Raw genomic sequence first — 57,671 nt, 5'->3', positions numbered from 1 at the left:
ACGTTCGTCTGTATGGCGAAACGGAATTCTGGTTCGCGCTGATTAAAGTGCTGGCGATTATCGGCATGATAGGTTTTGGTCTGTGGCTGCTGTTCTCCGGCCACGGCGGCGAACATGCCAGCATTGATAACCTCTGGCGTTATAACGGTTTCTTCGCTACCGGTTGGCATGGTTTGCTTCTGTCGCTGGCGGTGATTATGTTTTCTTTTGGCGGACTGGAGCTGATCGGCATTACTGCGGCGGAAGCGCGCGATCCGCAAAAAAGCATCCCGAAAGCGGTGAATCAGGTGGTATACCGTATTTTGCTGTTCTACATCGGTTCGCTGGTGGTGTTGCTGGCGCTCTATCCGTGGGTAGAGGTGAAATCCAATAGCAGCCCTTTTGTGATGATCTTCCATAATCTGGACAGTAATGTGGTGGCTTCGGCGCTGAATTTCGTTATTCTGGTCGCGTCGCTTTCGGTGTATAACAGCGGCGTTTATTCGAATAGCCGAATGCTGTTCGGCCTGTCCGTACAAGGCAATGCGCCGAAATTTTTAACCCGCGTCAGCCATCGCGGCGTACCGGTGAACTCGCTGATACTTTCCGGAGCGATTACCTCGCTGGTGGTGCTGATCAACTATCTGTTGCCGCAAAAAGCGTTTAGCCTGTTGATGGCGCTGGTTGTCGCGACGCTATTGCTAAACTGGATAATGATCTGTCTCGCGCATTTACGTTTTCGCGCGGCGATGCGTCGTAAAGGGCGCGAGACGCAATTTAAGGCGCTGTTCTATCCCGCCGGAAACTATTTGTGCATTGCGTTTCTGGCGCTGATTCTGGTGTTAATGTGTACGATGGACGATATGCGATTGTCGGCGATTTTGCTGCCGGTATGGATTGTATTCCTGTTTATCGCGTTTACAGTTTTGCGCCGTAAGGCTCATTAACTTTTTTGCCCGATCCCATGCTCATGCGATCGGGCAATCCATTAATGGCGCAATGTCCCTGACAGCGCGCGAATATCGCTGCCGGTCGGCGTCTGATGAATACGCAAGCCAAACTCTTCCACCACGGCAAAAATATGGTCGAAAATATCGGCCTGAATGCTCTCATATTCCAGCCACACGACGGTATTGGTAAAGGCGTAGATCTCTATCGGCAAACCATGATCGTCAGGCGCCAGTTGGCGTACCATCAGCGTCATGTCTTTACGGATGCGCGGATGGTGGCGTAAATATTCGTTCAGATAGGCGCGAAATGTCCCGATATTGGTCATGCGGCGGTGATTTAAGGCTGATTCCGGCGCATCCAGTTGTTTATTCCATTCATCGATTTCCTGATGACGGCTGGTAAGGTACGGCTTTAACAGTTGCGCGGTTAACAGCCGCTGTTTTTCATCATCATCCAGAAAATGGATACTGGTCGCGTCAATATTAATGCTGCGTTTAATCCGGCGTCCGCCGGACGCAGACATGCCGCTCCAGTTTTTGAATGAGTCGGAAACCAGCGACCAGGTGGGAATGGTGGTGATGGTATTATCCCAGTTGCGTACTTTTACCGTGGTTAAGCCAATATCAATGACCGCGCCATCTGCGCCATATTTCGGCATTTCCAGCCAGTCGCCTAGTTTGAGCATATCGTTGGCGGAAAGCTGGATACCGGCAACCAGGCCAAGAATCGGGTCTTTAAAGACCAGCATTAATACCGCGGCCATCGCGCCCAGCCCGCTGATTAAAATTGCTGGTGACTGGCCAATCAGCAGTGAGATCATCAGAATGCCGACGATAATTGCGCCGATGAGCTTAATACCCTGAAATATTCCTTTTAGCGGTAACTGAGAGGCGGCGGGCCATTTTTGCGATAGATTGAAAATCACGTCCAGCAAGGAAAATAACGACAGCAGGGCGTAGGTCATAATCCATAACTGCGCGCAGGTCGTCAGGATATCCGCTGCCTCACTGCCTTTTTGTAGCCAGAGCGCGGCCTGAATATTGACAATGATGCCTTGCAGCGTAAAAGCCAGACGATGGAATAATTTATTCTGGGTAATAATTTGCAGCCACAGGCGGGAACTGGCGATGGCGCGTTTTTCGAAAGCGCGCAGTACTATCCAGTGCAAAATAATATGCACGACAACTGCTGTCAGAAAAATAATACCAAATATCACCACCAGCGACGTGGTGTGATTCATTTCAATTCCCGCTAAATCTTCTACCCGGGATATCAATTCCTGCATAATCTCTCCTTTATAAACAGCAGCCTATGATGACTGCTGAATGGCATTTATGCAAATCAGGACGCCTGCGCTTCAGGCATAATCAGCAACAGACGGGTAAAAGCGCCTCTGGGGTTATCCATACGCTATATTTTATCCAGCGCCCTGTAAACGTCGTTATTTTACGCGGTTCCCTCTTTTTGAACAGGCGCCAGTCCGTCAACAATGAATGAAAACTTTTTAACCAGAATGTTTAAAACGATTGCAATATCTCTGTCGGATAATGATTAGCACCGTCGTACCTATCAACAATAACATTAAGGAACATCGGATGACCCAAAAGCGTACCCTGCTAAAATACGGCATACTCTCGCTGGCGCTGGCCGCGCCATTATCTGCCTGTGCGTTTGACTCTCTTACGGTAATTGGCGATAGCCTTAGCGATACCGGAAATAACGGTCGCTGGACCTGGGATAGTGGTCAAAATAAGCTCTACGACGAACAGTTGGCCGAACGATATGAGCTGGCATTAAGCCCTTCCAGCAATGGCGGTTCTAATTATGCCGCCGGCGGCGCGACGGCGACCCCGGAATTAAACCCGCAGGATAATACCGCGGATCAGGTACGGCAGTGGCTTGCCAAAACGGGGGGAAAAGCCGACCACAACGGTTTGTATATTCACTGGGTCGGCGGAAACGATCTGGCGGCGGCCATCGCGCAACCAACCATGGCACAGCAAATAGCCGGTAATAGCGCCACTAGCGCGGCGGCGCAGGTAGGGCTGTTACTGGATGCCGGCGCCGGGCTGGTCGTGGTGCCAAACGTACCGGATATTAGTGCGACGCCAATGCTTCTGGAGGCGGTAATCGCCGCTGGGCTGGGCGCAGCGGCGCCCCCGGCGCTAAAAGCGGCGTTAGATGCGCTGGCGGAGGGAGCTACGCCCGATTTCGCCAGTCGGCAACAGGCGATCCGCAAGGCACTGCTGGCGGCGGCTGCAACGGTAAGCAGCAATCCATTTATTCAGCAACTGCTCGTTGAACAACTGCTGGCGGGCTATGAAGCGGCGGCAGGGCAGGCGTCAGCTCTGACCGATTATTATAATCAGATGGAAGAGAAGGGGCTGGAGCAACACGGCGGCAATATAGCCCGTGCCGATATCAACGGCCTCTTTAAGGAAATTCTTGCCAACCCGCAGGCGTTTGGTCTGACAAATACCGTAGGTATGGCCTGCCCGCCGGGCGTATCCGCTTCAGCGTGCTCCTCGGCAATGCCTGGATTTAATGCGTCGCAGGACTATCTGTTTGCCGATCATTTACATCCCGGTCCGCAGGTCCATACCATTATTGCGCAATATATCCAGTCGATCATTGCCGCGCCGGTACAGGCGACATACCTGAACCAAAGCGTTCAGTCGATGGCGCAAGGCAGTCGTACCACGCTTGACAGCCGTTATCAGCAGCTTCGCCAGGGGGAAAATCCTGTCGGTTCGCTGGGCATGTTCGGTGGATACAGCGGGGGATATCAACGTTATGATAATAATGAGGCCGACGGGAACGGTAATCATAATAATCTGACGGTTGGCGTCGATTATCAGCTTAACGAGCAGGTACTGCTGGGAGGGCTGATAGCCGGTTCTCTGGATAAGCAACATCCTGACGATAATTATCGTTATGACGCCCGTGGTTTTCAGGCCACCGTATTCAGCCATTTACGCGCCGGTCAGGCGTGGCTGGATAGCGATTTACACTACCTGTCCGCTAAATTCAGTAACATTCAACGCAGTATAACGCTCGGTGCGCTAAGACGGGTGGAAGAGGGCGAAACCAACGGTCGGCTGTGGGGCGCGAGGTTAACCAGTGGTTATGATTTTGTCATGATGCCGTGGTTAACGACCGGACCGATGCTGCAATATGCATGGGATTACAGCCACGTTAATGGTTATAGCGAGAAGCTCAATACCAGTACATCAATGCGTTTTGGCGACCAAAACGCCCATTCGCAGGTGGGTAGCGCGGGTTGGCGTCTGGATCTCCGCCACAGCATCATTCACTCCTGGGCGCAGATTAATTATCGCCGTCAGTTTGGCGATGATACGTATGTGGCGAACGGCGGCCTTAAATCGACCGCGCTGACGTTTAGCCGCGACGGAAAAGCGCAGGATAAAAACTGGGTTGATATCGCGATTGGCGCAGATTTTCCGCTGTCGGCAACGGTGTCCGCTTTCGCCGGGCTGGCGCAAACGGCAGGGTTAAGCGATGGCAATCAAACCCGTTATAACGTTGGGTTTAGCGCCCGATTTTGATGATACGCCAGGGAGGGCCAACTCCGTGGTGACAATATCGCCATCGTAGGCGCAAACCGGTGTCACGCCGTTTTCTCCTTCATCCAGATAGGGGTATCCAGATATGGCAAACGGCGTGCCAGTTTTAAATATTATTTATTTTCAATAGGTTGAGAGAGGGAGTTAACACTAGCGATGTAAAACCTGGCACTTCGCGCTATTAATCATTGGGGAACCTGGCAGAAAGGTGAAAAAAGCCGGACGGGCGTCCGGCTTAGGCAGGGGATTAAACTTCCGTCAGTGTGGTTTCAAGCGGCAGACGTGATTTCGGCAGCCCGGCGTTGAAATCCTCGACGCTATGATGGCCGACCGGCACCACGACCAGACTGGTATAGCCTTTTTCTTTCAGACCAAATTCAGCGTCGAGCACCTCGGCGTCGAAACCTTCAATGGGGACGGCGTCGAGACCCATCGCGGCGACGCCCAGCAGAAAGTTGCCGACGTTCAGATAAACCTGCTTCGCCATCCACTGGTGGTCATCTTTCAGCGAGACGCGGTGCATATCGGCGAAAAAGCGGCGACCTTTATCATTTGCCGCTTTAGCTTCCGGCGTAGCGAAACGGCCATCAGCATCTTCCTGATTGACGACGCGCTCAAGCCATGCGTCATCCATTGCGGTTTTGGCGCAGAAGACCACCACATGGGAGGCGTCCAGCATTTTGCGTTCGTTGAACGTGTAGTTTCCGGCAGCGGATTTTGCTACGCGCGCTTTGCCCTCTTCCGTACTGGCGACAATAAAGTGCCACGGCTGGGAATTGGTGCTGGAGGGGCTGTACTGTAGTAGTGTTTTTATTTTATCCGCTTCTTCGGCGGTCAGTTTTTTGCTGGGATCGAACGCCTTAGTGGAGTAGCGCTGTAAGGCGACAGAAACGATATCCATAAATGCTCCTGGTTGGTTTAGTACCCTTTTGTATCAGCAGGGTACCGGGTTATCGGTAAAAAGATAAGGGAGGAAAATGCGGAAACGGTTATTGCATCAGCGCGGTCGCAGGCGCAGTTGCTCTCTTTTAGGCAGCCCGTCTACGACCAGATTCCATGAGTCATTTATCAAATCGTTGAGTAGCGAGATGGTGATATCCTCGCCCGCATAGACTGAAATCCAGTGTTTCTTATTCATGTGATAGCCAGGCGCAATGCTGGGGTAAATTTGTTGATTTACCAGGGATTTTTGGGGATCCGACTTCAGGTTCACCACTGGGCGACAGTGATGTTCAGTGAACAGCATGAATATTTTGCCGCCGACTTTAAACACATCGTACTGTGGGCCGAAAGGCCAGCAGTGTTCGGTAAAAGGCAGTTCCAGCGCACAGCGTTTTGCCCAGGCGTGCAGTGTTTGACCGTCCATTATTGCTCCTCGCGAGTCAGCGCGCGCCACATGGCTTCGAATCCCAGCGCAATATATTCGCCAGCGCGAGCGGGATCGCGCGCGGCGAAATCCATTGTTGTTTCAGCCAGCGCCAGAAAAAGGCCGTCGCCGAAGGCGCGGTACTCATCCGACATAAACACCATCAAAACGGAACGATGACATAAATCGCGCAATTCGGGGAACATATCGTCGGCCCGTTGTTCCGTCTCTTTGGTGAGCTTTTCGCTGACGGCCAGTTGACGGATCGCCCGATGGCGCGCGGGATGGTTCAGACCCCAACTGATGTAACTGTTCCAGATAAAACGGGTCATCATTTTGGCATCGGTAATGGATCGATCCAGCTCCATTATCATTGACTGGCAGAGATCCTGCTTTAAATGCAAATACAACGTGTTAATCAGCTCATCTTTGGTCGCGAAATAGCGAAACAATGTTCCTTCTGCAACACCTGCGTTACGCGCAATCACCGCCGTTGAGGCGGCGATGCCGGATTGCGCTATCGCCTGGGTTGCCGCTTCCAGTAATGCTTGTTTTTTGTCTTCACTCTTCGGACGAGCCACTACACGTTACCCTTATGTCTGTAAAAACATGATTGAATCATGCCCGTTGTCGCGTCGCAACGGTGAATGTCAACCTTTGAAAAGTACCTTGACGGCGTATCTTTGCTTTCTATAATGAGTGCTTACTCACTCATAATCAAGGGCTGCCGCATGAAGTGGTAGAAAAGCCTATTGCAGGCCATGCGATAAGCCGTCTCACAATTTGTGTGGTTATTACTATGCTTATTGCTGTTGCCGTAAATGTGCGGTGCGGGAGCCGCTGACGAGTTTGATAGAGGGGAGAGCACGATGACCATTTCCGCTCAGGTTATCGACACGATTGTCGAGTGGATTGATGATAATTTGAATCAGCCGTTACGTATTGATGATATTGCCCGTCATGCGGGGTATTCCAAGTGGCACCTGCAGCGCCTTTTTATGCAGTACAAAGGGGAGAGTCTGGGGCGCTACGTGCGTGAACGGAAGCTAAAACTGGCGGCGCGCGACCTGCTCGACACCGACCAGAAGGTGTATGATATTTGTCTCAAGTATGGTTTTGATTCGCAGCAAACCTTTACGCGCATTTTTACCCGCACGTTCAACCTGCCGCCAGGCGCTTATCGTAAAGAAAAGCATGGCCGTACGCATTGAAATGTTTAATCGGCCAGCGAAAACCAGCGCCGCCAGATAAAGCGAATGACATAATATTCCAGCGCGCCGAGCAACAGAAACCATAAACAAAACAACAAAGTATAAAGCTGGTTGAGATCCATAAGATGAAAGATCCCGACCAGTTTTTGCGCCAGCGCAAGGCCGAGCGAAGGGGCGGGCAGCAGCAGGCTGGAGAGCAACGCCATCAGCAAAATACCGGCAGCGGTCATCAATGATTCAAGCGGGTGTTTCATGGTTTTGTTAAACGTAAGTTAAAACGCCATTGTCCGGGATATCGCCTGGTAAGGCAAATATGCTGTCTATTGTCCCGCCCAGATTTCACAATGTTTTTGTACCAGACCTATCAGCGATCCGCCGTCGGCAATAAACTCCCGCATATATTGCGCTTCGTTACCGCCTTTTTTCACCTGCAGACGTAGCGCGTCAATGGCGCTGTCGGCGCCCAGCTTGCGCGCAGAGGGGGTAACGTTGTCCAGCAGACGCAGCGTATCATCTGCCAGGCGACGGCGGTCGCCGGTATAGGCATCGGTTAGCACGCCCTCCAGACCATAGCGGCAAGCCTGAAAACGGTTGAATTTATATAACAGATAGTCTTGTTCCTGCGGTTTAAAGGGACGCTCGGTCAGCAGCCAGTGCGCGGTCGCCTGAATCAACCCTGCCATATTGATGGCATGATCAAGGGTGAGCGGCGTATCCATCACCCGAACTTCTACCGTGCCAAAGGCCGGGCTGGGGCGGATATCCCAGTGCAAATCTTTGATGCTGTCGATCATCGTGGTGTAAGACAGACGGCGAAATAGTCCGGCAAACTCTTGCCAGTTACTGACCCACGGCATGGGACCGTTATCGGGAAAAGCGGAAAAAATATTCAGGCGCGCGCAGGCAAAACGGGTGTCAGATCCTTGCATATAGGGAGACGCGGCGGAGAGCGCAATAAAGTGCGGCACAAAATGCGACAGCCCGTGTAAAAGATAAATCGCATCGTCGCCGTTCGCGCAGCCGACGTGGACATGCTGACCGAAAACCGTCGCCTGTTGAATTAAGTAGCCGAAATTTTCCAGCGTGCGTTGATAGCGCTCATTATCACAGACCTCCTGACGCTGCCATTTTTGAAAAGGGTGCGTACCGCCGCCGCAAATGCCGAGATGGTGTTCCGACGCCGCCTGTAAAATAACGTGCTGCATAGCAGAAAGTTGGGCCGCCGCCTGGTCAATATCGCGGCAGACGCCCGTGGCCATCTCCAGCATACTTTCGGTGATATCGTGCTTAATTTCTCCTGCGGTGAGCCGGGACTTAACGGCGTCAATCAGCGTAGAAGAGTCCTGACTTAAATCGTAGCCAGGTGGATTGATCACCTGCATCTCCAGCTCAATACCAAGCGTATAAGGTTCAGAAACGTGAAAATCATTCAGCGCCATAGCGATCTCATTTATCGGGGTATTGCGCTAAGTATAGAAGCGGGAGCGCTCCTGTCGTGGGGAACGCGCGTTATTGCAGAAACAAGAGTAATAACGCTATTGTCACGTTGAAACCATTCTGTACGGACGGTACGTTCAGCCATCGTGGCGGCAAAGGCTGGCAGCAGATGTAACGAGATGTGCGTGGCGGTAAGCGAGGTAACTTTTGCGCTATTGAATCCCGGGAGCGTGACGCGGTCTGAAAAGGCTTTATAAACGCTCTCTTTGGCGGAGAAAGCCAGCGTCAGGGCAAGCGGAAAAGGGAGCAAGCTCGCCTGGAGAATTTGGCGCTCATCGCTATCAATAATGGACGGCGCCAGCTCTGTCGCCGTGTGCTGACTCATGATTTTTTCTATATCAATGCCGATACGCTGTCGGGATATGACGGCCAGCGCCGTTGTCGCACAGTGGCTGATGCTGCCAAATAGGCCGTCCGGCCATAGCGGCTGTCGCTTGTCGCCAATACCGGGCACTGTCCTGACGCCCATCTCGCGTAGCGCATGAACGGCGGCGATGCGGCCTGCCAGATGTTCAGCTTTACGCTTGCGTCCGGCAGACCGGAGCCGATCGTGATGAGGAAGCCATAGCAGGTCGTGTTCGTGAAAGCTGCTCGCATCAAAGTCGACGATATGCAGCCTGTGTCCGGCAAAGGGAAGGGGAAAATGAGATGTCAGCATCGTTTTTGCCAATTCCCTCCCCGAATGAGGGAGGGAAGATTGCCATCAGAAATGGGTATTAATGCTCATATACCACGTACGTCCCGGTTCGTTATAGGTGTACGCGCCAGCACCCGCCATATAGGCGCCAGTTTGCGTATCCCTGACGGTTTGCGCGTTACCTTCACGCCACAGACGTTTGTCAAAGAGGTTATCCACGCCACCGGTCAGGCTGACATTTTTGGTCACGTCCCAGGTCGCGCTCAGGCCAACAATACTGTATGGGCTGACCGCTTGCTTATCTGTTCCGGTAACGGGGTTACCCTGATAATCATATTTCTTCGGCTCTTGTTTGCCGTACCAGGTGAAGGTCGATTGCAGAGAAACGTCCTGACGTACCTGCCAGCTCAGGGTAGAGTTAAGCGTGTACTGTGGAATAATCGACAGGCGTTCGCCGGTCTCTTTGTTTTTACTCTGCAGCATATACGTAACGTTATTCGTCCAGTTGACGGTGTCGCTAACCGGTACGTTTAACGTGCCTTCCAGACCTTCAACGACCGCTTTCGGCACGTTCTCCCACTGATAGACATCCGTTTTGCCGTTATTGATACGCTGCAACGGCACTGTACCCGCTTCAATCTTATTGCGGTAATCATTGCGGAACCAGGTGACGCCGGCCAGCCAGCCATCGCGTTTAAATTCCAGACCGATCTCTTTATTGATGCTGGTTTCGGCTTTCAGATCATCGTTACCCATCATATAGCAGCCGATGCCGGTACCCGCGCCAGTCGCGTAGCAACCCTGACCTTTACTGTACAAAATATAGTTTGGGTTAGTCTGGTACAGACTCGGGGCTTTATAAGCGCGGGCGATCCCCATTTTCAGGGTAAAGTCATCCCCCAGACCTTGCGACAGGTTCAGCGACGGGCTCCAGTTATCCCCCACAATACTGTGATGATCGAAACGTAGCCCCGGCGTCAGCATGGTGCTGTCGGTCAGTTCCATGTTGTTTTCAGCAAACAGAGAGAAAATTTCCGCTTTTGAATAGGGGCTACGATTGGTACTGCTGTAACCCGGGATATTTCCCCCCATAAAGGTTTGCGAGTTGGAGAGCTCGTCTTTCATACGCTGTTGGGCCCATTCGGTACCCAGCGTCAGGTTTTGATTGACCAGCAGATCGAAAGGAAGGCTCACTTCGCTGTGTAGGGTGACGTCATTCAAATCGGCATCGGCATATTTTTGCGATGCTTTGGGATCGAAAATTCCTTCGGTGCCGCCTGCCAAGCCTTCCGGCATCCGGGAGTTACGGGTATGTTCGTATTGCACCCAGTTACTGGTGGTTACGCCATTATCCCAGCCGCCGTTCCAGGTCAGAGAGTAGTTCTGCCGATAGAGGCGGTTCGTCTCTTTTCCGTAATTATCTTTCACTAGTTGGTTCGTATTGGTGTTCTGAGTATCACCGGCATAGAGGTTGCCTTGGCGACTGTAACCGGCCTCCAGCTCCAGAGACTGAAGCGGAGCAAAATCCCAACGAACCACGCCGTTGATATCTTTGTTAATGACCCCCTCGCGTCCTGCTGGTAGCGTGTCGGCGTAACTCCCGGTACGTTCAGACTGATGCCCCTGGTTAATATTACGCGCATCCGCCTGCGTTTTGTCGAGGTTGCCATACAGGCGGAAGCTGAAATCCCCGCCCAGCGGGCCGTTCAGGCTAAAGTTAGTGCGTTTGGTCGCGCCTTCGTCTTTATGTTCCGGCGCGTTGAAATAGGTATTCCAGGAACCGTGCCACTCGCTACCGCCTTTTTTGGTAATGATATTGACCACGCCACCCGCCGCGCCGTTACCGTAGCGTGCGGCGGCAGGGCCACGCAGCACTTCAATGCGTTCGATCATCTCCGGCGGCACCCACGCGGTATCGCCACGGGTATCGCGTTCGCCGCGCCAGCCCAGGCGCACCGAGTTACGGCTGGTGACGGGTTTACCGTCTATCAGGATAAGGGTGTTTTCCGGCCCCATGCCGCGAATATCGATTTGGCGGTTATTCCCGCGCTGACCGCTGGTGGAGTTGCCGGTCAGGTTCACGCCCGGCATGGTGCGGATGATTTCTGACACGTCGCGCGCGGGCGGATTTTTGCGGATCTCATCGGCGGTGATAGTGGATACGCCAGGCGCCTGTAGGTTTTGCTGGGCAGCGGTCACCACGATGGTGTCTTCATTGGTGAGCGCAGCGCTATCGGTTTTTTCTTCCGCCATCACGGGCAGAGCGGCCCCGTAAATCCCTAAATTGACCAGTAAGGTCAGGGAATGAATCTTCTTGTTCATTGTATATCCTGCTTTTCTTTAGCCACATAAGCCAAAGCGCCCGTCAAAGGCATTGGCCGGGTGGTGAAATTGTGTTCGCGCGTCCCATAGCGCGACAATACTCTATTGCAAATGCAAATAGTTATCAATAATATTATCAATATATTTCACCTTTTATATAAAAAATTCATAATAAACAAATGGTTATAATGAAAGAAGCGCTGGCAACGGGAAGTGAGGCCTGGTGGAGGACGAAAAACGGGCCGGAATGGATACGGGAAAAAGACGGAAATTATCGGGTCACTTTTTGGTGGCGCGACCCGCAGGGAAACGAAACACACTCCCCGATACGGCGTGTCTGGGTCTACATCACTGGCGTAACCGATCATCATCAAAACGCGCAGCCTCAGACGATGGCGCGTATTGCCGGAACGGATGTCTGGCGCTGGAGTACGGCGCTTAGCGCTAACTGGCGCGGCAGCTACTGTTTTATTCCTACCGAACGCGATGACGTTTTTGCCGCTTTTGCGCCGGGCGAAACGCCCGATCGGAACGCGCTGCGTGAAGGCTGGCGACAGCTATTACCGCAGGCGATTGCCGACCCGCTTAATTCGCGAAGCTGGCGGGGAGGACGTGGTCATGCGGTTTCAGCGCTGGAAATGCCGGATGCGCCCCTTCAGCCGGGATGGGATCGTCCTGAAACGCCGTACTCGCCGCCTTTGATGATGCAGTGGCATAGCGAACGTCTGGGTAACTCCCGCCGCGTATGGATATTGACGACCGGAGACGAGGCGCCGGAGGAAAGACCGTTGGCTATTCTGCTGGACGGTCAATTCTGGGCAGAAAATATGCCCGTCTGGCCCGCGCTCGCCTCGCTGACTCATCAACGCCTGCTTCCTGGTGCCGTCTACCTGCTGATTGACGCGATTGATACTCAACACCGCAGCCAGGAGTTGCCCTGCAATGCCGACTTCTGGCTGGCGGTGCAGCAGGAACTGTTGCCGCAAGTCAGAGCCGTGACGCCTTTTAGCGATGATGCCGGGCGAACGGTGGTCGCCGGACAGAGTTTTGGCGGCCTGTCGGCGCTGTATGCCGGCCTGAACTGGCCGACGCGTTTTGGCTGTGTACTAAGCCAGTCAGGATCGTTCTGGTGGCCCCATCGCATCACCCCGCCGGAGGGGGAAGTCATTACCTGGCTGAAAACCGGCACATTATGCGCGCGCGGACTGCGTATCGTACTGGAAGCCGGCGTGCGTGAGCCGATCGTGTTTCAGGCGAATCAGGCGCTTTATGCCCAACTGAATACCTCGCAGCAGTCCATTTTCTGGCGTCAGGTTGACGGCGGACACGATGCGCTTTGCTGGCGCGGCGGGCTAACGCAAGGGCTGATGCTGCTTTGGCAGCCGCTTATCGACACGCTTTAACCGGGCACATGTCCATGACAGGAGTTGAGTATGGAATTCAGTAATCCCTTCGATAATCCGCAGGGACAGTTTTACATCCTGCAAAATGCGCAGCGTCAATTCAGCCTTTGGCCAGCGGCGTGCGCACTTCCCGCAGGCTGGGACGTGGTATGCGAACCGCAATCGCAGGACGCGTGCCAGCAGTGGCTTAATACGCGCTGGACAACACTGAATCCGGCGTATTATGCCGATAAGCAGGAGGCGAAATGACGCAGCGTTTACCGTTAGTCGCCGCTCAGCCGGGGATCTGGATGGCGGAAAAACTCTCTGATTTACCCTCCGCCTGGAGCGTGGCGCACTATGTGGAACTGAACGGCGAGCTGGATGCCGCCTTGCTGGCAAAAGCGGTAGCGGTAGGGATGCAACAGGCGGATACGCTACGGATGCGTTTTACCGAAGAGAACGGCGAGGTCTGGCAATGGATAGATCCTGAGCACACCTTCGGCGAGCCCCCGATTGCCGATTTACGCGACCAGCCCGATCCGCATCACGCGGCGCTGGCGTTAATGCAGGCGGATTTACGGCAAAACCTGCGCGCAGATAGCGGTAAGCCGCTGGCGTTTCACCAGTTAATCTGCATTGATGATACCCGCTGGTATTGGTATCAGCGCTATCACCATTTGCTGGTGGATGGCTTTAGCTTCCCGGCGATAACTCGCCAGATTGCGGCGATTTATCGCGCCTGGCAGAGCGACGCTCCTACGCCGGAGTCGCCTTTTACCCCCTTTGCGGATGTGGTCGAGGAATATCAGCGCTATCGCCAGAGCGAGGCCTGGCAGCGTGACGGCGCCTTCTGGGCGCAGCAGCGCCGCGAGCTGCCGCCGCCGGCGTCAATTTCTGCCGCGCCGCTGCCGGGGCGGTCGGCGAGTGCGGGTATTCTGCGTATGAAATTGAGCGCGCCGGCGGGGGCGTTTCGCCAACTGGCGGTGCACATGCCTGAGATACCGCGAGCGGATCTTGCCCTGGCGCTGGTGACGTTGTGGCTGGGACGATTATGCGGGCGAATGGATTATGCCGCTGGATTTATCTTTATGCGGCGGATGGGATCGGCGGCGTTAACGGCGACCGGGCCTGTCCTTAACGTGTTGCCGCTGGCGATTAACCTTCATGCGACGGAAGATCTGCCAACACTGGCGAAGCGTCTTGCGGCGCAGTTAAAGAAGATGCGCCGCCACCAGCGTTACGACGCCGAACAGATTGTACGCGATAGCGGGCGAGCCGCAGGGGAGACGCCGCTATTTGGCCCGGTGCTCAATATAAAAGTATTTGATTATCATCTGGATCTTCCTGGCATACAGGCGCAAACCCATACCCTGGCGACGGGGCCGGTTAACGATCTTGAACTGGCGCTTTTTCCGGATGAAAACGGCGGTCTGGATATTGAATTGCTGGCGAATGCACAGCGTTACGATGATGCCACGCTCTCCCGCCATGCCTTACGGTTGATGGCGCTTATCACACAGTTTGCGGATAACCCGGCGCTGCGCTGCGGCGATGCGCAAATGCTGCTGGCGGAAGAACAAACGCAATTAGCACACCTTAATAATACGGCGGTAACGATTCCCGCCGCCACGCTTAGCGATTTGGTGGCGCAGCAGGCGCAAAAAACGCCAGAGGCTTCCGCGTTGGCAGATGCGCATTATCACTTTACCTACCGTGAAATGCGCGAACAGGTTGTGGCGCTGGCGTACGCGCTGCGGGAGCGCGGCGTTCAGCCTGGTGATAGCGTGGCGGTGGCGTTGCCACGGTCGGTTTTTCTGACCTTAGCGCTGCATGGCATTGTCGAGGCGGGCGCCGCCTGGCTGCCGCTGGATACCGGTTATCCTGACGATCGGCTGCGAATGATGCTGGAAGATGCGCAGCCGAAACTGTTAATTACGACTCAGGCGCAGCTGGCGCGCTTTCACGATATTCCGGGGATGGAATATTTGTGTTATAGCCAACCGCTACCGGTCAGTGACGCCACTCCGCTGGGGTTGTCGTTACCGCATCATACCGCTTACATCATTTTCACCTCTGGCTCGACGGGCAGGCCGAAAGGGGTGATGGTGGGACAAACGGCGATAGTCAACCGGCTGCTGTGGATGCAGGATCACTATCCGTTGACGGCGGATGATGTAGTAGCGCAAAAAACGCCGTGCAGTTTTGACGTCTCAGTATGGGAGTTTTTCTGGCCGTTTATCGCCGGGGCGAAACTGGTGATGGCCGAGCCGGAAGCGCACCGCGACCCGCTCGCGATGCAGCGGTTCTTTGCGCAATACGGCGTCACGACCACTCATTTTGTGCCGTCGATGCTGGCGGCCTTTATTGCCTCGCTCACGCCAGCGTCGGCTGGGAAAAGCTGCGCTTCCTTAAAGCGCGTTTTCTGTAGCGGCGAGGCCCTGCCGACGGCGCTGTGCCGCGAATGGGAGACGTTAACCAACGCGCCGCTACACAATCTGTACGGGCCAACGGAGGCCGCGGTGGATGTGAGCTGGTATCCGGCCTGTGGCGATGAGCTGGCGGCTGTTGACGGCAACAGCATCCCGATTGGTTATCCCGTCTGGAATACCGGTTTACGTATTCTCGATGCGCATATGCAGCCGGTGCCGCCGGGCGTGGCTGGCGATCTCTATCTTACCGGTATCCAACTGGCGCAGGGCTATCTGGGGCGTCCGGATCTTACCGCCAGCCGTTTTATCGCCGATCCTTTTGCGCCAGGCGAACGGATGTACCGTACCGGAGATGTGGCGCGCTGGCTGGATTCCGGCGCGGTAGAATACCTGGGGCGCAGCGACGATCAGCTCAAAATTCGGGGTCAACGTATTGAACTGGGCGAGATTGACCGCGTCATGCAAACGCTGCCGGATGTTGAACAGGCGGTAGCACATGCCTGCGTCTTTAATCAGGCGGCGGCGACGGGCGGGGATGCCCGGCAACTGGTCGGCTATCTGGTGTCGCACTCCGGTTTGCCGCTGGATTTACCGGCGCTGCAGGAAAAATTACGCCAAAAACTTCCCGCGCATATGGTGCCGGTTGTGCTGTTGCAACTTGCCAGCTTGCCGCTTAGCGCTAATGGCAAGCTGGATCGCAAAGCCCTGCCGCTGCCGGACCTGACGCCGCGCGTGAAAGGGCGTGCGCCGCAGTCCGCAACGGAGATTGCTGTCGTCGCGGCGTTTTCCCGCCTGCTGGGCTGTGAGATTAACGACGTTGAAAGTGATTTCTTTGCGCTGGGCGGACATTCGCTGCTGGCGATGAAACTGGCCGCGCAGCTAAGTCAGACGTTTAACCGCCAGGTGACGCCGGGGCAGGTGATGGTGGCGTCTGACGTGGCGCAGTTAAGTAAGCTGCTCGATACTGACGATGACGAACGCTCGCGCAATCTGGGGTTCGGGCCGCTGTTGCCGCTGCGTGAAAGCGATGGTCCAACGTTATTTTGTTTCCATCCGGCGTCGGGGTTCGCCTGGCAATTTAGCGTATTATCACGCTATCTCAGCCCGTCGTGGTCGATTATGGGGATTCAGTCGCCGCGCCCCGCTGGCCCTATGCAAACCGCAACCACCCTTGATGAGGTATGTGAACATCATCTGGCAACATTGCTCGCCCGGCAGCCGCATGGCCCTTATTATTTATTAGGCTATTCGCTGGGCGGGACGCTGGCGCAAGGGATCGCCGCCCGGTTGCGCGCGCGCGGCGAAACGGTGGCGTTTTTGGGGTTACTGGACACTTGGCCGCCGGAAACGCAAAACTGGCGGGAAAAAGAGGCGAATGGCCTCAATCCGGACGTATTGGCGGAAATTGAACGTGAACGCGCTGCGTTTGTCGCCGCTCAGCAGGGAAATGCCTCCGACGCCTTATTTACCGCCATTGAAGGCAATTATGCGGATGCTGTCCGTTTGCTGACGACGGCGCATAGCGTACCGTTTGATGGACATGCTACGCTCTTTGTGGCGGATAAAACGGTGCCGGAAGGCGTATCGCCTGAACAGAGCTGGTCGCCGTGGATAGCTTCTTTGGCTATTTATCGCCAGCCGTGCGCGCATGTAGATATTATTTCTCCCTCCGCTTTTGAAACTATCGGGCCCATCATCAGCGAACTTATTAATAAATAACGGGCGTTGTTTCTGCCTTTAACAAATTAAATCCTGAAACCCATAATAATGACTAATTATTATGGGTTTTTTATTGCAACTATTAATTCTTTTAACATAAGTGATACATGCTACAGGCAAGTTTAATTCCGAATATTTAGCTTTTCGGGCACTGGCGCGTAAAGATTGTTTCGGATAATTCTGACTTGCTGTTAGAATCTCTGACAGGAATGTGTTCTTTCATTGGATAAAGTTTTCAGGTCATACGGCATGCCATCTCTTAATGTAAAACAAGAAAAAAATCAGTCATTTGCAGGTTACTCACTGCCGCCCGCCAACATTCATGAAATCGATTTGTTTAGCCTTATAGAGGTGTTATGGCAGGCGAAACGTCGTATTCTTGCTACCGTTTTCGCCTTTGCGTGCGTGGGGTTGCTTCTGTCCTTTCTGCTGCCGCAAAAATGGACCAGCCAGGCGATTGTCACACCGGCGGAGTCGGTACAGTGGCAGGGGCTGGAGAGAACGTTGACCGCGCTGCGCGTGTTGGATATGGAGGTAAGCGTTGATCGGGGCAGCGTATTTAATCTGTTTATTAAAAAGTTTAGCTCGCCCTCGCTGCTGGAAGAATATCTTCGTTCTTCTCCGTATGTCATGGATCAATTAAAAGGCGCGCAAATAGACGAGCAGGATCTTCACCGGGCGATTGTCCTGCTGAGCGAAAAAATGAAAGCGGTGGACAGCAATGCCGGCAAGAAAAATGAAACGTCGTTATTCACGTCGTGGACATTGAGTTTTACCGCGCCGACGCGGGAAGAAGCGCAAAAAGTGCTGGCTGGCTATATTCAGTACATCTCTGATATCGTCGTGAAAGAGACGCTGGAAAATATTCGTAACCAGCTGGAAATCAAAACCCGCTATGAGCAGGAAAAGCTGGCGATGGATCGGGTGCGTCTCAAAAACCAGCTTGATGCCAATATTCAACGTCTCCATTATTCGCTGGAAATCGCCAACGCCGCTGGCATTAAGAGACCGGTTTACAGCAATGGTCAGGCGGTAAAAGATGATCCGGATTTTTCTATTTCCCTCGGCGCGGATGGTATTTCCCGCAAACTGGAAATTGAAAAAGGGGTAACGGACGTGGCCGAGATTGACGGTGATTTGCGTAACCGTCAATACCATGTTGAACAACTGGAGGCAATGAATGTGAGCGACGTGAAGTTTACCCCGTTTAAATATCAACTGTCGCCGTCTCTGCCAGTGAAAAAAGATGGCCCGGGTAAAGCGGTCATTATTATCCTGGCGGCGTTGATTGGCGGTATGATGGCCTGCGGCGGCGTATTACTGCGTCACGCGATGGTCTCGCGTAAAATGGAAAACTCGCTGGCGATAGATGAACGGTTAGTCTGATTTACCCGAAAAGCCGGATAGCGATTATCCGGCTTTGTCATCTGTGTGAACGACTATCGCCGTCCCAGCGGTACTACCAGCGGCGTACCGGCAACCGGATCGTCGATAATCATACAGCGCAGCCCATAGATTTTTTCGATAAGCTCAGCGGTAACAATCTCTTTCGGCGCGCCCTGTGCGACAATGTTACCTTCGCGTAATGCAATCAAATGCGTGGCGTATCGGCAGGCCTGATTCAGGTCATGCAGGACGGCGGCGAGCGTATAGCCTTTTTCGCGGTTGAGATCGCTTAACAACTCCAGCAAATCAATTTGATGGCTAATATCCAGCCACGTTGTCGGCTCATCCAGCAGCATGATGGACGTTTCCTGCGCCAGCACCATGGCTATCCACGCCCGCTGACGTTGGCCGCCGGACAGAGTGTCTACACTTTGCGCCGCCAGTGAGGTGATACCTGTTGCACGCATGGCACTGGCGACGGCATCGGCATCTTCCTTACGCCAGCGGGTAAATAACGGCTGATGCGGATATCGCCCTCTGGCGACCAGCTCTTGTACGGTGATATCGCCCGGCGTGGTAGCGTTTTGCGCCAGCAATCCGATGCGCCGCGCCACCTCTTTACTGGCGTAACGCTGTATCTGTTCGCCATCCAGCCAGACATGGCCGTCAACAGGCGTCATCAGACGGCTTAGCGTGCGTAGCAACGTCGACTTGCCGCAGCCGTTAGGGCCGATGATAGCGGTAAAATGGCCGTCCGGAATCGAAACATTAAGGTTTTTTGCGACGGTATAGCTGCCATAACCCAGCGTTAACTGGTCGCCGCGCAAACGGGCTACGGATTCGGTCATTTTTTGCGGGACTCCTGAATTAACAAGACGATAAGGTAAATACCGCCGAGGCTGACGGTGACCACGCCCACTGGAAGCTGATAAGGCATAAACAGTTGCTGCGCGCACGCATCGGCGGCCAGTAGTAATAATGCGCCGCACAGCGCCGACTGGGTTAATCCCCAGCGCGCTGTGCCGCTAAGACGGCGGGCGATGTGCGGCGCGACAAGGGCAATAAACGAGATGGGGCCTGCCAGTGCCGTTGCCGCAGCGGTGAGCGACACCGCCACCAGCATCAGCATCAGGCGTGACCGCTCCACGCTAACACCCAGCGCGCAGGCGCTGTCATCGCCCATCTCCAGCAGCCGCATACGACGCACCAGTAGCGCGGCGCCTGTCAGCATCACCATAATCAGCGGCGCCGAAGGCCAGGTTTTTGCCCATGTCAGACCGTTGAGCGACCCGGCGTTCCATAAGCCGGCGGTGAGCGCCGTTTCCAGCGACGCCTGTAACAGAAGCCAGGTATTAAAGGCGACTAACATCGCGCGGATGCCGATACCGATGATAATCAGCCGGAAAGTTTCAATCCCGTTACGCCAGGCGAGCAGCCAGACAATCAATGACGTGACGATACCGCCCGCCATTGCCGCCAGCGCGATCGCGGTAAGATGCTGGCCAAACAGGACCATTGCGACCAGTACGCCGCTCCAGGCGCCGGTATTAAAGCCCATCACATCAGGGCTGCCTAGCGGGTTACGCATCAACGACTGAAAAATCGCGCCACTGACGCCAAGCGCAGCGCCAATCAGTAGCGCCATTAATACGCGCGGTAGTCGCCATTCGGTTACGACAAGGGTGATGTTACGCGGCGCGTCGCCCAGCAGCGCGGCAATAATCTGCCCGGTCTCAAGGGGCACGGCACCGCTTTGCAGGCTCCATAAGCCAATGGCGAAGCAGCCAGCCGCCAGAAGCAGGCAACTTACGATAAGCCGACGAGAAAGAAACATCACAGGCCGCCTCCGTTCGATTTACGGCGTACCAGAAAGATAAGTACCGGCGCGCCGATAAACGCACTGACAACCGATACGCGGAGTTCGCCCGGCACCAACAGACGACCAATAATATCGGCAAAAAGCAGCAGAGCAGGGGTTGCCAGTAGCGTCACTGGTAGCGACCAGCGGTGGTCTGCGCCCACCAGCCAACGCGCCATATGCGGCATCATCAGACCAATAAAGGCGATAGGGCCGACCAGCGCCGTTGCGCTGCCGCACAAGACGGTAATCGCCAGTAAACCGATAAGTTGGGTGCGCGCCACTTTACTCCCCAGCGCCGTCGCGGTATCGCTGCCGAGGCTCAGGCTGTTCAGCGCTCGGCTCAGAAATAGCGCCACGATCCCAGCGATAACCACGGGCGCGAGCGCGACTTTCAACGTTTGCAGGCTGCGAATGTCCAGCGATCCCGCCTGCCAGAAGCGAAGCTGGTCATAGACCTCTGGATTTAACAGCGCGATGCCGCTGGTCAATCCCTCCAGTACCGCGCCAAGCGCCACGCCCGCCAGTGTCAGGCGGACTGGGCTTAACTGGCCGCCGCCCTGACTACCGGTGAAGGCGACAATCAGCGATGCGATAAGCGCGCCGCTAAATGCCATGAAAAGCTGTTCCAGCGGCGTGGAGAAACCAAACAGCGCCGCGCCCAGTACAATGGCGAAGCTGGCGCCGTTGTTAACGCCCAGAATCCCCGGATCGGCGAGCGGGTTGCGAGTAAGTGTTTGCATGAGCGCCCCGGCGAGACCCAACGCACCGCCTGCCAGTAATCCGGCCAGCGTACGCGGCAAACGCGCATCCAGGACGATAGTGCAATCGGCGCTTTGGCACACGCCGGTGAACGCCTCCAGCACGACGGCGGCGGGCAGCGGTTTCGCGCCAATGACCAGGCTTAAAACCGCGGCGAGACTCAGTAATAACAACAATCCGGGCACGGCAAACGCGCGCGTCACGGAAAACGAGCATGACATAGCAACTTCCCTGATAATGATAGTGATTATCGTTATCTATCTTATTTGGTTATGTTAGCATGTGCAGCCATTGAATGGATATTTAAAAAAACTCGCATTAAGGCGTTGTAATGAATCGACAATCCTGGCTGCTCAATCTCAGCCTGTTGAAGACGCACCCTGCATTTCGCGCAGTATTTCTGGCCCGTTTTATCTCTATTGTCTCGCTGGGGCTGCTTGGCGTGGCGGTTCCGGTACAGATCCAAATGATGACGCACTCCACCTGGCAGGTAGGACTGTCGGTAACGTTAACCGGCGGCGCCATGTTTATTGGCTTAATGGTGGGTGGCGTACTGGCCGATCGCTACGAACGCAAAAAGGTGATTCTGCTGGCGCGCGGTACTTGCGGTATTGGCTTTATTGGCCTGTGCGTGAACTCGCTGCTGCCGGAACCGTCATTGCTGGCGATATATCTCCTTGGCCTGTGGGACGGCTTTTTCGCGTCTCTGGGCGTGACCGCGTTACTGGCGGCGACGCCAGCGCTGGTCGGAAGAGAAAATCTGATGCAGGCTGGCGCGATTACCATGCTGACGGTACGTCTGGGATCGGTTATTTCCCCGATGTTGGGGGGCATATTGCTTGCCAGCGGCGGTGTAGCCTGGAACTATGGGCTGGCGGCCGCCGGGACGTTTATTACGCTATTGCCGCTACTGACGCTGCCGCGACTGCCTGTTCCTCCGCAGCCGCGGGAAAATCCTTTTATCGCGTTACTGGCGGCATTTCGTTTTTTGCTCGCCAGTCCGCTTATCGGCGGTATTGCGCTGCTTGGCGGTCTGGTGACGATGGCAAGCGCGGTACGCGTCCTCTATCCGGCGCTGGCGATGAGCTGGCAGATGTCGGCGGCGCAAATCGGTTTGCTGTATGCGGCAATTCCGCTGGGGGCGGCCATTGGCGCGCTGACCAGCGGACAACTGGCGCATAGCGTTCGTCCGGGGCTCATTATGCTGGTTTCGACAGTTGGTTCTTTTCTGGCGGTGGGGCTGTTCGCCATCATGCCGGTCTGGACCGCAGGTGTTATCTGTCTGGCGCTGTTTGGCTGGCTTAGCGCCATCAGTTCGTTATTACAATACACTCTGCTGCAAACCCAGACGCCGGAAAATATGCTGGGGCGAATGAATGGCCTGTGGACCGCGCAAAACGTCACGGGAGACGCTATCGGCGCGGCGCTGTTAGGCGGTCTTGGCGCAATGATGACGCCGGTCGCTTCCGCGAGCGTGAGTGGATTCGGGCTGGTGATTATCGGTTTGCTGCTGCTGTTAGTGCTGGGCGAGCTACGCCGTTTTCGCCAGACGCCACCGGTTAGCGATGCTGGCTGATGAAGGGGCGTTTATCCGACTGACAAAATCGGTCTGGTCAGTCGGATAAGACTCCGATAAGGCTAAAACAGGGCGGCTAGCCGGTTAAGCAACAATGTTGCGCTGTAATAATCCAGACGGAACGTCTCCGTACCCAGGGCATGGACGCGCTTATTTTGCACCGCTGGCAGGTGCGCCAGCAGCGGATTGGCGTAAAGGGCCGCGACATCTTTGTTGTCGCCGGCAAACAGGAAAAGAGATTCACCGTTTAACCCGGCGGCCAGATTTTCACCGCCAAGCTGAATGATATCGTGGCGCTTACCCTGGCTTTTGCTGGTTTGCAGCCCTCGGGGCAATGTCGCCAGCGTAAAGCCTAACTGCGTCAATAGCTTGCCTTGTGCTGATTCTGGCGTCCACAGATTGGCGCTATGCGCGGCAGGGGTATACACCAGCGCGCTAACCGGCTGCGGCGGCAGGGCGATTCGCTGTTTAACCGTCGTCAGTTGCGCCTCAAATTCCGCTATTCGCGCGGCGGCCTGTTTCTCCTGACCGGTGATCTCGCCAAGCTGCGTGAGCAAACTCTGCCAGCTTTTATCGTCATAATTGATGACGAGCGTCGGCGCGATAGCGGAGAGCTGATCGTAAAGCGCCAGCGCGGAGTCGCCGCCGGTGGCGCTAATCAAAATGAGATCCGGCATTTGCGCGGCGACCGTTTCGGCATTCGGTTCGCCGATATACAGCCGGGCGACATGGCGAGCCTTTGCTACGTCGCTCCACTGGCGCATGAACCCTTGATCGTCGGCAAAGCGGTTATTCGGCGTAGTGGCTCCGCTGGCGACGACGGGCGCATCAATCGCCAGCAGCGAGCCTGTCAACGTCACGCTGGTAGAGACGATACGCGCGGGTTTGTGGTCCAGAGTATGAACGCCGCGGCTGTCCTGAATTTGCCGGGGCCAACCGGCGTCCTGGGCTAAGGATATTCCTGAAATTGATAAACCAACCACTAAAAGCAGCCAACGATAAAAGGCGGGGAGTCTCACAATAGCGTCCTGTTATTAATAAAGTTAATGCTTCTCATTTTCATATCAGCGGCAGCGAGATGCAAGCCTTAGTGCCATTTAACTCATGACCAGAGTTGACAGAGCGACGTTTTACTCTTAGGTTAGCGCACTAAAAATAGAAATAATAATCATTATTATACACAAAATCATTCAAGAAGCATCGCAACGGCAAGGGAAGAAATCCCCGCGAGCATAGATAACTGTGTGACCGGGGTTTCTGATCGCAGCCAACAAAGAGGCAGCTTGAAAGATGAAGTGTATATAAGCCTTTATCATTGGAGGATGATATGGATATGTCAGTGGCCGAGGACGCTCAGGAGACAATGGCAACGCTTGCTCCCGATCGCTTTTTCTTCATGTCGCCGTATCGCAGTTTTACCACTTCCGGGTGCTTCGCCCGTTATACCGAGCCTGCGGTTGCCGGCGATTCGCCGGATAGCCCTTTCCAGCAGAAATTGCGCCAGCAGTTTGCCGAGGCCAAATCGCAGGGCATCGCCAACCCTATCCTGGTGGGGGCGATCCCCTTTGATACTCGTCAGCCGTCGTCGCTATTTATCCCGATGGCGTGGCAGTCCTTTTCCCGCCAGCAAAAGCAGCGCACGGCGCGTTATTTTACTGACCATCAGTCGCTGACGGTGACGGCGCGAAAGGCGATTCCGGAGCAGGATGCTTTTGAAGCGATGGTCGCACGCGCGGCTATGCTGACCGCCACGCCAGACGTCGATAAAGTGGTGCTTTCCCGGCTAATAGATATCACCACTGATGTGGCGGTGGATAGCGGAGCATTGCTGGAGCGGCTGGTTGCGCAGAATCCAGTTAGTTACAACTTCCATGTGCCACTGGCGGATGGCGGCGTTCTGCTGGGCGCCAGCCCCGAATTGCTGCTACGCAAAGAGGGCGAGCGGTTTAGTTCGCTGCCGTTAGCAGGCTCGGCACGTCGACAGCCGGATGACGTTCTGGATCGCGAGGCGGGAAACCGACTGCTGGCTTCACAAAAAGATCGGCATGAACATGAGCTGGTGACGCAGGCGATGAAGCAGATCCTGCGCGATCGCAGCACGGAACTGCAATTACCTTCCTCTCCGCAGTTGATCACCACGCCGACGCTATGGCATCTCGGTACGCCGTTTGAGGGCAAGGCCAACGCCGGAGAAAACGCGCTGACGCTGGCCTGTCTGCTGCATCCAACGCCTGCGTTAAGCGGTTTCCCTCATCAGGTCGCGAAAAAGCTGATTGCTGAACTGGAACCGTTCGATCGTGAACTGTTTGGCGGCATTGTCGGCTGGTGCGATGCCGAAGGAAACGGCGAGTGGGTAGTGACGATTCGTTGTGCGAAATTGCACGGTAATCAGGTGCGCCTGTTCGCTGGCGCCGGGATTGTCCCTGCCTCTTCGCCAGTCGGCGAGTGGCGGGAAACCGGCGTCAAGCTCTCTACGATGTTGAACGTTTTTGGACTGCATTAAGGAACGATGATGCGTATACCTTTCACCCGTTGGCCGGATGAATTTGCCCGCCGTTATCGTGAAAAAGGCTACTGGCAAGACGTGCCGTTGACCGATATTCTGACCCGCCACGCTGACAGCGACAAGACGGCGGTCATTGAAGGCGAGCGCGCATTCAGCTATCGCCAGCTCAACCAGGCCGCAGATAATTTGGCCTGCTATTTACGCCATCAGGGCATCAAACCTGGCGAAACCGCTCTGGTGCAACTGGGGAATGTACCGGAACTGTATATCACCTTTTTCGCCCTGTTGAAGCTTGGCGTAGCGCCCGTTCTGGCGCTGTTTAGCCATCAACGTACCGAACTTAACGCCTATGCGATGCAGATCGCGCCGACGCTGGTGATTGCCGATCGCCAACATACGCTGTTCGCCGGGGAGGACTTTCTCAACACGTTTGTGGCTGAACACCGCTCTGTGCGGGTGGTGTTATTGCGCAACGACGACGGCGATCACAGCCTGGACGCGGCGATGCGGCAGGCGGCGGAAGATTTCACCGCCACGCCATCACCTGCTGACGAAGTGGCCTACTTTCAGCTTTCCGGCGGTACTACCGGCACGCCAAAGCTTATTCCCCGTACCCATAACGACTATTACTACAGCGTGCGCCGCAGCAATGAGATTTGCGGTTTCAACGAGGAGACGCGTTTTCTGTGCGCGATTCCCGCCGCGCATAACTACGCCATGAGTTCGCCGGGCGCGCTGGGCGTTTTTCTCGCCAAAGGAACGGTAGTGCTGACGACCGATCCTGGCGCCACGCTCTGTTTCCCGCTGATCGAAAAACACCAGATTAATGCCACGGCGCTGGTGCCGCCCGCAGTCAGTCTATGGCTACAGGCTATCCAGGAGTGGGGCGGCAATGCGCCGCTGGCGTCATTAAGGTTATTGCAGGTTGGCGGCGCGCAGCTTTCTGCGACGCTGGCCGCCCGTATTCCGCCTGAAATTGGCTGTCAGTTGCAGCAGGTCTTCGGCATGGCGGAAGGGTTAGTGAACTATACCCGGCTGGACGATAGTCCGGAACGGATTATCAATACCCAGGGAAGACCCATGTGTCCGGACGACGAAGTGTGGGTGGCGGATGCCGACGGGAATCCACTGCCGCCGGGCGAGATTGGTCGTCTGATGACGCGCGGCCCCTATACTTTTCGCGGCTATTTCAACAGTCCGCTACACAATGCCAGCGCCTTTGACGCCAACGGTTTTTACTGTTCCGGCGATCTGATCTCCATTGATCAAGACGGTTACATCACCGTTCACGGGCGTGAAAAAGATCAGATCAATCGGGGCGGCGAGAAGATAGCCGCCGAAGAGATAGAAAACCTGTTACTACGCCACCCGGCGGTGATCCATGCGGCGCTGGTCAGCATGGAAGATGAACTGCTGGGGGAAAAAAGTTGCGCATATCTGGTGGTAAAAGAGCCGCTGCGAGCGGTACAGGTTCGCCGTTTCCTGCGAGAACAGGGCGTGGCGGAATTTAAATTACCGGATCGCGTGGAGTGCGTTGCGTCACTGCCGCTGACGCCGGTTGGTAAAGTCGATAAAAAACAATTACGCCAGCGGTTGGCGTCACGTTCACCGCTCTGAAGGAGAAAGAGAGATGGCAATCCCGAAACTACAGTCTTACGCGCTGCCCACCGCACTGGATATCCCGACCAACAAAGTGAACTGGGCATTTGAGCCGGAGCGCGCGGCGCTGCTCATCCACGATATGCAGGATTACTTTGTCAGCTTTTGGGGCCGCAACTGCCCAATGATGGACCAGGTAATTGCCAATATCGCCGCTCTGCGCCAGTACTGTAAGGAGCATCATATCCCGGTCTATTACACCGCTCAGCCGAAAGAGCAAAGCGATGAAGATCGCGCGTTACTCAATGATATGTGGGGGCCGGGACTGACGCGCTCTCCGGAACAGCAGAAGGTGGTAGAAGCCTTAACGCCGGATGAGGCGGATACGGTGCTGGTGAAGTGGCGCTATAGCGCGTTTCACCGCTCGCCGCTGGAACAGATGTTAAAAGATACCGGACGCAATCAGCTCATCATTACCGGCGTGTATGCGCATATTGGCTGTATGACCACCGCTACCGATGCGTTTATGCGCGACATTAAGCCGTTTATGGTGGCGGATGCGCTGGCGGATTTCAGCCGGGAAGAGCATCTGATGGCGCTGAACTATGTGGCGGGGCGTTCCGGTCGCGTCGTCATGACCGAGTCGCTGCTGCCGACGCCGGTTCCTGCCAGTAAAGCGGAGCTGCGGGCGTTGATTCTGCCGTTGCTGGATGAGACCGACGAGCCGCTGGATGATGAAAACCTGATTGATTATGGCCTGGATTCAGTACGCATGATGGGGCTGGCAGCGCGCTGGCGTAAAGTACACGGCGATATCGACTTCGTGATGCTGGCGAAAAACCCGACCATTGACGCCTGGTGGGCGCTGCTTTCTCGCGGGGTAGAGTAATGCCCTGTATTGATTTTTCAGACAAAACGGTATGGGTGACCGGGGCGGGGAAAGGGATCGGTTACGCGACGGCACTGGCGTTTGTTGACGCCGGGGCGCGGGTGATCGGCTTCGATCGCGAATTTACGCAAGAGAGTTATCCCTTTGCTACCGAAGTTATGGATGTGGCGGATGCCGGGCAGGTTGCGCAGGTGTGCCAGCGTGTGTTGCAAAAAACGCCGCGGCTGGATGTGCTGGTCAACGCTGCCGGTATTTTGCGTATGGGAGCGACCGATGCGCTTAGCGTCGACGACTGGCAGCAGACATTTGCGGTCAATGTGGGCGGGGCATTTAACCTGTTTTCGCAGACGATGGCGCAGTTTCGCCGTCAGCAGGGAGGGGCGATTGTCACCGTAGCCTCAGATGCGGCGCATACGCCGCGTATCGGTATGAGCGCTTACGGCGCCTCTAAAGCGGCGCTGAAAAGCCTGGCGCTAACCGTAGGGCTGGAGCTGGCGGGCTGTGGGGTGCGCTGTAATGTGGTGTCGCCCGGTTCGACCGACACCGATATGCAGCGCACTTTATGGGTGAGTGAAGATGCCGAACAGCAGCGCATTCGCGGTTTCGGCGAACAGTTTAAGCTCGGCATACCGCTCGGTAAAATCGCCCGTCCGCAGGAGATAGCCAATACCATTTTGTTTCTTGCCTCCGATCTGGCCAGCCACATTACCTTGCAGGATATCGTGGTGGACGGCGGTTCAACATTGGGAGCCTGACGATGATCTGGAAACGGCATTTAACGCTGGATGAATTGAACGCTACCAGTCAGAACACGCTGGTGGCGCATCTGGGCATTGTTTACACCCGTCTGGGCGATGACGTGCTGGAGGCGGAAATGCCCGTCGATGCCCGCACTCATCAACCGTTTGGTCTGCTACACGGCGGCGCATCGGCAGCGCTGGCGGAGACGTTAGGATCAATGGCGGGTTATCTGATGACCCGCGACGGGCAGTGCGTGGTCGGGACCGAGTTAAACGCCACCCACCACCGCGCCGTCTCGCAGGGGAAAGTACGCGGCGTTTGCCTGCCGCTGCATCTGGGGCGGCAGAATCAAAGCTGGGAAATTACGCTCTTTGACGAGCAGGGGAGGCGCTGCTGCACCTGTCGCCTGGGAACGGCGGTAATGGGATAGTTCTGGCAAAGTAAAATGCAATTGCAGCGTCAACGAAGAAAGGAAGTGATCTGGTTAACACTGTAATGTAAAAAATGGGTAACGATACGGTTTTATCATGTTGTTGTGTTGTTAATTACGGTAAAGGTGTTATAGAAACAAAATGTAACATCTCTCTGGAACACCCAAACGGACAACAACTATGAATAAATCAGGGAAATACCTCGTCTGGACAGCGCTCTCAGTATTGGGTGCGTTTGCCCTAGGCTATATTGCGTTAAATCGTGGGGAACAGATCAACGCGCTATGGATCGTGGTGGCGTCGGTCTGTGTCTATCTTATTGCGTATCGTTTTTATGGGCTCTATATCGCCAAAAAAGTGCTGGCGGTTGACCCAACGCGTATGACGCCCGCGGTACGTCATAATGATGGTCTGGATTATGTCCCGACCGATAAGAAAGTGCTTTTTGGTCACCATTTTGCGGCCATTGCTGGCGCAGGTCCGCTGGTCGGGCCGGTACTGGCGGCGCAGATGGGCTATCTGCCGGGGATGATCTGGCTGCTGGCGGGCGTCGTTCTGGCGGGAGCGGTGCAGGACTTTATGGTGCTGTTCGTCTCGACCCGGCGCGATGGGCGTTCGCTTGGCGAGCTGGTTAAAGAGGAGATGGGCGCGACGGCAGGGGTGATCGCGCTGGTGGCCTGCTTTATGATCATGGTGATCATTCTGGCCGTCCTGGCGATGATCGTGGTGAAAGCGCTGACCCATAGCCCGTGGGGAACGTACACTGTCGCGTTCACTATTCCACTGGCGATTTTTATGGGCATCTACCTGCGTTATCTGCGTCCGGGGCGCATCGGCGAGGTGTCGGTCATTGGGCTGGTATTTCTTATTTTCGCTATTATTTCCGGCGGATGGGTGGCGGCAAGCCCAACCTGGGCGCCGTACTTTGATTTTACTGGCGTGCAGCTTACCTGGATGCTGGTGGGGTATGGTTTTGTCGCGGCGGTACTGCCGGTCTGGCTGCTGCTCGCGCCGCGTGATTACCTCTCTACCTTCCTGAAAATTGGTACGATTGTCGGTCTGGCGGTCGGGATTCTGATTATGCGTCCGACGCTGACTATGCCGGCGCTGACCAAATTTGTTGATGGTACCGGACCGGTCTGGACGGGCGACCTGTTCCCGTTCCTGTTTATTACCATCGCCTGCGGCGCGGTATCCGGTTTCCATGCGCTCATCTCCTCCGGCACGACGCCGAAGATGTTGGCCAACGAAGGCCAGGCCTGCTTTATCGGCTATGGCGGGATGTTAATGGAATCTTTCGTCGCCATTATGGCGCTGGTCTCCGCCTGTATTATCGATCCGGGCGTTTACTTTGCGATGAATAGCCCGATGGCGGTACTGGCGCCAGCGGGGACAGCGGATGTCGTGGCTTCTGCCGCGCAGGTGGTCAGTAGTTGGGGTTTCGCTATCACGCCGGATACGTTACACCAGATTGCCAATGAAGTCGGCGAACAATCCATTATCTCCCGCGCAGGCGGTGCGCCAACGCTGGCGGTAGGGATGGCCTACATTTTACATGGCGCGTTGGGCGGCATGATGGATGTGGCGTTCTGGTATCACTTCGCCATTCTGTTTGAAGCGCTGTTTATTCTGACGGCGGTGGATGCGGGTACCCGTGCGGCGCGCTTTATGTTGCAGGATCTGTTGGGCGTAGTGTCGCCAGGGCTGAAACGTACCGATTCGCTGCCAGCGAACCTGCTTGCTACGGCATTGTGCGTGCTGGCGTGGGGGTATTTCCTCCATCAGGGCGTGGTCGATCCGTTGGGCGGTATTAACACCCTGTGGCCGCTGTTTGGCATCGCTAACCAGATGCTGGCGGGGATGGCGCTGATGCTTTGCGCCGTGGTACTGTTCAAAATGAAGCGTCAGCGTTATGCGTGGGTCGCGCTGGTGCCAACGGCCTGGCTGCTGATTTGTACGCTGACGGCGGGCTGGCAGAAAGCGTTTAGTCCGGATGCGAAAATCGGCTTCCTGGCCATTGCCAATAAGTTCCAGGCGATGATCGACAGCGGCAATATTCCGCCGCAGTACACCGAATCGCAGCTCGCGCAGTTGGTATTCAATAACCGTCTGGATGCCGGGCTAACCATCTTCTTTATGGTGGTGGTCGTGGTGCTGGCGGTCTTCTCTATTAAGACGGCGCTGGCCGCTCTGAAGATTGACAAACCGACGGCGAATGAAACGCCGTATGAGCCGATGCCGGAAAATGTGGATGAGATCGTGACGCAGGCGAAAGGCGCGCACTAATCTTTTTACATCAATAGCCCTCTCCAGAATAAGGAGAGGGCATTTGGATGACAGGTGACAACGATGTTCGATACGCTTTCGAAAGCCGGAAAATATCTGGGACAGGCCGCAAAAATGATGATTGGCGTGCCAGACTACGACAACTATGTTGAGCATATGCGCATAACGCATCCGGATCAGACGCCGATGACCTATGAAGAATTTTTCCGCGAGCGGCAGGATGCGCGCTATGGTGGAAAAGGCGGCGCGCGTTGCTGCTGAGGGTTGCCAGGCCTGATAAACGCAACGTCACCAGGCTATATTCTGAAAAATTCAACTTTTTCAAACGCCGCACGCAGGGTGTCTGGCGTTAACGTCACCGGTAAATAGTGGATGGATTCGACCGGGCGCAGGGTATGCGCGATTACCCTATCGATCTCGGCGGTGTTATGAATATCCACGTCCAGTTCGCTAAGCCGGGCCGGCAGATGAAATCGCCGGTACGCTGTAATCAATTGCGCCAGCACGTCATCTTGTCCCAGTAGCGCGCTTTGCACCAGAATGCCATAAGCTACTTTCGTTCCGTGCAGGAATTTTTCCGTTTGCGGCAGAACGGTCAGACCGTTGTGTACCGCATGGGCGGCGGCGACACGGGTATAGCGTTCCCCGAGGCCGCCGACCATACCGCCGCCAGCGATAATCGCATCCACCACGTCGCAAAATGCCTGGGTCAGCCGACGCTGCTGTTTATCCGCTAATGCTTGTTCGCTGCTGGTCAGCAGGAGATCGCGAATAGCGCACGCGCTGTTAATGCCCAGTCTTACGGTCAATGGCAACGTTTCAGGCTGCGGCGCAAGCACAACGGCTTCATACCATTTCGCCAGCGTATCGCCAATGCCAGCTAACAGATAGTCATCGGGCGCCTGCAGAATAATGCGCGGTTCGACCAGCACCAGAAAATTGGCATCATCAAAAATTTCGAACTGTAACGCCTGTCCCGCGTCGTTATACCAGACGGAAAGCGGTGTCCAGGCGGCGCAGGTTGCCGCGATTGTCGGGATAGCGACAAACGGCAGCGCCAGACGGCGGGCGAGCGCTTTGGCGGTATCGAGCAGCGCGCCGCCGCCGACGCCTATCACCACCTGACGATCGTCGTTGCAGGCGTGCGCCAGTTGGGCAACATGGCGTTCGCTACAATGGCCGGTAAACGGCAGATGCTTTGCGCCAGCACGTTCAAACGCTTCCGGCAGGTAAGGCCGGGCGGCGGCAATCGCGCGTTCGCCGTACACCCAAACGGCGTGGGAAAGCTGTTCCGGCGTGAAAAAGTCGGTCAGTCTTTCGAGGCTTCCTGCATGGGAAAAATAATTCGCCGGGCCGGTAACGACGCGGATCTCAGTGTGGTTCATGTTGTGTTGTCCTTAGGGTCTTCTCACCGTTGTTATTATATTTAGACATCTAAACGTCTTGATTGCCAAATACTAACACCCTGTGATAGTGTGTCAACAACCACATCACTGGCGGGTATGAAGATAATGAGAAATAACCCACTGATTCCAAAAAGCAAATTGCCAAATCTTGGTACCACGATTTTTACGCAAATGAGCGCGCTGGCGCAGAAACATCAGGCAATAAATTTATCGCAAGGCTTCCCTGATTTTGATGGTCCTCGTTATTTGCACGAGCGGTTGGCTTATCATGTCGCGCAGGGCGCGAATCAATATGCGCCGATGACGGGGGCGCAGGCGCTGCGGGAGGCCATTGCCGATAAAACGGCGGAAATATATGGTTATCGACCCGATGACGTCAGTGATATCACCGTCACAGCGGGCGCGACAGAAGCGCTGTATGCGGCGATTACCGCGCTGGTGCGGGCAGGGGATGAGGTTATCTGTTTCGATCCCAGTTACGACAGCTATGCCCCGGCCGTGGCGCTCTCCGGCGGAGTGTTAAAACGCATAGCGCTTACGCCGCCGCATTTTCGCGTCGACTGGCAGGCGTTTTCGGCGTTGCTTAGCGAGCGCACGCGACTGGTGATCCTCAATACGCCGCATAATCCCACCGCTACCGTCTGGCGCCAGGCGGATATCGAGGCGCTGTGGCAGGCTATCGGCGAGCGGGAAATTTATGTATTAAGCGATGAAGTGTACGAACATATTTGTTTTGCCGCCGAAGGTCATGCCAGCGTACTGGCGCACCCTCAGTTACGAGAGCGGGCGGTTGCCGTTTCATCGTTTGGTAAAACCTTTCATATGACAGGATGGAAGATTGGTTACTGCGTTGCGCCTGCGGCCATTAGCGCCGAAATACGCAAAGTTCATCAGTACCTGACGTTTTGCGTCAATACGCCGGCGCAACTGGCGCTGGCGGATATGCTGCGCGCCGCGCCGGAACACTATCGCGCGTTACCCGATTTTTACCGGAAAAAACGCGATGTGCTGGTTAACGCGCTGGCGCAAAGCCGATTAAAAGTGCTGCCCTGTGAAGGTACCTATTTTCTGTTAATCGATTACAGCGCAGTGTCGACGCTAAATGACGTTGAGTTTTGTCAGTGGCTAACCGAAGAAGTCGGTGTCGCCGCTATTCCGCTCTCTGTCTTTTGCGCCGCCCCTTTCCCGCATCAGCTTATACGTTTATGTTTCGCTAAACAGGAATCAACGCTGCTGGCCGCCGCAGAGCGCCTGTGTAAACTGTAGTTATTTAACCGTCCACGCTCTGGAGAATCGACGGTCTGCAAAAAGCTCCTGCAGGCCGTTGATCTGTTTCAGGCGCAGGACTTCATCGGCGTCCATACCTAACTCCTGGCCGATTTTGCTCTCGTCCCAGCCTAGCAGAGAAAGTTCGCGCACGATTTCTGACATGGCGTGGATCTGGTGGCGCGCGCGCGCGCGGTTATGCCGAATGGTTGCCGCCATGCGTTCGTGACGTTCTCTGTCCAGACACGTTATCGGCAGGTAGCCTTTCAGACGCCTTTTCAGGGCCGCTTTTCCTTTGCCCAGCTCATGACGGTGAAAACCGTCTACAATCTCGTACTCCTCCGTATTGGCCTTTACCACCACGATCGGCTGAGTAAACCCATCTTGTTCAATCGATTTAAGCAGCAGTTTTTTCTCCGGCGGCGCAACGTTATTCGGGTTGTAGTCATTAGGTGAAATATGATCGTTTTTCACCCACAGGACACAATCGACAGGCTCATCGCGAAAAGGACTAACGCTATGTATCGCCATTCTAAATTCATTAATGGCGGCGATCCTCTCCTCTTCAGGCAGTTCAGAGAGAAAGTGAGTTATTTCGGTTGTGAGTCGGTGTTGCATAAGATCCCCCATTCCTGGCGTTTAGCTTTCATACGTTCGTTATAACGCTGGTAATTCTTAGGTTTTGTCGGACTGAATGACAGCGCCCGGCACCAGTAATCATTGTTCAGTAATACTTTGCAGATCCGTCGCCACGACGGAATATCGCGCGATCCGATATCGCCATGCTGCGTTTGTGGAATGGTGTGCATGCCTTTTTTCTTATACCACTGCAAATAAACGGCGATTTTATTACGGTAATGTTCGGTAGTGACTTCAGGCATACTGTGTAGCAGGAGCAGCGCGTACTCTTCCCAGTTAAGGTGATCGGGTTTTAAAATTTTCCGGTGGCCGTAAAAATGGCTGTCTTGTCCGGCGTATATTCCTCCGCTGAGTGCGCCGCTGACTCTGGCGCACATGGCCGCCCAGCGCTCAGGTTCGATAACATGATACAGCCATAACCCCTGTCGTTGTTCCGGGCCGAACGGTTCGCAAATACGCATGTAACGGGGCGGTACTCCAGCCTGATACATCAAATTATACAAAGGGTTACATGGTTTACCTGTTTTGGCGAACCAGGTCCAGATATCTGCGGTTTTCCAGTCATAGATGGGATAGATATACCAGGTGTGCCCCTTAGGGGCTAACGTGGTCCAGGGCTTATCGTCGGCAAAGCGCAGCTTATGCGAGTTAGCGATAGCGGCAAATCGGTTATAGGATTCGTCGGAACGAATACCGACCAGCATAGCGGCAGGACGTTTTTCTGAAAACCAGTCGGCAAAATCGCGAACGAACTGTTCAAAGGTCATGCCGTGTTGATAAAAGGAAAAAAAGGCCGGATCGGTAATCGCATCTTCTGGCGGTTGTCGTACCCAGTCGGTACCCGGCTGCCAACACTGCCACTCCGGCTGGTATTGTGAAAGGGAGTTTTGTGTGGTTAAGGGTAATGCGACCCAATAAAAACGCTCAATAACGTCCGCGTAGTATTCACGTAACGATTCAATATAGGTGATGGTACAGGAGAATTGCGCTTCCCAGTCAATGAAGAGAACATGGATCTTTTTATTCATTTTGCGCGCCAACGTTGCCGTCAGGTGCAACATAAGTCCTGAATCTTTACCACCAGAAAATGAGACGCAGACCCGGGGTAAGGTTTCCAGGGTCCACATTATACGCTCTTGAGCCGCTTCCAGAACATTTTGCTCGAGCGGAACTTTATAAACCGACATCTCTGGATAGTCTCCGATGTGTTAACTACAGTATATTCGAAATAATTAACATAAAGGATAAGCAGATTAGATGAACTTGCAATGCTTTATTATATTTGTAAAATAAATATATCCCATAAACATATACATTAAATTTATATTAATATCCGTTATCTGACCTTCTTATTAATGTTTTTTTGTGATGTGCTCAATGAGCTCAGCAAATCCGCTATTATTCAGCGAAGCCCTATTATACATAAGATAGAATTGTATGGGAGCAATGGTAAAAGGTATGGTGACTTTTTTAAGTTTGATAGAGGAAGAGTAATAGTCAAAAAATGTTTGTGGTAAAAAACCAATAAGCTCCGTGGAGCTGATAGAGTTGGCGATGGTCATCAGCGATTTGCTTCTGAAACCAATTATTCTTTCCCCCAGCACATCATCCATAAGTGAATGATATTCTTTCATACCGGTTGCCCGGGAGACGAGTTGCGTAAATGACTCTTGTAGAATTTCGTCGATAGTGGCGGTGTCGCCTAGTCGGGGATGGTTTTCACTGCAAACCAGGATGCATTCTGGCCTATTAAAGTGAGTACAAACAATAGAACGATTATTCAGTGGGGCCATTGAAACCACAATATCTGCTTTGCGGTAGGCAAGCAGATCTTCAGGCAGTTCGTCAGTGGTCAAAATGTCGTGATGTTCAATTTCAACCTGTGGATCTTTGCGGATATATTTAACTAATTTCATCACATATTGGGTGATCAACAGCTGTGGGCTGTAGATAATAAATTTTTTCTTCAGGCTGGACTGATTCATTATATTAATAGTTTGTTCCAGGCTGTTAAGATTATTTTCTAAATGATAATGTAAATTAATGCCTGTTACGGTAGGCGTAATTCCTTTGCCTGAACGAATAAATAGAGGGTCGTTGAATTGCGTGCGCAGGCGTTGCAATGACTGGCTTACGGCAGAAGGTGTAATATAGAGTGTTTCTGCTGCTTTGCTAATGCTTAAATGTTGATAGATACATTCAAATATAACCAACAGGTTAAGATCAAATTTTTTAAGGTCGTAAAGGTTAGCCATAGTATGTTCCCGGCATAATCATGGTATCTTCCATGATTATGACTTAATCTCAATAATTTACCAGAGTTATGTTTATTAAACTTAATGTAGAGTTTATTTAAACTAAAATACCACAGTTATGAATATTTTAGCGAGTAAATAATTACAGTAAAGGCGGACATAACGTACACTTTTATAACCACGCCGTTAGTCTAAAAAGGCTGTGTCGGATGACATGCTGGTCTGGCGTCGCGTTAATGCCAGTCAGAGGTTGGCCCGACAAACGTAGCGCTATCGGGCGTGGTACGGTTAAGCTCCAGCTTTGCTAATTTCTGCGTTAAGGCTGCCCCATCATGGCGTCCAGTTGCGCTTTTTCCGGTAAACCCACAACCTGTTGCAAAATCTTATCTTTATTCATGTAATAAATTGCTGGCGTCGCGTTAGCGCCAAGATCGTCCATTAGCTGCTGATTCTGATTAATGACTTTCATCTGCGCCGGGGGGATGGACGCCGGAACTTCCAGCTTCATCTTTCCTGCGGAGGCTTCATAGTCATGCCAGGTTTTCGCCGGGTCTTTCGCGGCTAAAATCGCTGCGGCTGTGGCCGGGCTTTCCGGTTTAATCACGCCGACCAGTAATGTGCGTAATTGTACCTTGCCGGATTCGACCCACGGACGAGCTTGTTGCCAAAACTGCTTACAATAGGGGCAGAAAGGGTCGGCGAAGACATACAGCACCACCGGCGCGTCTTTTTTACCGTCGAGTATCCATGACGCTTTTTCCATTTTCTGCCACATTTCACGTCCGGCCGGTGCATAGATCTCTTTTTCTATCAGGGCGTTGCTAAGATTTTCGCCTTTTTCATTATACATATAGCCGGAAATCGCGTGTTTACCGTCCGGCGTCAGGTAAATCGTGACGCCCATATCCTGATACTTTCCGAGATAGCCCTTCATGCCCCCCGGCACCTCGAAGGATTTCAGGATTGTTATGCCCTGTTTTTCAATGGCTTTAACCGGCGCAGGAAGTTCTTCCGCGTGGGCGAGAATGGGCAGCATAGCAAGCAGCAATGTACGTTTAATCATATTTTTTCCTTTTAAGATCAAAGCGAAAAGAGTATTAATGATGATGCCTATCACAGACATAGGTAAGAGCTGGCGTGGCAGGATTGCCCTTTCTGTGCTGGGGTGATGTAATCCTTTTCGCTGTTACAGCCTTTGTTAAGGTAATGTAGAGCGCAACACTTAGCCAGCATATACGCTATGGATTTCGAGTTGCAGACAATACGTCTGTAATTTGCAAGACGAGTCGTACTGGCTCTGAAGTTACCTACGGGTAGTTCAGGTAATGGGGCCGCCTGTCAGGCGGCCTTTTTACTTTAGATGGCTGACAGGGCGCAGTGTTCACAATGTCGCCCGAATCGGGTTGTTAGTTAACGCTTATTGATTTGATAATGGAAACGCATTAGCCGAATCAGCAAAATTTCGTTAACTTACTCCTCAACGAAAACACGGAGGAAGTATAGATGTCCTTAATTAACACCAAAATCAAACCTTTCAAAAACCAGGCGTTCAAAAACGGTGAATTCATTGAAGTCACCGAGAAAGATACCAAAGGCCGCTGGAGCGTCTTCTTCTTCTACCCGGCCGATTTTACCTTTGTTTGCCCGACTGAACTGGGTGACGTTGCCGACCATTACGAAGAACTGCAGAAGCTGGGCGTAGACGTTTATTCCGTCTCAACCGATACTCACTTCACGCACAAAGCATGGCACAGCAGCTCTGAAACTATCGCAAAAATCAAATATGCGATGATCGGCGACCCGACTGGCGCCCTGACCCGTAACTTCGACAACATGCGTGAAGATGAAGGTCTGGCAGACCGTGCGACCTTTGTTGTTGACCCGCAGGGTATCATCCAGGCGATCGAAGTTACCGCTGAAGGTATCGGCCGTGACGCGTCTGACCTGCTGCGTAAAATTAAAGCAGCACAGTACGTTGCCGCTCACCCAGGCGAAGTATGCCCGGCGAAATGGAAAGAAGGCGAAGCGACTCTGGCTCCATCTTTAGACCTGGTCGGTAAAATCTAAATTTCCGTCGTCTTTCACGCCATAGCTGCGTTGGCGTCGCCTGCTCACCCCGGTCACTTACTTCAGTAAGCTCCCGGGGATTCTCAGGCTAGCCGCCTTACTCTGACGTGAAATACTTTGGAAATTGTTTCAGTCATGGGCGCACCCGCGCCCATTTCATTTCAGCACCATGACGCAAGTTGCATTAATGCAGTCCCGCGAAGTCGGCTTGCATGATGATGTTTTCAGAGAGGGAAGAAGAATGCTCGACACAAATATGAAAACCCAGCTCAGGGCTTACCTTGAGAAACTGACCAAACCTGTTGAGCTGATTGCCACGCTGGATGACAGCGCTAAATCGGCGGAAATCAAGGAACTGCTGGCTGAAATCGCCGAGCTGTCCGACAAAGTCACGTTTAAAGAAGACAATACTCTGCCGGTGCGCAAGCCGTCTTTCCTGATTACGAATCCAGGTTCTCAGCAAGGGCCGCGCTTTGCCGGTTCTCCGCTGGGCCACGAATTTACCTCGCTGGTTTTGGCGCTGCTGTGGACCGGCGGTCATCCGTCAAAAGAAGCGCAGTCGCTGCTGGAGCAGATTCGCGATATTGACGGCGATTTTGAATTCGAAACTTATTATTCACTCTCCTGCCATAACTGCCCGGACGTAGTGCAGGCGCTGAACCTGATGGCGGTGCTGAACCCGCGTATTAAACATACGGCAATTGATGGCGGCACCTTCCAGAACGAAATCACCGAACGTAACGTGATGGGTGTTCCGGCGGTATTTGTTAACGGTAAAGAGTTCGGCCAGGGACGTATGACTCTGACCGAGATTGTCGCCAAAGTGGATACTGGCGCAGAAAAACGCGCGGCGGAAGCGCTGAACAAACGCGATGCGTATGACGTACTGATTGTCGGCTCCGGCCCGGCGGGCGCGGCGGCAGCGGTCTACTCGGCGCGCAAAGGCATCCGTACCGGTCTGATGGGCGAGCGCTTCGGCGGTCAGGTGCTGGATACCGTGGATATCGAAAACTATATCTCGGTGCCGAAAACCGAAGGCCAAAAACTGGCGGGCGCGCTGAAAGCGCATGTCAGCGATTACGACGTTGACGTTATCGACAGCCAGAGCGCAAGTAAACTGGTTCCGGCCGCGACAGAAGGCGGCCTGCATCAGATTGAAACGGCGTCCGGCGCAGTATTGAAAGCGCGCAGTATCATCATCGCCACCGGCGCGAAATGGCGCAATATGAATGTGCCGGGCGAGGATCAGTATCGCACCAAAGGCGTCACCTATTGTCCGCACTGCGACGGTCCGTTATTTAAAGGGAAGCGTGTGGCGGTCATCGGCGGCGGCAACTCCGGCGTTGAAGCGGCTATCGATCTGGCAGGTATTGTAGAACACGTTACGTTGCTGGAGTTCGCGCCGGAGATGAAGGCGGATCAGGTGCTACAGGACAAAGTGCGTAGCCTGAAAAATGTCGATATCATTTTGAATGCGCAAACGACAGAAGTGAAGGGCGACGGTTCGAAAGTGGTGGGGCTGGAGTATCGTGACCGTGTCAGCGGCGATATTCATAGCGTCGCGCTGGCAGGGATTTTTGTGCAGATTGGTCTGTTGCCGAATACCCACTGGCTGGAGGGCGCGCTTGAGCGTAACCGCATGGGCGAGATCATTATTGACGCCAAATGTGAAACCAGCGTTAAGGGCGTCTTCGCCGCAGGCGATTGCACCACCGTTCCTTACAAACAGATTATCATCGCCACGGGCGAAGGGGCGAAAGCCTCGTTGAGCGCCTTTGATTATCTGATTCGCACCAAAATCGCATAAAAAGAAGTAAGCACACCTGCAAGGCCAGTTAACTGGCCATCGTAAATGGCCCGATAGTGTAAGCTATTCGGGCCTGCGGTGTTTATGCCTGGGGAACGCCACCGGGTAAAACACCTTCTTCATTATCAATACTCTGAAACCGTCTGTTAATAACAGACGGTTTTTTATTTCAACGGTCTTCTGTTTTTAAACTTTGAAACAATAAAAAAGCCTTCTACGGATTTAACTGGAATTTTTCTGTTTTTTTATCAAAGAAAGATTAAGCGCTTCCGCTAACATGCCCATTCTTTTTTCTTGATTTATATTGCATTTGTATGTGAGGTTATTTATTCATGGATTCAATCTATGAATCACTGACGGAATTAGAAAAAACAGGGCTTACATTGCGTGATTTTTTTAATTCTCATGATAGTCATTCACTGAAATCTGCCTACGTGAGATTAAATCCCTCTGCTGCGGTAAACCTTACCGACCGGGCGTGGCTGGAAGCGGAGTATGACTTTAATGCGCTATTCGTCGGTCCTGGCAAGCTGCTGGCTGCGCCTTTCGCTTCAGTGTATCTGGAGGACGATGCGCTGGTGATGGGAAAGGCGACGCTGGAGATACGGGAGTTTATGGCAGCGTTGGGATTATCGGTTAATCAGGAGAGCAATATCCCTGACGATCATATTTCCTGCGTGCTGGAATTGACCACACTATTACTGGCTAATACCCGGCAAACGTCACCATACCGCTCTACCCTCACTCAATATATCAATAACTATTTAACAAAGTGGGTGCCATTATATATCGAAAAAATAAAAACTCATGCACAAACGACCACGTTATATACGGTGGCGGACATCTTATTTTATTGGCTTGATGAATTAAAACGAGAGTATCAATATGAGTAATGAGACGGGACATCTGAACAGACGTTCTTTTTTAAAGGGGATAGTGGCACTGGGCGCCGTTGCGGCTTTACCCGGAGGATTACTGACCTCCCGATGCGCGCTTGCGCAGCCGCCTGTTCCCTTTAACCCTAAAACGTACAAAATTTATCGTAACGCGTGTCCGCGTAACTGCTATGACACCTGTAGCCTCAAGACGTGGGTAAAGGACGGGGTCATTACTTTCGTGGAAGGCGCGCCGGAATCAACATTTACTCACGGTACCCCTTGCGTCAAAGGGTTAAGCTATCCGCGCCGGGTTTATAGCCCCGATCGTATTAAATATCCCATGGCGCAGGACGTTCGCGGTAGCGGCAACTGGCGTCGCATCTCATGGGAAGAGGCGATGCAGCGCATTGCCGCCAAAATGCTGGAGATTAAGAAAAAAGACGGTTCTATGCTCGGTCTGGCGCTGACCAAATATTCCGGTAAGTTTGGCGTGCTGAACTATGCCGTTGAAGGGATGATGTCCTCGCTTGGCTACACCACCCGTTTTGCCGGTACGCCGTGCTGGCCTGCCGGTATCGACGCGCAAAACTACGACATGGGCGACATGTGGTGTAACGACCCGGAAGATATGGTGAAAGCGAAATACATCATTATCTGGGGCGCCAACCCGGCCTGGTGCTCAATGCACAGCATGAAGTACATCTATCAGGCGCGCGAGAAAGGGGCGAAGGTCGTGGTTATCGACCCGCTGCTGTCGCAGACTGCTGCCAAAGCCGATCTCTACCTGCGCGTACGGCCTGGCTCAGACGGTGCGCTGGCGCTGGGAATGGCGCGTCATCTGGTGGATAAAGGCCTGGTGGATTAGGATTTTGTTAACAACGATGCTCACGGCTATCCGGAATTTGAAGCCTATCTGCGTAACCATGTAACCGTGGAGTGGGCGGCAGAAATCTGCGGCCTGTCTGCGGATGTCATTCGCCAGCTGGCGGAAGAGTTTACGGCGGTTAAGCCGGCCACGGTCTGGATTGGTTACGGGATGCAGCGTCATGTCAACGGCGGCGCCAACGTTCGCGCTATCGATGCCTTTGTCGCTATGTCCGGCAACATCGGTGTCGAAGGCGGCGGCGCGCGTTATGGCCATCTGCATACCTGGGGCTTTAACTATAACGCCATGCTGCAGAAGCCGCCGGTGGGCGCTATTGGCATACCGGGAGCGGCGGGCACCACCAGTGAATTCGGGGCTGCCGCTGGCAGCGACGCCGTGCAGTACTCCGATCGCTCTCTGAATATCAACCAGACGGCGCAGGGGATTCTGGAGGCCAACGATCCGCCGGTTCGTATGCTGTGGGTCGCCTGTAAAAACCCGTTTGCCCAGGATTTCGATCGCAGCAAGATGAAAAAAGCGTTTGAAAAACTGGAAATGGTGGTCTGCGCCGATCAGTTCTTCAACGAAACGGTGCAACACGCTGATATCGTGCTGCCCGTTACCACCGCGTTTGAAGAGTGGAACGTGGATGCTTCTTACTGGCACTACTGGCTTTCCATTAATCAGCCGGCGATTAAGCCGATGTATGAAGCAAAATGCGACCTTGAAATCGCTACCATGCTGTCGCGCACCATTAATAAGATGGCGCCGGGTTCCTGTACCTTCCCGCAAGAGTTCGATCACAAGCGCTGGCTGGATCAGGAGTTCAACGACGGTATGGCGAAAATGTTTGGCATCTCTTCCTGGGACGATCTGCTGGACGGGCCGAAAAAAGCGATCCTGCCAAGTTCTGCCGCCTGGTACGATCGCAAGTTCAAAACGCCGTCAGGCAAGTATGAATTTAAATCTGAACTGGCGGAGAAAAACGGCCACACCGCGCTGCCGGAATACAAACCGGAAGCCGAGAGCAAACTGCCTTTCCATCTGTTTACGCCGCACGTGCAGTTTGGCCTGCACTCGCTGTTTATCAACCTGGACTGGATGCAGGTGTTCTACCCGGAACCGTTCGTTTATATCCATCCTTCTTCCGCGAAGAGAAAGGGCATCAGCGAGAACGATCTGGTCAAAGTTTTCAATGGCACCGGTGAAGTTGAGCTGCGGGCAAAAGTCACCACCAACGTACCGGAAGATTTTCTGGTGATGTATGAAGCGTGGTTCCCGAAACGGCAGTACAACGTGCAAAACGTCGTGGCCGATACGCCTGCTGATATGGGGCTGATGAAAACTGGCGCGCCGGGCGCCGCTATCCACAGTCAGTTTGCTGACGTTGTATTGATCGGTAAAGGGGAGTCCGTAGCATGAGACGTGCGTTTTTAGTGAATAGCGATAAGTGCATCGGCTGCCGCGGCTGTGCTATGGCGTGTAAAAGCTTTAACCAACTGGAGCCGGATCGCTTCTGGCGCTACGTTTATCCGTTGGATAAAGACATCTATCCACATGAAGAGCGGGCGTTTTACTCGCTGGCCTGTAACCACTGCGAACATCCGGCCTGCGTCGCCGCCTGTCCGGTCGAAGCCTATACCAAACGTGAAGATGGGGTGGTGGTGCATAACCCTGAGCGCTGCATTGGCTGCAAAAACTGTATTCGTAACTGTCCTTATGGCGCGCCGCGTTTTAATGAAGAGACGCGTAAAGCGGAAAAATGCAGTATGTGCTACGAGCGTCTTGATATCGGTATGAATCCGGCGTGCGTAAACGCCTGTCCGGTGGGCGCCTTGTCGATTATCGATTTGGATGCCGATCCTGTGCCCGATAATGCGGTGCAGTATCCGCCAGGGTTCCCGCATATGCCACAGCTTAATCCAGGAACGCGCTTTATTCTGGCGCGCCAGCCTAAGCAGCCGGAGGACAAGTAATGGAAAAATATGAACTGCCGCTGGTGTTTTTTACGGTATTAAGCCAGATGTCTGTCGGGATGGCTTTGGTACTGACATGGCGTACGCTGCGTGGTGAAGTGGAAGGCCAGCGTTTCTATTGGTTGGCCACCGGGCTGGTGCTGGCACTGGCGTCTATTGCCGCGATTCTGCATCTGGCGCATCCCGATCGCGCTTATGATGCGCTGATTAACCTGCGACATGCCTGGTTAAGTCGGGAAATCCTGGGCGCCACGTTGTTTGGCGCAGCGGTCGGCGTAACGTTCCTGGCAAAGGGACATAAAGCGATGGCTCTTATCGCCTCCGTGTTCGGCGTGTTACTGGTGGCGGTGCAGGGGATGACCTACGCCGCGCCAGCGATGGTGGCTATCGCTAATGGGTTTACCATGCTGTTATTTTTTATTACGGTATGGGTCATGGGTTGCGCGGCGATTCCGCTGTTAAAACTCAGGCCTGCCGTTCCTGCGTTACGCCAGGGGATTGTGGTGTGTATCGCGGTACTTATCGCGGCGCCGCTGGTGTGGTTAAGCGGGGGAACGGTCATGCAGATGACGGCGCGTTCATGGCTGGCTTCACCGTTTTATCTGGCAAGCCTGGTCTGCCTTGCGCTCGCTTTTGTCGCCAGCCGTCACGGTGATTCGCGCCCGAAACTCCTGTTCGTCTTGTTATTCGTCGGCGTATTTCTGAGTCGGCTGGTCTTTTTTGGCGACACGGTGAGTACTATTGTGAATATCGGGCATTTGTACTAACGATGATGCAGTAAAAAGCCCTGCCAGGCGTGACCTGGCAGGGCGTGTCAGTTTTTAGCCATCAGGGTTAACGCACAACCAATACCGGCAGCGTCGCATGACGCACCACGCTTGAGGCGTTAGACCCCAACAGGTGTGTCGTGATAGACGGATTACGCGAACCGATTACCACGACATCCGCATCCAGTTCTTCGCCTATCTCATTGACGACATCGCGCACGCTACCAAAGCGAACATGCGTTTTAATTCGTGAAGGATCGATACTGAAGTGTCCCACCATCGTTTGCAGACGCGTTTCCGCCTCATGCTGTAAATGTTCTTCAAAGCGACGCACGTCGGCGGCAAAGCGGTGCAGACTCATGCTCGCGGACCCAGGCAGTACATGCAACAGATGAATGACGCCATCCTGTTGCGCCAGAAACTCAGCGTGGCGAATGGCTTTATCGCTAAGTTCCATTTCAAAAACATCAACCGGCATAATGATTGTCTTATACATACCCGTTACTCCCTGTTAATCAATACTGAATTTATTCAAGCATATAATAATGTTTCTTTCTGCTATTTGTCTGGCAATTTTAAATATTGCGACAACCTGACGTTAAAAAAGTCGTGTATTTTCCAGGAAAAATCCTAAAGCCGCCTGTTTTTCCGGCAGTCTCTCCGGGATAGCTACCCTTTTATAGTCGAACGCAACATTCACCGTTACCCCGGAGGCTGCATGAAAGCATTGACGTATCACGGTCCACATCACGTAAAGGTTGAAAACGTACCCGATCCCGGCATTGAGCAGCCTGACGATATCATTTTGCGTGTTACCGCCACCGCGATTTGCGGATCTGATTTGCATCTCTATCGCGGCAAGATCCCACAGGTAAAACATGGTGATATTTTTCGGCCATGAATTTATGGGCGAGGTGGTGGAAACCGGACATGATGTGAAGAATATTCGGAAAGGGGAGCGGGTCGTTATCCCGTTTGTCATTGCCTGTGGTGACTGTTTTTTCTGTCGGCTACAGCAATATTCAGCGTGTGAAAACACTAACGACGGACACGGTGCGGCGATGAATAAAAAACAGATCCCACCGCCGGCGGCGCTGTTTGGTTATAGCCATCTGTATGGCGGCGTTCCCGGCGGACAGGCCGAATATGTTCGCGTGCCAAAAGGTAATGTCGGTCCATTTAAGGTGCCGCCGCTGTTATCTGACGATAAGGCGCTGTTTCTTTCTGATATTTTGCCTACCGCCTGGCAGGCGGCAAAAAATGCTCAGATTCAGCAAGGTTCCAGCGTGGCGGTTTTTGGCGCAGGGCCGGTAGGATTACTGACTATCGCCTGTGCGCGACTGCTGGACGCGGAGCAGATCTTCGTCGTTGATCACCACGCCTGGCGCCTGCGTTTCGCCGAAGAACGTTACGGCGCGATACCGATCAACTTCGATGATGAGAACGATCCGGCGGAAAAAATCATCGAGCAGACGGCAGGACACCGCGGCGTGGACGCGGTAATTGATGCCGTAGGCTTTGAAGCGAAAGGCAGCATGACGGAGACGGTGCTGACGAACCTTAAACTGGAAGGCAGCAGCGGCAAAGCGCTGCGACAATGTATCGCGGCGGTCAGACGCGGCGGCGTGGTCAGCGTGCCCGGCGTGTATGCCGGTTTTATTCACGGCTTTTTATTCGGCGACTCCTTTGATAAGGGGCTAACTTTTAAAATGGGTCAAACCCATGTTCACGCGTGGCTGGGGGAATTATTACCGCTTATTGAAAAAGGGTTGCTGAAGCCGGAGGAGATTGTCACGCACTTTATGCCGTTTGAAGAGGCGGCGCGCGGCTACGAAATTTTCGAAAAACGCGAAGAAGAGTGCCGGAAGGTTATCCTGGTGCCGGGAGCGACGTCGGCACAAGCGGCGCAGAAACAGGCGACGGGAGTAATCAACCCGATGCCAGGCGGCGTTGTCTGAAACAGGCAGAAATGAAAGGGCTAACGGAAAGAGGATGCGCAGGCATCCTCTGTGTAAACGCATTAACGCTTATGCAGATGGTTTAACGCAGGAAGTCGCCCGCGGCTTCAGGCTGATATTCGAGTTCCAGCACTTCGAGATGGGGGGAGGTGCCGCCCGGCAGTTCCCAGTGAATGGTGTCGCCGACGCGCAGCCCCAGCAACGCCGCGCCGACGGGCGCCATTACCGAAAGCTGGGTACTGCTGTCCGTCATATTGGCGGGATACACCAGCGTCCGCACGCGTGTTTCACCATCGCTCAAATTGCGGAATTTAACACGGCTGTTCATGGTGACGACATCGTTCGGCATCTCTTGTGGCGAACACATTTGCGCGCGATCCAGTTCGGCGTTGAGCGCGTCGGCAATCGGCAGATCCGCATACGCAGGCTGTTCCAGAAGACGATCAATACGTTCGGCGTCAAGGTCGTTAATGATAATAGTGGGTCTGGACATTTCTTACTCCATGTCATCGATACTGCGAGTAGTGCAGGTAAATGGTCCCAAAAGAAAACCCTCACCGTCTGGCGGCGAGGGTTTAACTCTCATGATGATACTGAGACTTACCCCGTCTTTGAAGTGATTTAGTTCACATTCGGGTAAATCCTCAAACGTCATAGCCCTGAGTGAATTTTAGTCTACATTTGGGCGTGTTCTCAAATGTGGCTACGGTTTTAAACCTCTGCTTCGTCAATAACCGGCTTTATCGATAATAAACTGTTTCCCGCAGTTGCCGGGATGCGGCTGCGGCAGGAATGAGGCAGAGGAGAGCGGGGCGTTAATCATCGACGCCTTTAATGAAAACTGAATCTCTGTTAAATAGGCGGGATTGCCATGGCAGTTTACTTTAACGGCTTTGACATTATCCTGGCCCCACATTTGTGCGACGACGCTATCAAACTCAGCGCGGCTAACGGTCTTGCCGTAATTATCTGCCAGAAACTGCCCTAGCGCGCTGTCTTTTATCGCCTTATCCAGCCGTATCATGGTGCCGAAATAGGCATTGGGATCAAACCCGAAACAGGCGCCATGTTTGGCATATTCGTAGCGCTCCAGACAGGAATTCCCCCCCTGCGCCGGGCATCACTTCCTTAAGCGCTGCCGCGATGTCAGGCGAAAGTCCGGGGGCGGGGGCGGAGCATTTCCGGCTGGCCTTGACTTCAGGCAGATTCGGGATTGGCCGCGTCGCACAGCCAAAGCGCTGCCAGCGTCTCTGGTCAACACCGCGTGCGGCGATAGATTTGGGTAATCTAGGCCACAGGCCGTGGACGGTCAGAAAGTCTGCTTTGTTGGCTGGCTCTTTTTGCAGACGGCACTTATCGGGTTCCCGATGACGGCGTTCATGCTGGCTTTGACAAAAACCGGTTTGCCAGGAAAGCGCCAGCACATAGTCAGTGAAATCACCGTACTGTTGCGCCTGAAGTTCGTTGGCGTTGGCGGCAAAAATTGGGGTTAAGAGGACAGCCAGCAGCGGACTGTAATGCCATATTGTGTTCATGATGAATTCGATAATTTATACACATTATGAATGTTACCCATTTAATCATAAAAAATGCCGCTCAGGTGAACCTGAACGGCATCATTTTTAACCTACGTTGGCGTAATGTTTAATTCCACATTGCCAGAATCGGCCAGCCCACCAGCAACAGCATCGCGATATAGATAACGCCAAAGATTGCGCCAAGCCGCCAGTAGTCTCTGGATTTCACGTAACCGCAGCCGTAGATAATCACACCTGGGCCGGTGGCATACGGCGTCAGACAGCCCATGATACCGATAGACAGCACCAGCAGAATACACAGTTGTTCCATCGGAACGCCCGGAATGCCTTTACCCACCGCCAGAATGACCGGCAGCATAGTCGCGGTGTGAGCGGAAAGACTGGCGAACAGATAGTGCGCGAAATAGAACACCAGTACCAGTACAATGACGGTTGCATCCGGCGAGAAACCTTCCAGATGCGTACTCATGGTATTGGCGAACCAGTCAATAAAGCCGGAGCGGGTTAAGCCATTGGCCATGACCACCAGCGTAGCGAGGTTCACCAGGGTGTTCCAGGCGCTGTTGTAGCGCGTAATGTCTTTCCACGGCACGACATGCAGCGCCAGCATCAGCGAGACGGCCAGCAGACCCACGGCAGTGGCGTTGATGATTTTTCCACCAAAAACCCACAATCCTAAGCTAAGCAGCACCAGGCCAATCAGCGTCCACTCTTTGCGGGACAGACGCCCCATGTTTTTTAACTCGCCGCCAGCCCAGGCCGCGACTTCCGCACTGTGGGTCACTTCAGGTTTATAAAGCACATAGGAGAGCCACGGCGCAACGATCAGTAAAATAATCCCTACCGGCAGAAAGCTGAGAAACCACTGCAGCCAGCTAATCTGGACCCCGGCGATCTTGCTGACGAACTCCAGACCTAACACGTTTGGCGCCGCGCCAGTGACAAACATCGAAGAGCTCAGGCTGGTACTGATCACCATCATCCACATCAAATAACCGCCGATGCGGCGTGCGGAAGGATCGTTTGGAAACGATTTAAACAGCGGCGGCAGGTTCTTGATGACCGGGAAGACAGTCCCGCCGGTACGAGCCGTATTGGAGGGAGTAAACGGCGCCAGCAAAATATCGATAATGACAATCGCATAGCCGAGCGTCAGCGTGCGTTTACCCATGAATTTTACCAAAAACAGCGCAATGCGGCGCCCCAGCTCGGTCACTTCGTAGCCCAGCGCGAAAATAAACGCGCCGAAAACCAGCCAGACCGTGGTGCTGGAGAAACCGGCAAGCCCCCATTTCAGCGCCTGTTTACTGGCTTTAAACGCCGGATCGGCCAGTTCTGAAGCGTCAAATAGCAGGTAATTGCTGCCGATAACGCAAATGGTTACGGCGATAAAACTGATCGCTGTCGCCGGGATCGGCTCCAGGATCATACCGACAATCATCGCGACGAAAACCGCAAAATAGTGCCAGGCCTGCGGCGGCATACCATCTGGAACAGGAATTAGCAACATGACGCCCATCACCACTAATGGGGCCAACAACTTCCATATATTATCTTTGGATAAAGACATAAATGACTCTCCGGAAAGGATATTTTCTATAATTGTGTTAATGATTAACTTGCGAAATTTGCGCTAAAAACCAGGTCACGATCAGCAGATCGGCGCTACCGCCTGGGCTGAGATTGCGTTCAATGCATTGCTGATCGAACCGGTGGAGATAAACGAGATCGTCAGGCGTCCGTATGCCGCCCTGATGTAATAAGACCGCAGCCTGCTGCTGTAACCAGCGCAGACCGTCCGCCCCGCCGCGCGACGCGACGTTGGTATCGCCGTTAAGTGACATCAGCAGCAGTAAGGTATCAAGCAGCGCCAGTTCGGGATCGCGCCCCTGCGCCAGCAATGCGCGGTAGTGCGGCAACGCGTGGCGGATGACCAGCGGATAGCCCGCTTCCGCTTCACCGCGCGCGCCGGTTAATCCCAGTTGCTGATACAGCCGCTGGCCTGCGGTGAGCTGTAGGTTGTTCTGGCGCAGTTCGCGCGTGGTCAGGCCGCGGCAAAAATCGGCGGCGGTAGCGCAGAGTGTTTCTGCGGTGATCGGCTGGCGTAGCTGATACAGGCGGCCAATGGCGGCGCACAGTAACCCCAGCGAGAAAATGCTGCCTTTATGGGTATTGACGCCCGCCGTTGCGCGAAACATCGCTGCTTCACAGGCCATCCCCAATGGACGCAGGCCCGCCAGAACTGACTCTGGCGGCAGGCGCGTGCAGCTGGCGCCATATTCCATAAAGCGCGGTAGCCAGTGTCGAATCGCCTCCGCGCTGCGGTGAAAATCCGCCAGCGCCATATCCTTGTGCGCGCCGCAGTTTAGTCGGTCTACCAGACCGGGTTTTGGCGATAAATTTACCTCGGTCAGCATGGCGCGCCAGGCCAAATCGGCCCAGGCGTCATACAGCGACTGAGGCTGAATGGAGGCGTTAGTCGGGTTGGCAGGAATCGGCATCATGCAGCAGCGCCTCCATATGAATCAGTAAATCAGTCAGCGCGTGGGTTTTACCCCGCGCGCATTCAGCTGCGCTTTGCCCGCACAGCAGACAGCGGCGAGCGGGAAGCGCGAAATGGCGGCGGGAGAGTATTTCGCCTTCCGCCGTCAGGACATCGATATCCCACAGGCGCCCCAGTGGATAACGCTGTTCAAGTGCGATGGTCGCCTGTTTGAGCGCCTGAGCGGGCGCGTCAATCGCCAGCAGCCCTTCCGGCCCGCTGGCGGAAACCAGTGCAGCCTGCTCCCGGATAGTCCAGCCATACTCTTCTGCCAGCGTGTGCAGGGCAGCCACGCCGTGATTAAAGATCCGGCGGGTTAACGCGCTGTCTTTCATCGGGCCTGGCGCCACCACGGTAAAGGAGACCAGCGGAGTAGCGTGACGCGTTAGCCAGGCGCGCTGTCTTGCTTGTCTCTCATCTCGGCTGGCGAGCAGCTCAGGAATAGAAACGTCGTGACAGGTGGCGAGTTCAGGAAACAGGCGCATGGCTTATTCCTTCACCTGATGCACCACATCGATCACTGAACCGTCGCGATAACGCACGACAGCAATCACGCGGTCGGTGAATTCGATAGGGCGGGGCTGACCGGTAAGCAGTTGCGCGCGTTCGCGCAGCCACTCAATCGATACCACTTTCATTCCCGCTGCTTTCAGGCGTTCAGCCAGCTCCGGACGCGCCGGATTGACGGCGATACCGTGATCGGTGACCAGAATGTCGACGCTGGAGCCCGGTGTGACGCAGGTGGTGACGTTATCAACCAGCGTTGGGATGCGACCGCGTACCAGCGGCGCGACGATGATGGACAGCGCCGCCGCGACGGCGGTATCGCAGTGACCGCCGGACGCGCCGCGTAGAACGCCGTCGGAGCCGGTCAGCACGTTAACATTGAAGTGAGTGTCTACTTCCAGCGCGCTCAGTACCACCACGTCCAGACGGTCGACGGAAGCGCCTTTAGAGCCCCAGTTGGCGTACTGGTTAGCGCTGATTTCGATATGGTTCGGGTTGCGGGCCAAAGATTGCGCAGCGTTACGATCGAAGCTCTGCACGTCAAGCAGTTTTCGGATTAAGCCCTTTTCATGCAGGTCGACCATGGTGGCGGTGATACCGCCCAGCGCGAAATTAGCCACAATGTTGCGGCTACGCATTTTGTCTTCCAGGAAGCGGGTGACCGCCAGCGATGCGCCGCCGGTGCCGGTTTGCAGGGAGAAACCTTCGTTGAAGTAGCCGGAGTGAGCAATGACTTCCGCCGCGCTGCGGGCGATCAGCAGTTCACGCGGATTAGTGGTCATGCGGGTCGCGCCAGCGCCGATTTTGTTTGCATCACCGACTTCTTCGATTTGCACGATCAGATCAACCTGATCCTGAGAGATGCTTGCCGGGTTATGCGGATACGGCAGCAGTTGCTCCGTCAGCATCACGACCTGCTTCGCGCTGTCGGCATCCACCATCGCGTAGCCCAGTGAACCGCAACAGGCCTTGCCGGTATAACCATTAGCATTACCGAATTCATCGCAGGAGGGCACGCCAAGAAACGCAACATCAATGTTGAGTTCGCCGCTTTGTACCAGATGTACACGGCCGCCGTGGGAGTGAATCTGAACCGGCTCAGCCAGCAGGCCGCGAGAAATTTCTTCCGCCAGCGGGCCGCGCAGGCCTGACGTGTAGATGCGGCTGACCACCCCGTTACGAATGTGTTCAACCAGCGGCGCATGGCAGTCGCTCAGCGAGCTGGAGGCCAGGGTCAGATTTTTGAAGCCCATCTTCGCGATGGTTTCCATCACCAGGTTAATCGTCAGATCGCCGCCGCGAAACGCGTGGTGAAAGGAAAGCGTCATGCCGTCGCGTAAACCGGAACGGCGGATGGCCTCTTCCAGGCTGGCGCACAGTTTGTGGTCGCGCGGTTTTTGCGCTTGTAGATCCAATTTTGCCGCACTTTGGTAAGCGCTCAGTTCGCTTTCAGCGTGACGGCTCCAGGCTGCTACGCGATCCTGGCGTTGAGATTCATTTTTCTGCGTCATTTTTTTGCCTTATTCTTCGCGAATACCGGAAAGTTCTGCACGGGAGAGCACCAGACGGGCGCGTTCAATCACCGGGCTGTCGACCATCTTGCCGTTAAGGGAAACGACGCCGAGACCTTCGCGGGCGGCGGCTTCTGCGGCCTCAACGACCAGACGCGCATGGGCGACCTCTTTACGCGTCGGCGCATAAAGGTTGTGCAGCAGTTCTATCTGGCGGGGGTTGATCAGTGACTTACCGTCAAAGCCCAACTGTTTAATATGGGCGGCTTCTTGCAGGAAACCGGCTTCGTTGTTGGCGTCGGAATAGACGGTATCGAAGGCCTGAATGCCGGCGGAACGCGCGGCCTGCAAAATGGCGCAGCGGGCGAACAGCAGTTCGGTGCCTTCCGGAGAGCGTTCGGTGCGCAGGTTGCGAACATAGTCTTCCGCGCCCAGCGCAATCCCGATCAACCGTTCAGAGGCGTCGGCGATTTCTACCGCGCGGGTAATACCCAGCGGCGATTCCACGGCGGCTAACAGGCCGGTACTGCCCGGTTCGCGACCGCAGGCGTTTTCAATGCGCAGAATTTCGTTTTCGATATCAATGACGTCCTGCGCGGTGTCGGTTTTCGGTAAACGCACCACGTCCGCGCCGCCGCGCACGACCGCTTCCAGATCATTGACGCCCCATTCGGAGTCCAGCGCATTCACGCGGACAATGGTTTCGACGTCACGGTAAAGCGGGTGTTGCAGCGCGTGATATACCAGACGGCGCGCCGCGTCTTTTTCGCGTAATGCAACGGAGTCTTCCAGGTCGAACATCAGCGCGTCGGCCGGATAGATAAACGAATTGCTCACCATCGCCGCGTTGGCGCCCGGTACGAATAACATACTGCGGCGGGTGCGGGTTTTACGTTGTTGCAGAGAGGCGGAAATCATTGGCGATCCTCCCAGGGCAGAGCGGCAATACCGCTGGCGCGCGCCAGTAGCGTTTCCAGTCGGGCGCGCAAAATGCAGTCCAGAGCGCCTTTATCATCAACGTTCAGTTGTACGCCGCGCACGTCGTAGCGAGAAAGCACCTCCAGGATGGTGGCGCGAATGGCCTCGCCAAACTGTTTTTCAACGCTACTGTTGATTTGCAGGTCAATATCCTGCGTATCGAGCGGCGCAATGCGTATCATCACATCGCCGGACTCAAGCGTGCCTGCGACGGCTAGCTGGTTTATTTTCATTTTTCACCTGTTGCTAATACGGGGGACTTTTGACGGGCTGCCGCGCTGCCCGGATGGCGTTCGACCATGCCCTGCAAATAGCGCAGGGTGGCGTCGGGAACCAGCGGCGCGATAGCCGTGAGATCGTGTTTAACCAGCAGCTTGCGTACCCAGGAGGCGGATATCGGCGTCTCCTGGAAGCAAAGCCGCTCTATTTCCACCAGCGTAATGGGTGGGGCGGGAAGCGTTGGCGTCTCCAGCCAGAAACGCATATCAAGGTTGTACTGGGCGGTAACGGTGCAAAACGGCTCCGTACCGACAAAGCGGTGTGTGATGCCAAGCGCGGGCGCCAGATACTGGCGGAAAATCTTCAGGTCGATTTCGGTATAACAGTGATTAATGACGCTCTGCTCTTTAATGAAATAGCAGGGGAACGTCGCACGAGAAATAATGTATTCGGAGCCGCGGTGAACGGTTAAGCGCGGGATATCGGTAGTCCCTTTAAGGACCAGATCGAGTCGGTCCTCATAGGGAAAGCGTGACGTATCTTCTTTGACCAGGAACAGATGCAGCCAGTCGCACTGTGCCGCCGCCTGTTGGATCAGATAGCGATGGCCGTTCGTGAAAGGATTGGCGTTCATCACAATACAGCCAATTTTCTTTCCCTCATGACGCAATGTCGCCAGCGATTCCGCATACCGTTTCAACCGGGTCGCGCTATTTTCCATTAAGACCATCACGCCAGGGACGCTGGCTATCGTCGAAAAGCTGCACTGTTTAAACAGCGCTTCGTATTCCGTTTTGGTATAAATAAAAAGATGGGTGCAGTGCCGTTCCCAAGCGAGATTAATCAATTCCGTCGCCAGCGTTAACGCTAAGCCTTCGCCGCGTACTGATTCGCTAATGGCCACGCATTTAATGATATTTCCGGCAATACCGCCGCAGGCAATAAGACGGTCATCACGGCTGACGGTAATAAACACTTCTACAGTGGTATCGACGCTTAAATCATTCTCTTTGAGAAAGTGAGCGATCTCCGCCATTTTTTTATTTTCAGAGCGTTTTACCCGAGTGAATACATTATTGCCAAACATAGTAAGAAATATCCTGGTGATATGCTTGTTGCCACTTTTCTGTATATGTTGCGCTGTGTTGCAACTTGATAACTTTTTCTTTTCAGTCAGAGTGGGAGTATTTTTATGACGAGTTATTTATTTTTCTCTCTGACGTATACATCGTAAGGAGTATTTTGGTGGTAAATTTTGATTTATTTCACAAAGCGTTAGATGGTTTTTAAGTGTTTTATGGTTTTAAGTTTTTTAATTAATTTAATCGCCATTCCGGCGGTGGGTTTTAGTTGTTTAATTGATTTAATGTGGGGAATCTGTAACGATTGGTTTTTATATGCTTCAAGATACTCAAAACATTTTTATTACATTTGCGATAAATCTGAAGAGAAATGCCCATAAGGAACCTTAATGTCCTATCAGAAAAATAAAAAGCTGTTTCCTTTTTTTCGGCAACTCGCGTTTCCGTTACGTATTTTTCTGCTCATTCTGGTGGTTTCTGTTTTCATCGTGGCAGCGTTAGCACAATATTTGTCTGCCAGTTTCGAAGATTATCTGGCGTCCCATGTTCGTGATATGGCGATGAATCAGGCAAAAATTATTGCTTCTAACGACAGCATTATCGCTGCCGTAAAAAACCGGGACTATAAACGCCTGGCGATAATTGCGAATAAACTGCAGCGCGGGACGGATTTTGACTATGTGGTGATAGGCGATCGCCACTCGATCCGGCTTTACCATCCGAATCCGGAAAAAATCGGCTATCCCATGCAGTTTACGAAACCCGGCGCGCTGGAAAGAGGAGAAAGTTATTTCATTACCGGTAAGGGCTCAATAGGGATGGCGATGCGCGCCAAAACGCCTATCTTTGACAACAAAGGCAACGTGATCGGCGTTGTTTCAATTGGCTATCTGGTCAGTAAAATCGACTCCTGGCGGCTGGACTTCTTATTACCGATGGCGGGGGTTTTTGTCCTGTTGCTGGTGGTATTAATGCTGCTTTCCTGGTTTTTCGCCGCGCATATCCGCCGACAAATGCTGGGCATGGAGCCGAAACAGATTGCGCGCGTGGTACGCCAGCAGGAGGCGTTGTTTAGCTCGGTTTATGAAGGGCTGATCGCCGTTGATCCGGAGGGGCATATCACCGCGATTAACCGCAATGCGAGAAAAATGTTGGGGCTGCCGTCGCCGGGGCGTCAGTGGCTGGGCAAGCTGATAGCGGAAGTCGTCAATCCGGCAGACTTTTTTACCTGCCAGATCGCAGAAAGACGCCAGGACGTGATGGCCAACTTCAATGGCCTGAGCGTCATCGCCAATCGTGAGGCTATCCGTTCCGGCGAGGAGCTGCTGGGCGCTATTATTAGTTTTCGCAGCAAGGATGAAATCGCGACGTTGAAGGCGCAGCTAACCCAGATTAAACAGTATGTTGAGAGCCTACGCACGCTACGCCATGAGCACCTGAACTGGATGTCGACTCTGAACGGCCTGCTGCAAATGAAAGAGTATGATCGGGTCAGAGAGATGGTGCAGGGTGAGTCGCAGGCGCAGCAGCAACTTATTGATAGTTTACGCGGCGCCTTCGCCGATCGTCAGGTGGCCGGTTTGCTGTTTGGCAAAGTTCAGCGCGCGCGTGAACTGGGGCTCAAGATGGTGATTGTTCCCGGCAGCCAGCTACATCAACTGCCGGAGGGGCTGGATAGCACGGAGTTCGCCGCCATCGTCGGGAATCTGCTGGATAACGCGTTTGAGGCGAGTTTACGTACACAGGAAGGCGACAAGACCATCGAACTTTTCCTGAGCGACGAGGGCGACGAGGTGGTAATAGAGGTCGCCGACCAGGGCTGCGGCGTTCCTGAAGCGCTGCGGGAAAAAATTTTTGAACAGGGCGTAAGTACCCGAACCGACGAACCCGGTGAGCATGGTATCGGGTTATATCTGATTGCAAGTTATGTGGGGCGCTGTGGCGGGGTCATTACGCTGGAAGACAATGATCCTTGTGGCACCTTATTTTCTTTATTCCTTCCGAAAGTGAAAAAAAACGATGACAGAACCATTAACCCTATTGATCGTTGAGGATGAAACACTGCTGGCGGAAATGCACGCAGAATATATCCGCCATATTCCTGGCTTTAACCAGATATGGCTGGCGGGCAATCTGGCGCAGGCGAGAATGATGATTGACCGGTTCAAACCTGGATTAATTCTGTTGGATAATTATCTGCCGGATGGGAAGGGGATTACGCTGCTGCATGAATTAATGCAGTCGCGCTATCCTGGCGGCGTCGTGTTTACGACCGCCGCCAGTGACATGGAGACGG

Annotated in this window: 49 protein-coding genes and 3 pseudogenes (2 of these 52 cut by a window edge); 25 read left to right on the top strand and 27 right to left on the bottom strand. The window is 53.9% G+C overall.

What is annotated here, in order from left to right:
- Window positions 1-926: the 3' portion of a phenylalanine transporter gene (pheP, locus tag ACLJRU_RS14465; protein ID WP_000786288.1), read on the top strand. Its footprint begins 469 nt before the window's first position; 926 of the gene's 1,395 nt are visible here — the last part of the coding sequence; its start codon lies off the left edge, out of view; it ends in the stop codon at window positions 924-926.
- Between the two features lie 41 nt (window positions 927-967).
- Here the strand turns inward: pheP and ACLJRU_RS14460 are convergent, their stop codons facing one another.
- On the bottom strand, window positions 968-2,215 hold the full coding sequence (locus ACLJRU_RS14460; RefSeq protein WP_001156973.1) for a mechanosensitive ion channel family protein: 1,248 nt from the start codon (window positions 2,213-2,215) through the stop codon (window positions 968-970).
- Between the two features lie 310 nt (window positions 2,216-2,525).
- Here ACLJRU_RS14460 and ACLJRU_RS14455 point away from each other — a divergent pair, with 310 nt between their 5' ends.
- Window positions 2,526-4,496: an autotransporter domain-containing esterase gene (locus ACLJRU_RS14455; protein ID WP_011264215.1), complete on the top strand. Its 1,971-nt coding sequence runs from the start codon at window positions 2,526-2,528 to the stop codon at window positions 4,494-4,496.
- Window positions 4,497-4,761: 265 nt separating this feature from the next.
- Here ACLJRU_RS14455 and nfsB read toward each other — a convergent pair whose 3' ends face one another.
- The 3 genes from nfsB to ACLJRU_RS14440 form a co-directional block, all read right to left on the bottom strand.
- Window positions 4,762-5,415, bottom strand: a complete 654-nt coding sequence (gene nfsB / locus ACLJRU_RS14450) for an oxygen-insensitive NAD(P)H nitroreductase (RefSeq protein ID WP_000355883.1) — start codon at window positions 5,413-5,415, stop codon at window positions 4,762-4,764.
- A gap of 96 nt (window positions 5,416-5,511) precedes the next feature.
- Window positions 5,512-5,880 (bottom strand): MmcQ/YjbR family DNA-binding protein, encoded by a 369-nt coding sequence (locus ACLJRU_RS14445; RefSeq protein WP_000348996.1) that lies wholly within the window; start codon window positions 5,878-5,880, stop codon window positions 5,512-5,514.
- Entirely contained in the window at window positions 5,880-6,461 is a 582-nt protein-coding gene (locus ACLJRU_RS14440; protein WP_000113609.1) for a TetR/AcrR family transcriptional regulator, read from the bottom strand. Before ACLJRU_RS14440 ends, ACLJRU_RS14445 begins: the two co-directional genes overlap by 1 nt.
- Window positions 6,462-6,749: 288 nt before the next feature.
- Between ACLJRU_RS14440 and ACLJRU_RS14435 the strand changes: the two genes are divergently transcribed.
- Window positions 6,750-7,091, top strand: coding sequence for a RamA family antibiotic efflux transcriptional regulator (locus ACLJRU_RS14435; protein WP_000155631.1), 342 nt, complete (start codon window positions 6,750-6,752; stop codon window positions 7,089-7,091).
- 5 nt (window positions 7,092-7,096) lie between these two features.
- Here the strand turns inward: ACLJRU_RS14435 and ACLJRU_RS14430 are convergent, their stop codons facing one another.
- The 4 genes from ACLJRU_RS14430 to ACLJRU_RS14415 form a co-directional block, all read right to left on the bottom strand.
- Complete coding sequence (locus ACLJRU_RS14430) at window positions 7,097-7,345, bottom strand: DUF1158 family protein (RefSeq protein ID WP_000682497.1); 249 nt, start codon at window positions 7,343-7,345, stop codon at window positions 7,097-7,099.
- A 66-nt stretch (window positions 7,346-7,411) separates the two neighbouring features.
- A complete protein-coding gene (locus tag ACLJRU_RS14425; RefSeq protein WP_001196915.1) occupies window positions 7,412-8,530 on the bottom strand; it encodes a YbdK family carboxylate-amine ligase in 1,119 nt (372 codons plus the stop codon).
- 11 nt (window positions 8,531-8,541) lie between these two features.
- Window positions 8,542-9,246: an enterobactin synthase subunit EntD gene (gene entD, locus ACLJRU_RS14420; protein WP_000958057.1), complete on the bottom strand. Its 705-nt coding sequence runs from the start codon at window positions 9,244-9,246 to the stop codon at window positions 8,542-8,544.
- A 45-nt stretch (window positions 9,247-9,291) separates the two neighbouring features.
- Window positions 9,292-11,547: a TonB-dependent siderophore receptor gene (locus ACLJRU_RS14415; RefSeq protein WP_001539399.1), complete on the bottom strand. Its 2,256-nt coding sequence runs from the start codon at window positions 11,545-11,547 to the stop codon at window positions 9,292-9,294.
- A gap of 188 nt (window positions 11,548-11,735) precedes the next feature.
- Between ACLJRU_RS14415 and fes the strand changes: the two genes are divergently transcribed.
- From fes to wzz(fepE), 4 genes are all read left to right on the top strand, one after another.
- The gene (gene fes / locus ACLJRU_RS14410) at window positions 11,736-12,950 is read left to right on the top strand and encodes an enterochelin esterase (RefSeq protein ID WP_023234719.1); all 1,215 of its coding nucleotides are present in this window, start codon (window positions 11,736-11,738) and stop codon (window positions 12,948-12,950) included.
- 30 nt (window positions 12,951-12,980) lie between these two features.
- A complete protein-coding gene (locus tag ACLJRU_RS14405; RefSeq protein WP_000396008.1) occupies window positions 12,981-13,199 on the top strand; it encodes an MbtH family protein in 219 nt (72 codons plus the stop codon).
- Entirely contained in the window at window positions 13,196-17,080 is a 3,885-nt protein-coding gene (gene entF / locus ACLJRU_RS14400; RefSeq protein ID WP_001539403.1) for an enterobactin non-ribosomal peptide synthetase EntF, read from the top strand. The genes ACLJRU_RS14405 and entF overlap by 4 nt, the downstream gene beginning before the upstream one ends.
- 249 nt (window positions 17,081-17,329) lie before the next feature.
- Window positions 17,330-18,466 carry an LPS O-antigen length regulator Wzz(fepE) gene (gene wzz(fepE) / locus ACLJRU_RS14395; protein WP_023234720.1) on the top strand — a complete coding sequence of 379 codons (1,137 nt, stop codon included), beginning with the start codon at window positions 17,330-17,332 and terminating at the stop codon, window positions 18,464-18,466.
- Between the two features lie 53 nt (window positions 18,467-18,519).
- Here wzz(fepE) and fepC read toward each other — a convergent pair whose 3' ends face one another.
- Genes fepC through fepD form a run of 3 tightly spaced genes read right to left on the bottom strand, consistent with a single transcriptional unit; the run spans window position 18,520 to window position 21,307 of the window.
- On the bottom strand, window positions 18,520-19,314 hold the full coding sequence (gene fepC, locus ACLJRU_RS14390) for an iron-enterobactin ABC transporter ATP-binding protein (RefSeq protein WP_000140620.1): 795 nt from the start codon (window positions 19,312-19,314) through the stop codon (window positions 18,520-18,522).
- The gene (fepG, locus tag ACLJRU_RS14385; RefSeq protein WP_000480067.1) at window positions 19,311-20,300 is read right to left on the bottom strand and encodes an iron-enterobactin ABC transporter permease; all 990 of its coding nucleotides are present in this window, start codon (window positions 20,298-20,300) and stop codon (window positions 19,311-19,313) included. The genes fepC and fepG overlap by 4 nt, the downstream gene beginning before the upstream one ends.
- The gene (gene fepD, locus ACLJRU_RS14380; RefSeq protein ID WP_001277879.1) at window positions 20,300-21,307 is read right to left on the bottom strand and encodes a Fe(3+)-siderophore ABC transporter permease; all 1,008 of its coding nucleotides are present in this window, start codon (window positions 21,305-21,307) and stop codon (window positions 20,300-20,302) included. The genes fepG and fepD overlap by 1 nt, the downstream gene beginning before the upstream one ends.
- A 110-nt stretch (window positions 21,308-21,417) precedes the next feature.
- Between fepD and entS the strand changes: the two genes are divergently transcribed.
- Window positions 21,418-22,662: an enterobactin transporter EntS gene (entS, locus tag ACLJRU_RS14375; protein WP_001081671.1), complete on the top strand. Its 1,245-nt coding sequence runs from the start codon at window positions 21,418-21,420 to the stop codon at window positions 22,660-22,662.
- A gap of 62 nt (window positions 22,663-22,724) precedes the next feature.
- On the opposite strand, the gene fepB is transcribed toward entS, so the two are convergent.
- Window positions 22,725-23,681 carry a Fe2+-enterobactin ABC transporter substrate-binding protein gene (gene fepB / locus ACLJRU_RS14370; RefSeq protein WP_001539407.1) on the bottom strand — a complete coding sequence of 319 codons (957 nt, stop codon included), beginning with the start codon at window positions 23,679-23,681 and terminating at the stop codon, window positions 22,725-22,727.
- 308 nt (window positions 23,682-23,989) lie between these two features.
- Here fepB and entC point away from each other — a divergent pair, with 308 nt between their 5' ends.
- The 7 genes from entC to ACLJRU_RS14335 all read left to right on the top strand — a co-directional run bounded on the left by entC (window position 23,990) and on the right by ACLJRU_RS14335 (window position 31,375).
- A complete protein-coding gene (gene entC, locus ACLJRU_RS14365; RefSeq protein WP_023234721.1) occupies window positions 23,990-25,165 on the top strand; it encodes an isochorismate synthase EntC in 1,176 nt (391 codons plus the stop codon).
- Between the two features lie 9 nt (window positions 25,166-25,174).
- Window positions 25,175-26,785 carry a (2,3-dihydroxybenzoyl)adenylate synthase EntE gene (gene entE, locus ACLJRU_RS14360; RefSeq protein ID WP_001222456.1) on the top strand — a complete coding sequence of 537 codons (1,611 nt, stop codon included), beginning with the start codon at window positions 25,175-25,177 and terminating at the stop codon, window positions 26,783-26,785.
- A 13-nt stretch (window positions 26,786-26,798) separates the two neighbouring features.
- Window positions 26,799-27,656: an isochorismatase gene (locus ACLJRU_RS14355; RefSeq protein ID WP_001539409.1), complete on the top strand. Its 858-nt coding sequence runs from the start codon at window positions 26,799-26,801 to the stop codon at window positions 27,654-27,656.
- On the top strand, window positions 27,656-28,411 hold the full coding sequence (gene entA, locus ACLJRU_RS14350; protein ID WP_001112176.1) for a 2,3-dihydro-2,3-dihydroxybenzoate dehydrogenase EntA: 756 nt from the start codon (window positions 27,656-27,658) through the stop codon (window positions 28,409-28,411). Before ACLJRU_RS14355 ends, entA begins: the two co-directional genes overlap by 1 nt.
- Before the next feature lie 2 nt (window positions 28,412-28,413).
- Window positions 28,414-28,827 carry a proofreading thioesterase EntH gene (gene entH / locus ACLJRU_RS14345; protein WP_000637966.1) on the top strand — a complete coding sequence of 138 codons (414 nt, stop codon included), beginning with the start codon at window positions 28,414-28,416 and terminating at the stop codon, window positions 28,825-28,827.
- 181 nt (window positions 28,828-29,008) lie between these two features.
- Window positions 29,009-31,114: a pyruvate/proton symporter CstA gene (gene cstA, locus ACLJRU_RS14340; protein ID WP_001043108.1), complete on the top strand. Its 2,106-nt coding sequence runs from the start codon at window positions 29,009-29,011 to the stop codon at window positions 31,112-31,114.
- A 63-nt stretch (window positions 31,115-31,177) separates the two neighbouring features.
- The gene (locus ACLJRU_RS14335) at window positions 31,178-31,375 is read left to right on the top strand and encodes a YbdD/YjiX family protein (protein ID WP_000460619.1); all 198 of its coding nucleotides are present in this window, start codon (window positions 31,178-31,180) and stop codon (window positions 31,373-31,375) included.
- A gap of 35 nt (window positions 31,376-31,410) precedes the next feature.
- Here the strand turns inward: ACLJRU_RS14335 and ACLJRU_RS14330 are convergent, their stop codons facing one another.
- Window positions 31,411-32,499 (bottom strand): oxidoreductase, encoded by a 1,089-nt coding sequence (locus tag ACLJRU_RS14330; protein WP_001016849.1) that lies wholly within the window; start codon window positions 32,497-32,499, stop codon window positions 31,411-31,413.
- Window positions 32,500-32,625: 126 nt separating this feature from the next.
- On the opposite strand from ACLJRU_RS14330, the gene ACLJRU_RS14325 reads away from it, so the two are divergent.
- Window positions 32,626-33,786, top strand: a complete 1,161-nt coding sequence (locus ACLJRU_RS14325; protein WP_001245592.1) for a pyridoxal phosphate-dependent aminotransferase — start codon at window positions 32,626-32,628, stop codon at window positions 33,784-33,786.
- On the opposite strand, the gene ACLJRU_RS14320 is transcribed toward ACLJRU_RS14325, so the two are convergent.
- The 4 genes from ACLJRU_RS14320 to dsbG all read right to left on the bottom strand — a co-directional run bounded on the left by ACLJRU_RS14320 (window position 33,787) and on the right by dsbG (window position 37,743).
- The gene (locus ACLJRU_RS14320; RefSeq protein WP_079785933.1) at window positions 33,787-34,404 is read right to left on the bottom strand and encodes an IbrB-like domain-containing protein; all 618 of its coding nucleotides are present in this window, start codon (window positions 34,402-34,404) and stop codon (window positions 33,787-33,789) included.
- On the bottom strand, window positions 34,377-35,612 hold the full coding sequence (locus tag ACLJRU_RS14315) for a phosphoadenosine phosphosulfate reductase (RefSeq protein ID WP_023234722.1): 1,236 nt from the start codon (window positions 35,610-35,612) through the stop codon (window positions 34,377-34,379). Before ACLJRU_RS14315 ends, ACLJRU_RS14320 begins: the two co-directional genes overlap by 28 nt.
- Before the next feature lie 165 nt (window positions 35,613-35,777).
- A complete protein-coding gene (gene citR, locus ACLJRU_RS14310) occupies window positions 35,778-36,680 on the bottom strand; it encodes a DNA-binding transcriptional repressor CitR (protein WP_001539412.1) in 903 nt (300 codons plus the stop codon).
- Between the two features lie 316 nt (window positions 36,681-36,996).
- Entirely contained in the window at window positions 36,997-37,743 is a 747-nt protein-coding gene (gene dsbG / locus ACLJRU_RS14305) for a thiol:disulfide interchange protein DsbG (RefSeq protein WP_001539414.1), read from the bottom strand.
- A 440-nt stretch (window positions 37,744-38,183) separates the two neighbouring features.
- Here dsbG and ahpC point away from each other — a divergent pair, with 440 nt between their 5' ends.
- The 6 genes and pseudogenes from ahpC (at window position 38,184) to ACLJRU_RS14275 (ending at window position 45,040) form a co-directional block, all read left to right on the top strand.
- Window positions 38,184-38,747 (top strand): alkyl hydroperoxide reductase subunit C, encoded by a 564-nt coding sequence (gene ahpC, locus ACLJRU_RS14300; RefSeq protein ID WP_023234723.1) that lies wholly within the window; start codon window positions 38,184-38,186, stop codon window positions 38,745-38,747.
- A 241-nt stretch (window positions 38,748-38,988) separates the two neighbouring features.
- Window positions 38,989-40,554 carry an alkyl hydroperoxide reductase subunit F gene (gene ahpF, locus ACLJRU_RS14295; protein WP_000887644.1) on the top strand — a complete coding sequence of 522 codons (1,566 nt, stop codon included), beginning with the start codon at window positions 38,989-38,991 and terminating at the stop codon, window positions 40,552-40,554.
- A 332-nt stretch (window positions 40,555-40,886) separates the two neighbouring features.
- Complete coding sequence (locus ACLJRU_RS14290) at window positions 40,887-41,447, top strand: molecular chaperone (RefSeq protein WP_000377428.1); 561 nt, start codon at window positions 40,887-40,889, stop codon at window positions 41,445-41,447.
- A pseudogene (locus tag ACLJRU_RS14285) lies at window positions 41,440-43,719 on the top strand (molybdopterin-dependent oxidoreductase). Before ACLJRU_RS14290 ends, ACLJRU_RS14285 begins: the two are co-directional and overlap by 8 nt.
- The gene (locus ACLJRU_RS14280) at window positions 43,716-44,273 is read left to right on the top strand and encodes a 4Fe-4S dicluster domain-containing protein (protein WP_001250381.1); all 558 of its coding nucleotides are present in this window, start codon (window positions 43,716-43,718) and stop codon (window positions 44,271-44,273) included. Before ACLJRU_RS14285 ends, ACLJRU_RS14280 begins: the two are co-directional and overlap by 4 nt.
- Entirely contained in the window at window positions 44,273-45,040 is a 768-nt protein-coding gene (locus tag ACLJRU_RS14275) for a dimethyl sulfoxide reductase anchor subunit family protein (protein WP_000417096.1), read from the top strand. The genes ACLJRU_RS14280 and ACLJRU_RS14275 overlap by 1 nt, the downstream gene beginning before the upstream one ends.
- Window positions 45,041-45,107: 67 nt before the next feature.
- Here ACLJRU_RS14275 and uspG read toward each other — a convergent pair whose 3' ends face one another.
- Window positions 45,108-45,536: a universal stress protein UspG gene (gene uspG, locus ACLJRU_RS14270; protein ID WP_038393955.1), complete on the bottom strand. Its 429-nt coding sequence runs from the start codon at window positions 45,534-45,536 to the stop codon at window positions 45,108-45,110.
- 222 nt (window positions 45,537-45,758) lie between these two features.
- Between uspG and ACLJRU_RS14265 the strand changes: the two are divergent.
- Window positions 45,759-46,998, top strand: a pseudogene (locus tag ACLJRU_RS14265) (zinc-dependent alcohol dehydrogenase).
- An 82-nt stretch (window positions 46,999-47,080) separates the two neighbouring features.
- Here the strand turns inward: ACLJRU_RS14265 and rnk are convergent.
- The 9 genes and pseudogenes from rnk to citC form a co-directional block, all read right to left on the bottom strand.
- Window positions 47,081-47,491 carry a nucleoside diphosphate kinase regulator gene (gene rnk / locus ACLJRU_RS14260; protein ID WP_038393956.1) on the bottom strand — a complete coding sequence of 137 codons (411 nt, stop codon included), beginning with the start codon at window positions 47,489-47,491 and terminating at the stop codon, window positions 47,081-47,083.
- A 234-nt stretch (window positions 47,492-47,725) separates the two neighbouring features.
- Window positions 47,726-48,533, bottom strand: a pseudogene (gene rna, locus ACLJRU_RS14255) (ribonuclease I).
- A 109-nt stretch (window positions 48,534-48,642) separates the two neighbouring features.
- Window positions 48,643-50,106, bottom strand: a complete 1,464-nt coding sequence (citT, locus tag ACLJRU_RS14250; RefSeq protein ID WP_001539422.1) for a citrate/succinate antiporter CitT — start codon at window positions 50,104-50,106, stop codon at window positions 48,643-48,645.
- A 37-nt stretch (window positions 50,107-50,143) separates the two neighbouring features.
- The gene (citG, locus tag ACLJRU_RS14245; protein WP_000982660.1) at window positions 50,144-51,040 is read right to left on the bottom strand and encodes a triphosphoribosyl-dephospho-CoA synthase CitG; all 897 of its coding nucleotides are present in this window, start codon (window positions 51,038-51,040) and stop codon (window positions 50,144-50,146) included.
- Window positions 51,012-51,563, bottom strand: a complete 552-nt coding sequence (gene citX, locus ACLJRU_RS14240) for a citrate lyase holo-[acyl-carrier protein] synthase (protein ID WP_001236069.1) — start codon at window positions 51,561-51,563, stop codon at window positions 51,012-51,014. The genes citG and citX overlap by 29 nt, the downstream gene beginning before the upstream one ends.
- A gap of 3 nt (window positions 51,564-51,566) precedes the next feature.
- The gene (gene citF / locus ACLJRU_RS14235) at window positions 51,567-53,096 is read right to left on the bottom strand and encodes a citrate lyase subunit alpha (protein WP_000192327.1); all 1,530 of its coding nucleotides are present in this window, start codon (window positions 53,094-53,096) and stop codon (window positions 51,567-51,569) included.
- Window positions 53,097-53,105: 9 nt separating this feature from the next.
- A complete protein-coding gene (citE, locus tag ACLJRU_RS14230) occupies window positions 53,106-54,014 on the bottom strand; it encodes a citrate (pro-3S)-lyase subunit beta (protein WP_001539424.1) in 909 nt (302 codons plus the stop codon).
- Window positions 54,011-54,307: a citrate lyase acyl carrier protein gene (gene citD / locus ACLJRU_RS14225; RefSeq protein ID WP_000700679.1), complete on the bottom strand. Its 297-nt coding sequence runs from the start codon at window positions 54,305-54,307 to the stop codon at window positions 54,011-54,013. The genes citE and citD overlap by 4 nt, the downstream gene beginning before the upstream one ends.
- Window positions 54,304-55,380: a [citrate (pro-3S)-lyase] ligase gene (citC, locus tag ACLJRU_RS14220; protein ID WP_000467874.1), complete on the bottom strand. Its 1,077-nt coding sequence runs from the start codon at window positions 55,378-55,380 to the stop codon at window positions 54,304-54,306. The genes citD and citC overlap by 4 nt, the downstream gene beginning before the upstream one ends.
- 384 nt (window positions 55,381-55,764) lie before the next feature.
- Here citC and dpiB point away from each other — a divergent pair, with 384 nt between their 5' ends.
- Together dpiB and dpiA are read left to right on the top strand one after the other, a co-directional pair.
- Window positions 55,765-57,426, top strand: coding sequence for a sensor histidine kinase DpiB (dpiB, locus tag ACLJRU_RS14215; protein ID WP_187790646.1), 1,662 nt, complete (start codon window positions 55,765-55,767; stop codon window positions 57,424-57,426).
- A protein-coding gene (gene dpiA / locus ACLJRU_RS14210) for a two-component response regulator DpiA (protein WP_001539431.1) crosses the window boundary here: on the top strand, window positions 57,395-57,671 show its 5' end (the start). 404 nt of this gene lie beyond the right edge of the window; the window shows 277 of its 681 coding nt (coding positions 1-277); the start codon lies at window positions 57,395-57,397; its stop codon lies beyond the right edge, outside the window. The genes dpiB and dpiA overlap by 32 nt, the downstream gene beginning before the upstream one ends.

It is taken from the genome of Salmonella sp. SAL00653, from assembly GCF_046552515.1.
In the GTDB taxonomy this organism is placed as follows: Bacteria; Pseudomonadota; Gammaproteobacteria; order Enterobacterales; family Enterobacteriaceae; genus Salmonella; species Salmonella enterica.
This window is presented reverse-complemented; position numbering and strand designations above follow the sequence as displayed.

Coding starts and splice junctions, on each gene's coding strand:
- ACLJRU_RS14460 (WP_001156973.1), bottom strand. CDS start 2,215: ATGCAGGAATTGATATCCCGGGTAGAAGATTTAGCGGGAATTGAAATG.
- ACLJRU_RS14455 (WP_011264215.1), top strand. CDS start 2,526: ATGACCCAAAAGCGTACCCTGCTAAAATACGGCATACTCTCGCTGGCG.
- nfsB (WP_000355883.1), bottom strand. CDS start 5,415: ATGGATATCGTTTCTGTCGCCTTACAGCGCTACTCCACTAAGGCGTTC.
- ACLJRU_RS14445 (WP_000348996.1), bottom strand. CDS start 5,880: ATGGACGGTCAAACACTGCACGCCTGGGCAAAACGCTGTGCGCTGGAA.
- ACLJRU_RS14435 (WP_000155631.1), top strand. CDS start 6,750: ATGACCATTTCCGCTCAGGTTATCGACACGATTGTCGAGTGGATTGAT.
- ACLJRU_RS14430 (WP_000682497.1), bottom strand. CDS start 7,345: ATGAAACACCCGCTTGAATCATTGATGACCGCTGCCGGTATTTTGCTG.
- ACLJRU_RS14425 (WP_001196915.1), bottom strand. CDS start 8,530: ATGGCGCTGAATGATTTTCACGTTTCTGAACCTTATACGCTTGGTATT.
- entD (WP_000958057.1), bottom strand. CDS start 9,246: ATGCTGACATCTCATTTTCCCCTTCCCTTTGCCGGACACAGGCTGCAT.
- ACLJRU_RS14415 (WP_001539399.1), bottom strand. CDS start 11,547: ATGAACAAGAAGATTCATTCCCTGACCTTACTGGTCAATTTAGGGATT.
- fes (WP_023234719.1), top strand. CDS start 11,736: ATGAAAGAAGCGCTGGCAACGGGAAGTGAGGCCTGGTGGAGGACGAAA.
- ACLJRU_RS14405 (WP_000396008.1), top strand. CDS start 12,981: ATGGAATTCAGTAATCCCTTCGATAATCCGCAGGGACAGTTTTACATC.
- entF (WP_001539403.1), top strand. CDS start 13,196: ATGACGCAGCGTTTACCGTTAGTCGCCGCTCAGCCGGGGATCTGGATG.
- fepC (WP_000140620.1), bottom strand. CDS start 19,314: ATGACCGAATCCGTAGCCCGTTTGCGCGGCGACCAGTTAACGCTGGGT.
- fepG (WP_000480067.1), bottom strand. CDS start 20,300: ATGTTTCTTTCTCGTCGGCTTATCGTAAGTTGCCTGCTTCTGGCGGCT.
- fepD (WP_001277879.1), bottom strand. CDS start 21,307: ATGTCATGCTCGTTTTCCGTGACGCGCGCGTTTGCCGTGCCCGGATTG.
- entS (WP_001081671.1), top strand. CDS start 21,418: ATGAATCGACAATCCTGGCTGCTCAATCTCAGCCTGTTGAAGACGCAC.
- entC (WP_023234721.1), top strand. CDS start 23,990: ATGGATATGTCAGTGGCCGAGGACGCTCAGGAGACAATGGCAACGCTT.
- entE (WP_001222456.1), top strand. CDS start 25,175: ATGCGTATACCTTTCACCCGTTGGCCGGATGAATTTGCCCGCCGTTAT.
- ACLJRU_RS14355 (WP_001539409.1), top strand. CDS start 26,799: ATGGCAATCCCGAAACTACAGTCTTACGCGCTGCCCACCGCACTGGAT.
- entA (WP_001112176.1), top strand. CDS start 27,656: ATGCCCTGTATTGATTTTTCAGACAAAACGGTATGGGTGACCGGGGCG.
- entH (WP_000637966.1), top strand. CDS start 28,414: ATGATCTGGAAACGGCATTTAACGCTGGATGAATTGAACGCTACCAGT.
- cstA (WP_001043108.1), top strand. CDS start 29,009: ATGAATAAATCAGGGAAATACCTCGTCTGGACAGCGCTCTCAGTATTG.
- ACLJRU_RS14335 (WP_000460619.1), top strand. CDS start 31,178: ATGTTCGATACGCTTTCGAAAGCCGGAAAATATCTGGGACAGGCCGCA.
- ACLJRU_RS14330 (WP_001016849.1), bottom strand. CDS start 32,499: ATGAACCACACTGAGATCCGCGTCGTTACCGGCCCGGCGAATTATTTT.
- ACLJRU_RS14325 (WP_001245592.1), top strand. CDS start 32,626: ATGAGAAATAACCCACTGATTCCAAAAAGCAAATTGCCAAATCTTGGT.
- ACLJRU_RS14320 (WP_079785933.1), bottom strand. CDS start 34,404: ATGCAACACCGACTCACAACCGAAATAACTCACTTTCTCTCTGAACTG.
- ACLJRU_RS14315 (WP_023234722.1), bottom strand. CDS start 35,612: ATGTCGGTTTATAAAGTTCCGCTCGAGCAAAATGTTCTGGAAGCGGCT.
- citR (WP_001539412.1), bottom strand. CDS start 36,680: ATGGCTAACCTTTACGACCTTAAAAAATTTGATCTTAACCTGTTGGTT.
- dsbG (WP_001539414.1), bottom strand. CDS start 37,743: ATGATTAAACGTACATTGCTGCTTGCTATGCTGCCCATTCTCGCCCAC.
- ahpC (WP_023234723.1), top strand. CDS start 38,184: ATGTCCTTAATTAACACCAAAATCAAACCTTTCAAAAACCAGGCGTTC.
- ahpF (WP_000887644.1), top strand. CDS start 38,989: ATGCTCGACACAAATATGAAAACCCAGCTCAGGGCTTACCTTGAGAAA.
- ACLJRU_RS14290 (WP_000377428.1), top strand. CDS start 40,887: ATGGATTCAATCTATGAATCACTGACGGAATTAGAAAAAACAGGGCTT.
- ACLJRU_RS14280 (WP_001250381.1), top strand. CDS start 43,716: ATGAGACGTGCGTTTTTAGTGAATAGCGATAAGTGCATCGGCTGCCGC.
- ACLJRU_RS14275 (WP_000417096.1), top strand. CDS start 44,273: ATGGAAAAATATGAACTGCCGCTGGTGTTTTTTACGGTATTAAGCCAG.
- uspG (WP_038393955.1), bottom strand. CDS start 45,536: ATGTATAAGACAATCATTATGCCGGTTGATGTTTTTGAAATGGAACTT.
- rnk (WP_038393956.1), bottom strand. CDS start 47,491: ATGTCCAGACCCACTATTATCATTAACGACCTTGACGCCGAACGTATT.
- citT (WP_001539422.1), bottom strand. CDS start 50,106: ATGTCTTTATCCAAAGATAATATATGGAAGTTGTTGGCCCCATTAGTG.
- citG (WP_000982660.1), bottom strand. CDS start 51,040: ATGATGCCGATTCCTGCCAACCCGACTAACGCCTCCATTCAGCCTCAG.
- citX (WP_001236069.1), bottom strand. CDS start 51,563: ATGCGCCTGTTTCCTGAACTCGCCACCTGTCACGACGTTTCTATTCCT.
- citF (WP_000192327.1), bottom strand. CDS start 53,096: ATGACGCAGAAAAATGAATCTCAACGCCAGGATCGCGTAGCAGCCTGG.
- citE (WP_001539424.1), bottom strand. CDS start 54,014: ATGATTTCCGCCTCTCTGCAACAACGTAAAACCCGCACCCGCCGCAGT.
- citD (WP_000700679.1), bottom strand. CDS start 54,307: ATGAAAATAAACCAGCTAGCCGTCGCAGGCACGCTTGAGTCCGGCGAT.
- citC (WP_000467874.1), bottom strand. CDS start 55,380: ATGTTTGGCAATAATGTATTCACTCGGGTAAAACGCTCTGAAAATAAA.
- dpiB (WP_187790646.1), top strand. CDS start 55,765: ATGTCCTATCAGAAAAATAAAAAGCTGTTTCCTTTTTTTCGGCAACTC.